We start from the raw sequence: 47263 nt of genomic DNA, 5'->3' as shown, positions 1-47263 counted from the left end.
AGATCCAGGTCCGACCCGTAGCCCAGCTCGATCCCGCCGAGCTTGCCGTAGCCCAGCACGAGAAAGCCGGTCTCCTCCCCGATGATCTCGGTCGGGCGGCCGTGGCGCTGCACCAGATGATCGAAGGCCAACCGCAAGACGCGCCGGATCGACACCTCGGCGATCTCGGTCAAATAGTCGCTCACCACCATGAGCGGGATGACCTCGGTCAGGTCGGCGGCGGCCACGCGGAGCATGTTGCCTTTGGAGAATTGGCGCAGACGTTCCATCTGCTGCTCCAGGTCATCGGCATCGACATGCAGCAGGAGTGAATCGAGCTCGGCTTCCAGATCGGCCCGCCGCAGCGGTGCATAGAGACGACGCAGATCGATCATCTCGTCCAAGAGCAAGGGATGACACGCGATCCGATCGGTAAACCAGGGACTCATGCTCGCCAGACGCGCGAGCTGCGCCAAGATGACCGGATGCTCGCTCAGCATCGCCAGATAGGATGTCCTGCGCGCGACGGCCTCGAGGACCTTGAGGACCCGCTCCAGTGCGATGTCGGGCTGCTCGCTCGCGGCGCTCTCGCGCAAGACCATCGGCATCAGCCGCTCCATGCGATCGTGACCGCGCCGACTGAGCCCCTTGCGGGCGATCGAATCGCGAAACTGGATCAACCGAGACTGGATCGCCTCGGGCTCGGCAAAGCCCGCCTCGGTCAATGCCGACAACTCATGGGCCGCATCGCCCTCGCCGTGCCAGAGCGCGATCGAATCCAGCTCGTGCGGCACCTCTTCCGTCTCGGGTGCGGCGAACACCTCGTCGAACTGGCCCTGGACATGATGACGATGCGCCTCCAAGACCGCCTCGAAGGCCGGCCAGTCGACAAACCCCATCGAACGCGCCAAACGCGCCCGCCCCGGCTCGTCTGCAGGCAGCAGATGGGTTTGTTTGTCGCGATACGCTTGGATGCGGTTTTCCACCAAACGCAGAAAACAGTAGGCGTCGTCCAGTCCCTGCACGGCGGGCTCGGGCATCAACTGCCGCTGCGCCAGGAGTGCGAGCACTTCGCGGATGGGGCGGATCTGCAGATCCGCGTCGTGCCCGCCGCGAATGAGCTGGAACGCCTGGCCGATGAACTCGATCTCGCGGATGCCGCCCGGACCCAGCTTGATGTTGGCATCCATGCCGCGGCGATAGAGTTCTTTGGCGATCATCCGCTTGAGATCGCGCAGGGACTCGATCGCACCGAAATCCAGATAGCGCCGATAGACGAAGGGACGCAGCATCGCCATCAGCTCGCGCGCATCGTCCGGATCGCCGGCCACGACGCGCGCCTTGATCATGGCGTAGCGCTCCCACTCGCGCGCCTGGGTTTGGTAGTAGTCCTCCAGCGCGTTGAAGCTCATGGCCAGCGGCCCGGACTCGCCGAAGGGTCGCAGTCGCGTGTCGACGCGAAAGACGAATCCGTCGACCGTCTGGCTGCCCAGCGCCTGGCCCAGGCGTTGCCCGAGCTTGATGAAGAACTGTTCGTTGGTCAGCTTGCGCGGGCCTCCTTCGGTCTCCCCGTTGGCTGAAAAGGCAAAGATCAGATCGATGTCCGAGCTCAGATTCAGCTCGCGGGCACCGAGCTTGCCCATGCCCAGCACGGCCATGTGCAGGGCGCGTCCGGTCGCGTCGCGCGGCGTGCCGAGCTCCGCGCAGGTCCAGGCGTGCAGCCGATCCAGTGCGCCGCGGATGCAAAGGTCCGCTAGCTCGGTGAGATGCTCCAGTGTCTCCGAAAGCTCGGCCCAACCTGCGATATCGCGCCAAATGATGCGGATCATCTCGCGCCGACGGAAGCGACGCAGGGCCTGGTGCAGTCCCGGCTCGTCCGTCGTCTCGGCCAATGCGGCATCGAGATGGATCGCCAACGCGACGGCGTCGTGCGGTTGCTCTAGCGCCCCGCTCGCGATCAGATCGGCGAGCACCTCGGGATGACGGGCGACCGAGACGGCGACATAGTCGCTGGCCTCCCAGACCCGCGCCCGTGCCTCGGCAAAGGCCGAGACCTCCGGCAGGCCGACGCCCTGCTCGGTTGCCCAGTCGAGCCAGGTCTGCCAATGGGCCTCGGTTGCCGGGTCGAGATTTTGGAAGCTGTCCATTCAGATGTGATCAGAGCGGCTCGATGGCATAGCGCGCAGTCAGACGATAGGTCTCGCCGGGCGGGATCTCGATCACCTCCGAGGCCGTGTTGACAGTCTCGACGCAGACGAAGCGCCGGTAATCCTGATCTTCGAGATCGTCCATCGTCTTGGCGGTCTCGATCCAGGGGTTCCAGACCACGGCGGCGCGGCTGTGCTCGGATTCAATGCGGATGCGCCGATCCAAAGTCGGGTCGACGATGGTCAGCACGGGCGGCACATCCTCGTAGATGCGATTGACCTCGCGCTCGAACGCCACCTGCCCCTCTTGGCGGATCACGGCATCCCCGCCGTCGGCGGCCTTGTCGATATAGCGGCGCCCGTCCAGCCCCTTGACCCGGACCCGGCTCGCATCGCCGACCTTGAAATAGGCATGCAGACCTTGGGTGATGCTGAAGGGCCGATCGCCGGCATTCAGGGTGCTCAAGGCGACCGAGAGGGTCGCGCCAACATGGATGTCGACCAAGAGATTGAAATATTGGGGCCAGATGGCGCGGGTGTCGGCGTCGTCCGCGATCCCGAGCTGCACCCGTGTTGATCCGTCCGCAAGCGCCTCGGTCGCGAGCACCGTCCAGGGCCAGGCGCGCACGAACCCGTGGGCCGGCCGCCCCTTCGCCTCCGGATCCGCACCGAACCAGGGCCAGCAGATCGGGATGCCGCCCTTGATCGCCTTGCCCTCGGCGAAATAGGCACGCTCGCTCACGAAGAGCAGATCATCCGCCGCATCGGTCGGCCGGTAGGCCAACACCTGTCCGGCGTAGGGCGAGATCAGCGCCGTCGCCTGCGCGTTGGTGATCTCGATCATGGTCAGGCCGCCGCGGCCTTCGGCGAAACGCAGGATGCCGTCGATGCCGTGCTCGGCGTTCAATGCCTCGATGTCCATGGATGATCCTCCGGGTCGGTGGGGCCATTCGTCTGGAAAGGCCTATGTGGTCAAGGAATCCGCGGAGCGCCGGGCCTAGCCTGGCCGCGGGCCACTCGGCATCCCGCGATCTCGGCGGACGGCCGAGCCCGATCGCGACGGGTGGCCCGGAGCGTAGCTCCCGAGCCGCTGCTCCGCAAGGCGCCTGCAACGGCGCCTTGCGACCTATGGGCTTCCGAGATCTCTCCTCATGGAGACGTGATGCTTGCCGCTCCCGCGGCGCCCGAGCCAAGATGCGCCGAGAGACGATCCCAACCGAGCCGATGGAGCCCATGGACCCGATGTCAGTGCCCCGGACCACGCCCACTCGCCACCCCGAATGGCTGGAAAGCCTCTACGAGCGCCTCGCCGAGGACGACGAGGGGCGCACCTGCAAAGAGATCAGCGCCGAGGCCTGTCACGAGACACCCGGCAACTTCCTCCATACCCTGACTGCCAACACACTGAGCAACATCGCCGACCGTTTGGCCAGCGCCAAGACCACCCTGCCCTGGCTGCTCCTGCAACTCGGTGCCCCGGCCTGGATGCTCAGCCTGCTGGTGCCCATCCGCGAATCCGGCTCCATGCTGCCGCAGATCCTGATCGGCGAGATCGTCCGGCGCCAAGCCATCCGCAAATGGGTCTGGGTCTGGGGCGGTGTGATCCAAGGGCTCTGTCTGGCCGCGATCGGCTGGGTCGCCTTCGCGCTCGAAGGAGCAGCGGCGGGCGCTGCGATCATCGCACTGCTGATCCTCTTCAGCCTGGCGCGCGGTGCCTGCTCGGTCGCCTACAAGGACGTGCAGGGCAAGACGATCCCCAAGACCCGCCGCGGCCGCCTATCCGGCTGGATCAGCGCCATCGCCGGACTCGGCGCCATGGGCGTCGGCCTGGGGCTCGGTGCCGTACAGGACGGCGCGGAGTCGACCGGCCTCTATGTTGCTCTCCTGGCGGGCGCGGCCATCCTCTGGCTCCTGGCCGCCTGGTCATTCAGCCGCATCGTCGAGTTCCACGGCGCCACCGAGGGCGGCTCCAACGCGCTGGCCGAGGCCGTCGCACGTCTCGCGATTCTGCGCGACGACGCACCCTTCAGGAAATTCGTGATTGCCCGCGCGCTGGCGATGGGATCCGGACTCGCGGCACCCTTTTATGTGGCGTTGGCCCGCGACGATCTGGGCGGGGCCATCTCGCTGCTCGGCATCTTCATCGCCGTCGAAGGACTCGCGGGCTTAGTCAGCTCGCCGGTTTGGGGGCGCTGGTCGGACCACTCGAGCCGGCAGGTCTTCGCCGCGGCTTGCGGGCTGGCTGCAGTGCTCTCGATCGCGGTTGCACTCTGGTCCTGGCTCGCGATGTCGAGCGCGGCGGCGATCTGGTTCTACCCGATCGCCTTCTTCGGGCTCGGCATCGCCCATGCGGGCGTCCGACTCGGGCGCAAGACCTATCTGGTCGACATGGCCGTGGGCAACAAGCGCACCGACTATGTCGCAGTCAGCAACAGCGTCATCGGCGCACTGCTGCTCGTGACCGGGTTGCTCGGCGCCTTGGCGGCGACCGTCTCGGTGGAGGCAACCATTCTCCTGCTCGGTCTCGCCGGGCTGGCCGGATCGCTGCTCAGCCTGAGCTGGAAGGAGGTTTCCGGGTGATGTAGTCGGATCGACCGCGAGCATCGCTGCCGGTCGACGGGGAATCTGCCGACCGAGAATCAAGCGCAATCGGCAAGGCTGGGTTCGCTTCATCACGCAGGATGCGCAATGGATTCAACGCACTGCCCGAATCGGCTCCGGAGTCCGTCTCGCCCCCGGCAATGCCGGGGGACTCACGAGATCGGTTGCGAACGTGGAGTGCTTTGACGAGAAGGGGGTTACGGATTCTGGTCGGGAAACTCGATCACGGATGTCCCTCTAAGCTCCTCGACCTTAGCCAAGAGCGCTTGTTGCGCCTGCTGCGTCCTCAACTGCTTCTCGATGCGTGCCTTCACCTCTTCGAAGGGCACGACTGCAGCCGCATTTTTGCCCGTCGCCTTGATGATGTGGTATCCGAACTGGGTCTCCACCACTTCGCTCACGTCGCCTGATTCCAGAGCAAACGCGGCGTTTTCAAAGGGCGCGACCATCTGGCCCCGTCCGAACTCGCCGAGGTCGCCCCCCTGCGCGGCACTCGGACAGGTCGATTCGCCTTTGGCCAGCTCGGCGAAATCGGAACCGGATTTTACCTTTTCGAGGATCTCGTCGGCCTTCCGCTTGGCGTTTTCCTTCTCCTCGGCTCCGGCACCCGCGTCGACACCGATCAAGATGTGGCTCGCGCGCATCGATTCCGGTTTGCTGAACGCCTCGGGATGCTCGTCGTAGAAGGCCTTCAGTTGTGCATCGGTGATCTCGATTTTAGACACGACCTCGTTCTGGACGAATGCGTTGATCATGAGCCCGCGTTTGATCTGCTCACGCAGCCCATCCGGGGTGATGCCCTTTTTGGCGAGCGCGTCGTTCCATTCCTCTTCGCTCGGGGAACGGGACTTTATGAGGGCGAACTGCTCCTCCACCTGCCGGTCGAGATCGGGGATGTTCTGATCCTTCGCGAGCTGAAAGAGGAGCTCGGAGCGAATCAGGTTCTCTTTTGCGGTATCCTCGACGAGCTTGCGTTGATCGGTAGTGATGGAGTCCGCGGGGCCCATCCTGGCCAACAAGGGGCGGGTATTGCGATCCAGCTCTGCACGAGGGATCGCGACGCCGTTGATCTTGACGACGACATCCGTGGGGTCGCCGGACGTCGGCGCGGCTTCGCCCGCCGGGATCGCTGTCGGGGCCAGCTCATTGGAGACGGGTTCGGCGGCGATGACGAGATGCGCACCGACGAGCGCGAGAGTGACGGTCGTCGTGGCGACCAGTTTGGAGAACAGGTGCATTGTTGGAATCTCGGTGGTGAGGAACAAAGGAAACCGAAGCGGGGCTGGTTATACGAACAAACAGCAAACCACGCAATGACAACCGCTCATTCGGCGCTCGACCCCGATCCGGAGCCTACGGGACTGTCGGATCTCCGGAGACATCCCCGAGCCGCGCGATCTCGGCATGTCGACAGCAGCCGACGACATGATCGTTGACCATCCCGACAGCCTGCATGAAGGCATAGCAGATGGTGGATCCGACGAAGCCGAAGCCGCGTTTCTTGAGTGCCTTGCTCATGCGGTCCGATGCAGGGGTCCGGGCAGGAACCTGGTCCAGCGAGCGCCAAGCGTTTTGCTGCGGCATATGGTCGACGAACTGCCAGAGGAAGGCGTCCAAGGATCCCGTGTCTTCGAGGATGCTCAGCACACCTTGTGCATTGCGAACGACCGATGCGATCTTGAGACGGTTTCGAACGATGCCCGCGTCCCCGAGCAATCGCTGGATGTCGGCGTCCGAATAGCGCGCGATCCGCTCCGGATCAAAGTCATCGAAGGCCCGCCGATAGGCGTCGCGCTTGCGCAGAATGGTGAGCCAGCTCAAACCGGCCTGCGCCCCTTCGAGCGTCAGCATCTCGAAGAGGTGGCGGTCATCGTGGACCGGTACGCCCCATTCGAGGTCGTGATAGGCGAGGTAGAGGGGATCGGAACCACACCAGCCGCATCTCGTTGTCATTTTTCTTATCCATCGGAGGACATTCGGAGCCTACCGTATCGTCAAGGCGGGAATAAACCCCGTCGCGACGTCACGACGACGAGGACGACGGTCGGCGCAACGCGCGGCGGCTACGGCACGCATCGGAGCAATATCGGACCGACTCCCAGCAGGCTGCCCAGCGTTTACGCCAGGTGAAGGGGCGAGCGCAGGTCGCGCAGATCTTGGTCGGGAGGTGGGGCTTTTTGTGGCTCATGAGGTCGACTCGGGGCTTGGCGGCGCTTTTCTCGTGCTGCCTACCTTCGTGGTGGTCGTGCGCGTTCGGCTTGAGCCACTGCTGCGGCGACGGCTGCCGTGTGTCTCGAAGATGGTCCGGCTTTCGGCGCGGGACTCGGCGCTGCGACGGATCGCGCCCATGCGGCGCCGGGCCTCGCGCGCAGCGGCTTCGTGATCGAGGATCGGGGCCGGGTAGTCGCGACCGACCAGGCATCCGCAGGCGTCTTGCTCGGCACGGGACATCTTCCATGGGGTGTGGATGCGTGCGTCCGGAACAGTGGCCAGCTCGGGCACCCAGCGCCGAATGAAGAGGCCATCCGGATCCTGGTCTTGGGACTGCTTGACCGGGTTGTAGATGCGCAGCGTGTTGATGCCGGTGGTGCCGGATTGCATCTGCACCTGGGACCAATGGATGCCGGGCTCGTAGTCGGTGAAGACGCGCGCCAGGTGCAGGCCCGGCTCGCGCCAATGCAGCCAGAGATGGTAAGCGCTGAAGGACGCCAGCATGGCGCGCATCCGAAAGTTGATCCAACCGGTGTGGATCAGGGCGCGCATGCAGGCATCGACGAAGGGGAAGCCGGTTTGACCCAGGCGCCAGGCATCGAGGCGTTCCCGGTCCGGGATCGGATCGCGGAGCCCGTTGCAGGCGCGGTGCATGTTCTCGAATTCGATCCGGGGCTCGCTTTCGAGCTTCTGCATGAAATGGCAGTGCCAGTGGAGCCGGCCCTCGAAGGCCGAGAGTGCCTTGGGCCAGGTCCCGCGTTGCCCGCTGCTTTGGGCAAGCGCCGCCACCTGCTCCCGGCGATGGCGTGTCGCCTGGACCAGCTCGCGGATCGAGAGCGTTCCCCAGGCAAGATGGGTGCTCAGGCGCGAGCAAGACTCGTACGCGGTCAGAGGGCTCGACATCTCGCGGTGATAGGCTTCGCCGCGCTCGCGCAGGAAGGCTTCGAGTGTCGCGACACCGGCACGCCGACCGCCGGGCTGGCGCTGCGGGCAGGGGTCGTACGCAATTCCCACCGCCCGACCATCGGGGATGTCGCCGAGCCCGCCGATCTCGGACAGCGCCCCCAAGGGTCGCAGGACGGGCGGCGGCTCCAATGGGGTGCGCATCCGTTGCTCCCAGATCTTCGACCAGCGGTTGCGTGTTTCGAGGCGGCGGACCACGCCGTTCTGGGGCAGCTCATGCCACGGGACCCCGCGGCTGCGCAGCAGATCGCCGACCGCGATGTCCCGCGCATAGGTCCAGCCGTTGCCGGTCTCCTCGTGCGACCAGACGGACTCGATCGGCAGACGATCCAGCAGCGCTCCCAGGACCGGGACGGCCTCGCCGACTCGAATCACCAAGGGTTGGCCGAGTGCGGCAAGATCCGTTCGCAGCTCGCCGAGACACTCGGCGATGAAGGCCCAGTGGCGACCGGAGGCATCCGGTTGGGACCAGTATCCAGGCTCGGCGATATAGAGCGGCAAGACAGGACCGCGCCTTGCGGCCTGCGCGAGTGCCGCGTGGTCGTAGACCCGCAGGTCGCGCTTGAACCAGACAAGGTGCATGGGTGTCATCCGGGTTTGGCCTGATCGAGGCGCGTCGGACCAGCGAGAAGATCCTGGCGGTAGGCATGCTCGCGGAAGGGGAAGAAGCCGCGGGTGGCTCCTGGCCAGAGCCTGCTGTCCCAGGTTCGGCGCGCGCGGACGAGTGCGATGCCGTGCTTGGCGAGTCGCGCGTCGAGCTGATCGAGACGCTCCCGCCAGCGGCCGACCGGTGTTTCAAGCGTGACGACTTGGCGCACCGCCAGGCCGCAGGCCCATGCCTCGGTCGCCGCCAGCCAATCGTCCTCGTCCAAGGCGTGTGATGGGACCGCGAAATGCGCCTTGGCGCGAGACAGGGCATCGGCAATCGCGATGCGCGAGAAGTCGATGACCGGTGGGGCCAGGTCGAGGCTAGCGCCGACCGCCTCGTCCCAACCCCCGGCCAAGCCTCGAAATTCGAGCTTCGACAGATGCGAGACCTCCGGGGCGATATCCTCCGGCGTCAGCAGCAACCCGCTCGGGGTGTCCATGTCCAGCTCGACCGAGGCGGGGAGTGGACGGGGCATGAGATCGAGCGGCGGCTCGGTCAGGGGTAATGCCTGCTCGTCGAGCTCGCCTTTGGGGTCGAAGCGCCCGTCGGTGTAGCGGGCGATGTTCTCGGCCCGCGCCAGATAGTGCTTGCCGCGCGTGTGAAGCCCCGCGACCCAGCGCCAGGAGAGTGTATTGGAGGCCGGATCACCGTCCAGCAGGTGTCGCAGAAAGAAGGCCGCACCGAGCGTCCAGGGCAGACGCAGGGTAAAGATCCAGATGCTCGCGAACCACATGCGGGCGTGGTTATGCAGATAGCCGGTCTCGATCAGCTCGCGCGCCCAGGCATCGAAACAGGCGACCCCGCTCCGGCCGGCGATCGCCTCGGCATAGCGCACCGACGCCGTCCTGGTGAGTCCGTCGCGGTCGCGCCGCAGCTGGTCGAGATAGGCGTCCCAAACCTGCGGGCGCTGTTCGAGCCAGCCTTTCCAATAGGTCCGCCACAGCACCTCGGAGACGAATTTATCGACCGCATCGCGCGGATGGCTCTCCCAAACCGCAGCGACCGCCTCGCGCTCCAGGATCAGACGATGCCGCAGATAGGGCGAGAGCCGCGAGACCCCATCATGCGGCGGGACGACCCGATTGCGCTCGCGCGCATAGGCCGCCGCGTGTGGGACGAAGGACGCCAGGCGCGCAAGGCCGGCCGCCCGAGTCGGCGTCTCGGCCTGCGGGGCATCGTCGGCGTGGCCGGGCCAACCGGGTCGTCTCATGGTCTCTCCGTGGTGGTCGGAGAGCACGACATGGACGACGTCGGGCGATTTTCAACCCGGACCCAATTCTCTCGGAGCCGGTGTCAGTGCACGCTCACCTTGATCGGCTCTCGGCGACTTGCCTTGTCCTTCGGCATCTCGACCCGCAGGACGCCGTATTTGTAGCTCGCCTTGGCCTTGTCGCTCTCGACCTCGTCGGGCAAGGGGATGGCGCGCTCGAAGTGGCCGTAGGCACATTCGGTGACGTGGTAGCGGCCTTTGGACTCTTCGCGCTCGACCCGCTTCTCGCCGCGGACGACCAGGTAGCCGTCCATGACCTGAAGCTCGAAGTCGTCCTTGGCCATGCCGGGCGCCTCGAGCCGCACGACGATCTTGTCGTCGTTATCCGAGACCTCTGCGGCCAGGACGCCCCAACCTCCGCTGGGCAGCGTCGGGCCCCAAGCCGGAGCGCGCAGGCCGCCCCACAGGTCTAGACCTCGCCCGCCGTGCTCGCGGGTCGGCCTCGCCCCCTTGTGCGTGAAGCGCGTCACGGCCCCGGCGGCTTGATCGGAGAGTCGCTCCCAGCCGTCGCGGACATGGTCCCATGCCCGCGTGATGTCGTGTCTGATCTGTTGAAGTGTGGACATAGTGCCCTCCGCAAATCCGGACCCCGGCGCTCGCGAACCCTTCTCGCATTTGACCCGTCGACCGGATAGCGGCCTCGGGCGCCGGGATCGTCGGGCGCGCGGCACCTCGCCCCGCGCCCCTCGTTTTGGCTCCTCACCCCACATTGACCTGGATCTTACGGGGCTGAAGCTCTGCGCGTTTCGGCACCTTCAGGGTTAGAACGCCGTCCTGCATCTGTGCATCGATTTGGTCTGCCTGAAGCTCTCGGCTCAGCGTGAAACTGCGCCGGAACCGGGTGGTGCGCAGGTCGGCATAGAGTGCCTCCATCTCGCTCGGCATCTCGATCGCCGCCTCGCCCTCGATCAGGAGGGTGTCCTTGTCCACCTGGACGGAGAGACGCTCGCGCGAAACCCCCGGAAGATCGGCCACCAAGGTGATCCCGGCGGCGTCTTCATAGATGTCCACCGGCGGAAGCAATGCCGCTTCTTCGGCACGCGCGGCCTGCATCTCGCTCGGCTCTCGTGCCTGCATGCCTGTGTTCTAGCTCATGGTGAAAGTCCTCGCTGGTGTCGATTCGTTTGCGCTGTGACCCGGACCGGAGCAAGCCCGGCCGGTGCGGCCTACTTGACCTCGATGCGGCGCGGCTTGACCTCTTCGCGCCGCTCGATCGTCACCTGGAGTACGCCGTCGCGATAGGTGGCCTGAACCTTGTCCGGATCGACGTCTTCGGGCAGCGTGATCACCCGCCGAAAGGCACCGTCGAACCGCTCGTTCCGGTAGAGCTGCACCTCGTCCGGCAGCGTCGACTTGCGCTCGCCGGAGAGTGTCAGCAGATTCTGTTGGAGCGAAATGTCGAGACCCTTCGGATCGACGCCCGCTGCAAACACATAGACATCCACCCGACTCGGCGATGCCCCGATGTTGATGGCCGGGAAGGTTCCGGCCGCAACGGAGCGGATCCCCGACATCCCCGACCGGGAGCCGAAGGCGGCGTCCATCTCGTCGCGTATCCGCTCGAGTTGGCTGAACAGGTCCGTATCGAAGCCTCTGAGATACCCCCACATGACATGCCTCCTCTCGATGTTTCGGGGTTGAAGATGCGGCATACGGCGGGGTCGCCGCAGCCGATCGATACACTCAATGGCTCCGATGCATTCGGCACGCCAGACAACAGAGACCTGTTTTAGAAGGATTTCCGACGGCTCGCGAGCCGTCGGAGCGGTCAGTCTGACCGGTTTAGAGCTCCAAAAGCGGCCAGAATGGCCGGGGTCGGACGGGGGCTGTCGGGGCGGAGCCACACTTGGGCTCAGCGATGCGGATGACATGGCGGGCGGCTCACCCCCCGTTAAGCTTGCGGCGCAGTGTGCGCACGCCGATACCGAGGGCCTTGGCGGCACGCGCTCGGTCGTGTCCGGTGTCGACGAGCGCGGCTTCGATCAAGAGCCATTCGGCATCCGCCAGTCGGGTGCCCTTGGGAACAAACACCCCGTCGCCGGGTGGACGGGGTTCGACCGCGGAACGTGGAAGCACGGGCTGGAGCAGCTTCGGGCCGATCTCGCGCACGCCCGGCGGGAGTCGCACGGCCAGGCGCGCCATCAGGTTGCGAAGCTCGCGGACGTTGCCCGGCCAGTGGTAGCGCTCGAGCAGGGCCAGAGCGTCCGGATCCAGCTTGGGTGCAGCCCCGGTCCAGCCCATGTCGCGCAGCCCGTTGGCGAGGAAACGCTCTGCCAGCAGACCGATGTCCTTCGGACGCTCGCGCAGGGTCGGCAGGCGCAGCGGCAGGACGTTGAGTCGATAGAGGAGATCCTGACGGAACAGGCCCGACTCGACCCGCTCCTCGAGCGGACGGTGGGTCGCCGCGACCGCCCGGACATCGACGGCGATCTCGCGTTCGCCGCCGAGACGTTGGACGACGCCCGTCTCGAGGACCCGTAACAGGCTGACCTGGGATGCGGGGGTCATCTACCCGATCTCGTCGAGGAAGAGTGTCCCCTCGTGGGCCTGCTCGAACCGGCCCCGATGCAGACGCGTCGCGCCCGTGAAGGCGCCCTTCTCGTGACCGAACAGCTCGGCCTCCAGCATGGTCTCCGGAATGGTCCCGCAGTTGACCGCAACAAAGGGGCCTTGGGCGCGTGGGCCCAATCCGTGGAGCGCTCGCGCGACCAGCTCCTTGCCCGTGCCGGTGCGGCCCTCGATCAGCACAGGCTCGGCGCTCAAGGCGAAGCGCGGCAGCTCCAGCAGGGCGTCGACCATCACCGGATCGCAAAACCACAGATACGGGGCGAGCCGTTCGGCCAGATCGTCGCGTACGCGTTTGCCGGCCAAGTCGGTCGCCAGACGCCTCGCCAGCTCCAGCGGATCCGCCGGCTTCTCGAGGTAGTGTCGGGCGCCCTGCTTGAGCGCATCGACCGCGTTGGTCACGCTGCCGTGACCCGTGACCCGTGATCACGTAGAAGGCGGCGTCCGGACCGCGCGCCAGATACTCCGGCAGAAGATCGAGCCCGATCCCGTCCTTCAGACGCAGATCCACCAGCAGGGCGTCCGGCGTGGTCTCGGCCAGGACGCGCCGCGCCTCGCGCAGACTCCCGACCCCGGTCACGCGGGCGCCCGGGCCGGTCAGGACGCGCTGTAGACCGCGCACGATGCCGGGATCATCGTCCACGAGAAGCAGCGAGAGGCTGCTCAGGTCCGTGAGTCGATCGGTCGAGGCTTCCACCATCCGGGGATCTCCGGTTGCTCCAACGGAAGAATCAAGGTGACCCGCACCCCGCCTCCGGCGCGGTTCTCGAGCCAGACCCGACCGTGGTGGGCTTGAACGATCCGCCGTACGATGGCGAGTCCGAGACCGTTCCCGTCGGCCTTGGTCGTGAAGAAGGGTGTGAAGAGCCTCGGTAGATCACCTGCGGCGATGCCTGACCCGCGATCGTCCACCTCGATACGCAGCCCGTGGCGTACCGCCCGCGCCCCGATTTGGATCGACCCGGACCGCTGACCGCTCTGTGCCCCGTTGATCAACAGGTTGAGCAAGGCATCGCGGATTGCTCCGGCCTGCAGATCGACCGTGGGCAGCGTCGATTCGATGTCGAGCAGGATTCCGAGCCCCTGTTTTCGGAGTATCGGCTCTGCGAGGCGCACCGCGTCGGCTATCAGCGTTCCCGGCTCGGTCGGCGCGAAGATTTCGTCCTGCTTGCGGGTTAGGTCCAGAAAGCCCGTCAGCTTTCGATTCAGCGCGACGATGTCCCGATCGATCTCGGCGATAATCTCTGCAGTCTGTTCGGGGGAGACGAGCAGCGCCTTGGCATTGGCACGCAGAGCCATCAGGGGGTTGCGCAGGTCGTGAACCAGCTCGGCCGCCATCTCGGTGAGCGAGGCGCGACGATAGATCTCCTGGATGTGCCCCTCCGCGCGCCGGCTCTCCCCGACCGCGACAAGCGCGATCGTCAGCCCGATCAGGATGCCGGCCCCGCCCGCAAGCGCGAGCACCATGACGAGCGACAGCAACGGCCCTGCGGCGGCAGCCGTCCCTGGTGGCTGGTGCCCGAGCCACAGACCCGTGCCGATCACGACCAGCACGTAAAGCAACAGCAGGCCGGCGTAGGGCAGGATCAGGAGTCGAATGGTCGCGGAGGTCGAGCGGATCATCCCCATTTGTTCGATCGATGCAGGGTCGATGCAAACAAGTCTAGTCGGCGGAGACTACCTTCGGGTGCGCTTCGGCCGTTCGATCCGGCTTGAGCGCCGGGCGCCTGCCTGTTGGCCGCGACGGCACGGGTCCGAACAGTCGCAGCCATGGTTGAAATCGTGCCGCGCAAGCACCGATCCAACGAGGCGCCCAACAAAAAAGCCCCGCCCCGATCGAGCATCGGGGCGGGGCTTTCATCTGCGGCTAGACGCAGACGGACGGGCTTACATCATGCCCATGCCGCCCATGTCGCCCATTCCACCCATGCCGCCGCCGCCCGGCATCGCGGCGTCGTCCTTCGGCTCTTCGGCGACCATCGCCTCGGTGGTGATCATAAGACCTGCAACCGACGCAGCGTTTTGAAGTGCCGAGCGGGTGACCTTGGTCGGATCCAGGATGCCCATGTCGACCATGTCGCCGTACTCGCCGTTGGCCGCGTTGTAACCGAAGTTACCCGAGCCTTCGACGACCTTGTGCAGGATGACGGACGGCTCGCAGCCCGCGTTGGCGACGATCTGACGCAGCGGCTCTTCCATGGCGCGACGCGCGATGGTGATACCGACGTCCTGATCGTGGTTGGCACCGACCAGGCCCTTCACCGCGGTCTGGGCACGGACGAGCGCAACACCGCCGCCGGGGACGATGCCTTCCTCGACCGCCGCGCGAGTGGCGTGCAGGGCGTCTTCGACACGCGCCTTCTTTTCCTTCATCTCCATCTCGGTGGCGGCACCTACCTTGATGACGGCAACACCGCCGGCCAGCTTGGCCAGACGTTCCTGGAGCTTTTCCTTGTCATAGTCGGAGCTGGTCTCTTCGACCTGGGCGCGGATCTGCTCGCAACGCGCCTTGATGTCCATCTCGGAGCCGGCGCCGTCGATGAGGGTGGTCTCGTCCTTGGCGACCTGCACGCGCTTGGCGGTACCCAGATCGTTCAGGGTCGCCTTCTCGAGAGACAGGCCGACCTCTTCGGAGATCACGGTTGCGCCGGTGAGGATGGCGATATCCTGCAGCATGGCCTTGCGACGATCACCGAAGCCCGGCGCCTTGACTGCGCAGACCTTGACGATGCCGCGCAGGGTATTGACCACCAGTGTGGCCAGCGCCTCGCCTTCCACGTCTTCGGCGACGATCAGCAGCGGCCGGCCGGCCTTGGCGACCGATTCCAGCACCGGCAGAAGCTCGCGGATGTTGGAGATCTTCTTGTCGTGCAGCAGGATGAAGGGATCGTCCAGCTCGGCGCTCTGGCTCTGCTGATTGTTGATGAAGTAGGGCGAGAGGTAGCCACGGTCGAACTGCATGCCTTCGACGACATCCAGCTCGTTGTGCAACGAGGTGCCGTCTTCGACGGTGATGACGCCTTCCTTGCCGACTTTTTCCATTGCCTCGGCGATGATCTGGCCGATCGACTCGTCCGAGTTGGCCGAGATGGTGCCGACCTGGGCGATCGCCTTGGACTCGGTGCAGGGCTTGGACAGCTTCTTGAGCTCTTCCACAGCCGCCTCGACGGCCTTGTCCATACCGCGCTTCAGATCCATCGGGTTCATGCCGACAGCGACGGCCTTCAGACCTTCGCGGACCATGGCCTGCGCCAGAACGGTCGCGGTGGTGGTGTCGTCACCGGCGATGTCGGAAGTATGTGAAGCAACCTCCTTCACCATCTGGGCGCCCATGTTCTCGAACTTGTCGCTCAGCTCGATTTCCTTGGCCACGGACACACCGTCCTTGGTGACGGTCGGGGCACCGAAGGACTTCTCCAGGACTACGTTGCGGCCCTTCGGACCCAGCGTGACCTTCACTGCGTTGGCGAGGATGTTGACACCCTCCATCATTCGGGCGCGGGCTTCACCGCCGAACTTGACGTCTTTTGCACTCATGGTGTTGATCCTTGAATTCGGTTAATCAGGTTTCGTTGTCCAAACCAGCCGGGTTGGGCTGATCGATCGGCCGATCGGCGCGAACAGGGGTTCGGAGAATGGCTTGTATGCGGGCTCCCGCAAGGGAGCACTCGGCATCAGCCCTCGACGACACCCATGATGTCTTCTTCACGCATCACTAAGAAGTCGTTGCCGTCGAGCTTCACTTCGGTGCCGGAGTACTTGCCGAACAGGACGCGGTCGCCGACCTTCACATCCAGCGGACGGCTCTCGCCGTTGTCGAGGATCTTGCCCTTGCCCACGGCGATGATCTCGCCCTGGATGGGCTTCTCGGTGGCGGAGTCCGGGATCACAATGCCGCCGGCGGTCGTACGCTCTTCTTCCATGCGACGGACAACGACGCGGTCGTGCAGGGGACGAATCTTCATGTGGTGGTCTCCTCGTGCGGTTGACGGGTTCGGAGCGCGGGTGAGCAGCCCGTTTCGGCCCGCTCTGTTAGCACTCATCTCAAACGAGTGCTAATAGTAGAGCCTTATCCTCGTCTGTCAAGCGCCGGAGGGTTCGACGGGCCTCAATCTTCGCGCCGGTAGTCGCCCTCGATGACCCTCGGAGCCTCGGCGCCTCCGGAGGGCGTGCCGGGCCGGACCGGGATCACGCGGACATAGCGCCCGACGATCCAATTCCGCAGGGGCGGGACGAGCAACAAAAACCCGATCGTGTCGGTCAGAAAGCCCGGAATAAGTAGAAAGAGACCCGCAACGAGGAGCAGGGCGCCGTCGAGGACCTCCAAGGCCGGGACCTCGCCGCGGTCGGTCATCTCGCGCACCCGCATGAGAAGGCCGAAACCTTGATGGCGGACCAGCCAGATCCCGACCACGGCGGTGAGTATGGCCAGGGCGATCGTCGGAAATGCCCCGATCTCGGAGCCGACCTGGATCATCACGTAGATTTCGATCATCGGCACGCCGATGACGAGCAGCAGAAACAAAAAAGGCACGATAATGGTCTCCCGAAGTGGTCGGTCGGTCCGCGCTCGGTCGACCGAGATCCCTTAAACCGACAAACAATATGGTAGAAAAAGGCTGACCCGTTGCAGGATAGTGGAACCCCGAACCTGATGAAACGCCATGACACGCCGCCGACCCACAGCATGACGGCAGACCATCGTCTGATCTTCTGCACCTGTCCCGACGAGGCCACGGCCGGGCGTATCGGCGAGGCCCTGGTCGAGGAGCGCCTCGCCGCCTGCGCCAATCTACTGCCGGGCATCACCTCGATTTATCGCTGGGAGGGTCAGATCCAGCGTGATCCCGAGGTCTTGCTCTTGATCAAGACAACGACCGAGCGCGTCGGCGCATTGACTGAGCGCTTGCGCGCACTGCATTCCTACGAGATTCCGGAAATCATCGCGGTCCCCGTCACCGAGGGACTCCCCGACTATCTGAGCTGGGTAACGACATGCACCGACCACAACGACTGAGCCCCGGGATCGGGGCCGCCGTCGAGCGGCGCCAAACCGCCATCGACGACACCGCCACCGAACAACAGGGTCCGGGACATCGGCCGTCGCACGGGACATCCGCCGCGAGACGGCTCTTGGCCGTCGCCTTGACCTGGCTGCTCGTCGCCGGAGTGTTGCCGCTTGCGTCGGCGGAGGACGAGTTCCTGATGCCCGATCAGGCCTTCCGCATCTCGGGCGAGGCCGACGGCCCGGACGCCGTTCGGGTGCGCTGGGAGGTTGCCGACGGCTATTACATGTATCAGAGCAAGTTCGGGTTCCAGGCGGATACCGTCGGGATCTCGACGGGCAGCCCGCGCATGCCCGCAGCCGAAACCAAGGAGGACGAGTTCTTCGGCAAGGTCCAGGTCTATCGCGACAGCGTCGAGATCCGGGTGCCGGTCACGCGTGCGACCGGGTCGGGTAACTTTCTGACCCTCGAGGCCACCTCGCAGGGCTGCGCCGATGCCGGACTCTGCTACCCGCCGCACCGCCAGCGCCTGCTGCTCGAGCTGCCGGAGCTGGCGGCGGCGACGCCTGTCGCAGCCGAGACCGTGTCCGCCGCCGAGACCCCGTCGCCGATTCAGAGCGAGCAATCGTCGAAGGCCTTGGCGGGCTTAGGCCAGTCGCTCGGCTTGGGCGCGGACGACGACATCCTCCCCGCCGAGGAGGCATTCCTCTTCTCGGCGGAGGTCGCGGGCCCGGACCAGATCCAGTTGACCTGGGACGTCGCCGAGGGGACCTATCTCTACAGCCATATGCTCGAGCTTGCGCTCGAGGACGGGAGCGAGGTCGCCATCGGGCCTTACGAGCGCCCCGCCGGAGAGATCAAGAAGGACTCGATCCTTCCGGACGGCAGCGTCGGCGATGTCGAGGTCTATCACGACCGGGTCGATCTGACCCTGCCCTTGCTGCGCGGCTCGAGCGCGCCGACCGAGGTGACCCTGATCGCCAAGTATCAGGGTTGTGCCGAGATCGGTATCTGCTATCCGCCGCAGACCCAAAGGGTAAACCTGAGCCTGCCCGAGGCGCTGGTGACGGCGGCCCTGCCGACGGCCGCCGCCGCAGCCACGACGGCCGACGCGCCGCCGGCAAGTGCGTCACCCGATGCGGACGACACCGTCTCGGAGCAGGACCGGATCGCCTCCGTCCTCGCCAACAGCGGCGTCTGGGTGGTGATTGCGGCCTTCTTCGGGTTCGGCCTCTTGCTCGCCTTTACGCCCTGCGTCTTCCCCATGATCCCGATCCTCTCGGGAATCATCGCCGGACAGGGCCCGAACATCACCACGCGCAAGGCCTTTACGCTGTCGCTGGTCTATGTTCTGGCCATGGCCTTGACCTATACGGTCGTCGGGGTGCTGGCGGGGCTCTTCGGCGCGAATCTGCAGGCTGCCTTCCAGAACCCCTGGGTCCTGACCTCCTTCGCGTTGATCTTCGTGCTGCTCGCGCTCTCCATGTTCGGCTTCTACGACCTGCAGCTGCCGTCGAGCTTTCAGTCCAAGCTCGCCGAGATCAGCAACAAGCAGGAAGGCGGCACACTGATCGGCGTGGCCATCATGGGCCTGCTCTCCGCGCTCATCGTCGGACCCTGCGTGGCTCCGCCGCTCTTCGGCGCGCTTATCTACATCAGCCAGACCGGGGACGCGGTGCTCGGCGGCATCGCCCTGTTCGCCCTGAGTATGGGCATGGGCGTGCCGCTGATCGCCATCGGCACCTCGGCTGGCAAGCTGCTTCCGCGCGCCGGCGGCTGGATGGATGCGGTCAAGGCGGTGTTCGGCGTCGCCCTGCTCGGCGTGGCCATCTTCATGATGGAGCGGATCCTGCCGCCGGCGGTCGCCATGCTGCTGTGGGGGCTGCTGCTGATCTGCTCGGCGGTCTACATGGGGGCACTGACCCAGCTGCCGCAGGGTGCAAGCGGCTGGAGCAAGCTCTGGAAGGGGCTCGGCGTCTTCCTGCTCATCTACGGTGCGCTCATGCTGCTCGGTGCGGCGGCCGGCGGCAAGGACACGGTCCAACCTCTGCGCGGGCTCGCCGTGGGCGGCGGCGGTGGCGCCGCTGCGGAGGCGGTCTTTACCCCCGTGAAGACGCTCGAGGACCTCGATCGCGAGGTCGCCAAGGCGGGCGCGCTCGGAAAGCCGGTGATGTTCGACTTCTACGCCGACTGGTGCGTGACCTGCAAAGAGCTCGAGCGCTATACCTTCAGCGACCCCGCGGTGATCGCCGAGATGGAGCGCTTCGTCCTGCTCAAGGCGGACGTGACGGCCAACGACGCGGATGATCAGGCCCTGATGAAGCACTTCGGCATCATCGGACCGCCCGCCATCCTCTACTTCGACACCTCGGGAGAAGAGCGCAAGAACTATCGCTTGGTCGGCTTCAAGCCCGCCGATGCCTTTGTCGAGCACCTGCGCCGGGCTGCGCCATGAGTGCGGTTCGGGTGGGGCTGGTCATTCTGCTCGCAGGCGGGATCAGCATCGGGGCCGCCGTCGTCGGTCAACGCTGGATCGAGGCGCCGAAGCCCGATGCAGGATTGTCGGTTCGCCAGTCTGCGCCCCTTCAGACCTTGCCCGACTTCGGCCTGACCGACCTTGCCGGACGGGAGGTGAGCAGCGAGGCGTGGGCCGGCAAGGTCGTGGTGATCAACTACTGGGCGAGCTGGTGCCCGCCCTGCGTGCGCGAGATGCCCCTCTTTATCCAGACCCAGGAGGCACTCGGGGAGTCCGGCGTGCAGGTCGTCGGCATCGCCGTGGATCGCCTCGAAGACGTGGAGTCGTTTGTCGCCCAGTACCCGGTGAACTACCCTATCCTGATGGCCAACCCGGAGGCCGTCGCCCTCTCGAAGCGACTCGGCAACCGGGTCGAAGGACTGCCCTTCACGGTCATCTTCGACCGCCGCGGGCGCCGCGTCTTCAGCCGCACCGGCGAGGTCACGGCCGCCGAGCTCAAGGCCGAGCTCGACGCGCTGGTCAAGGCGGAGGACCGTCCGGCACCCGACGAGGACGCGTCTTAGCTGGACAACATCGCGTAAAATCCGCACAATTCGCGCCGATTTGCTGCCGATCCCAAACAGACCGGCGGGTACACTGATTCTCGGACGCGTTGGAGCACATTGACCGGATGGCGGCGATCCTGGTCCTGAACGGACCGAACCTCAACCTGCTCGGAACCCGCGAGCCGGAGCATTACGGCCGCACCACGCTGGCGCAGATACACCAGGGCTTGGAGGATGCGGCACGGGCTCAAGGCTTCACGCTCGAGTGTATTCAGAGCAACGCCGAGCATGTTCTGATCGAGGCGGTCCACCGTGCCGCGCACGACGGGGTTCGCTTCATCATCCTGAATCCCGCCGCCTTCACCCACACCAGCGTCGCCCTGCGCGATGCACTGCTCGGGGTCGGGATTCCCTTTATCGAGGTGCACCTTTCCAACGTGCACGCCCGGGAGCCCTTTCGGGCCCACTCCTATTTCTCCGACATCGCCGTCGGGGTGATCAGCGGACTCGGGGCCGAGGGCTACTTTTCAGCATTGCGCGCCGCGGCCGGTCGGCTCGCGCCGGACCTTTCCAACGAGAACCACTGACCATGGATATCCGCAAGGTAAAGAAGCTGATCGAGCTGTTGGAGCAATCCGACGTCGCGGAGATCGAGATCCACGAGGGCGAGGAATCGGTCCGCATCAGCCGACACGGCAGCGGCGCCATGCCGATGTACATGCCTCAAGCGATGCCGATGGCCGTCGGCCCCGCGGCGGCTCCGGCGCCGGCCGCCAAAGCCTCCGACGAAGAGGATCTCGACGAGATGGAAGGCGAGGTCGTGCGCTCGCCCATGGTCGGCACCTTCTATCGTGCGCCCTCCCCGGGATCCAAGGCATTTGTCGAGGAGGGCCAGACCGTGAAGGCCGGCGAGACACTTTGCATCATCGAGGCGATGAAGATCCTCAACCAGATCGAGTGCGAGCAAGGCGGAACGATCAGACGTATCCTGGTCGAGAACGGTCAGCCGGTGGAATACAACCAGCCGCTGTTCGTCATCGAATAAGGGCGGAGGGCAGCGCCCCCGTCGTCAAGCGCCGGCGCACCCCCGATGCGCCGCGCCTCCTCCAGCAAAGACATCGCCACCATGCCTGCAATGATCGAGAAGGTCCTGATCGCCAACCGGGGCGAGATCGCGCTCCGGATTCTGCGCGCCTGTCGCGAGCTGGGCATCAAAACGGTCGCGGTGCACTCCGAAGCGGACCGCGACCTCAAGCACGTCCTCCTGGCGGACGAGTCGGTCTGCATCGGCCCGGCCGCCTCGCTGCACAGCTATCTCAACGTGCCCGCCATCATCAGCGCGGCCGAGGTGACAGATACGGTCGCCATCCATCCGGGCTACGGCTTCCTCTCCGAGAACGCGGATTTCGCCGAGCGGGTCGAGCGCTCCGGCTTCATCTTCATCGGCCCGCGACCCGAGACCATCCGTCTGATGGGCGACAAGGTCTCGGCGATCGCCGCCATGAACAAGGCCGGCGTGCCCTGCGTGCCCGGCTCCGACGGCCCGCTCGACGACAACAAGAAACGCACCCTCGAGATGGCTCGTAAGATCGGCTATCCCGTCATCATCAAGGCATCCGGCGGCGGAGGCGGCCGCGGCATGCGGGTCGTACATTCCGAGGCGACCCTGCTCAACGCCATCTCCCTGACCAAGGCGGAGGCCGCCGCAGCCTTCAACAACGACATGGTCTACATGGAGAAGTACCTGGAGAACCCGCGTCATATCGAGTTCCAGGTCCTCTCCGACCAGCACGGCAACGCCATCCATCTCGGCGAGCGCGACTGCTCCATGCAGCGCCGCCATCAGAAGGTCGTCGAAGAGGCGCCCGCGCCCGGTATCACCGAGGCACAACGCCGCGAGATCGGCGAGCGCTGTGCGGAGGCCTGCCGCACCATCGGCTATCGCGGCGCCGGCACCTTCGAGTTCCTCTACGAGGACGGCTGTTTCTATTTCATCGAGATGAACACGCGCGTGCAGGTCGAGCACCCGGTGACCGAGATGGTCACGGGCGTGGACATCGTCAAAGAACAGATCCTGATCGCCGCCGGCGAGCCCCTGCGCTACACGCAGGAAGACATCGTGATCCGCGGCCATGCCGTGGAGTGCCGTCTCAACGCCGAAGACTCCGAGACCTTCATGCCGAGCCCGGGAAAGATCACCGAGTTCCATGCCCCGGGCGGCCCCGGCGTGCGCCTGGAAACACACATCTATACCGGCTACACGGTTCCGCGCTATTACGACTCCATGATCGGCAAGCTGATCACCCACGGCGAGGATCGCGAGGCGGCCATTGCGCGGATGTGCAATGCGCTGCGCGAGACGGTGATCGACGGGATCAATACCAATATCAAGCTGCAGCGGTCGATCCTGCGGGACGGGGCGTTTCTGGCGGGCGGGGCGAATATCCACTATTTGGAAAAGAAGCTCGGCATGTAGGGCTGAACCGCGTTTCGTGTGATATGAGATGTTCGAGGAGGTGTCGCTGCAGGCGCGATTTGACGCCTCGGCGGGACGCGGTTCAGGAAATTAAGAACAATGAATGACTCGGACCGGCTTCGAGGCAGGTGGGCGCTCGCGCCTGGATCGGACTCGCCGCGGCCATCGTGCAACGCAATTATTCCAATCTCTTGATCACTTAAATCGCGTCGACTCCGACGCTCACGTACTCCTGCGGGATCGAGACCAAATGAACACAGTGCATATTCTGCAGGACGCGATTTAATTGGCCTGGCTACAGCTTTCGATCGAGGTCTCGAAGCCGGACGCGGAGCGGGTCGCCGCGTTCCTGGAGGATGCCGGAGCGCTTTCCCTAACGCTCGCGGATGCGGCCGACGAGCCTCAGCTCGAGCCGGGGCCGGGGGAGACACCGCTCTGGTCGCAGGTCAAGGTCTCGGCGCTGTTCGATGCGGATCCCGAGAGCGAGGCGCTGGTCGCTCGCTTGGTCGATCAGCTGGCTCGTGAGCCGCGCGCAGGGGCGACCGGCCCGGCTCTTGTCGAGCGGATCGAGGATCAGGTCTGGGAGCGCGTCTGGCTCGACACCTTCAAGCCGACCCGCTTCGGTCGGCGTCTCTGGGTCTGTCCGCACGGTCAGGATCCGGACGATCCCGAGGCCCTCGTCGAGGCCGTCGTGGTCGCGTTGGATCCGGGTCTGGCCTTCGGGACCGGGCATCATCCGACCACGGCACTCTGCCTGGAGTGGCTCGACGGCACCGACCTCGACGGCAAGACGGTCCTGGATTACGGGTGTGGCTCGGGGATTCTGGCGATTGCGGCGTTGCGCTTGGGTGCTGCGCGCGCGATCGCCGTCGACCATGACCCTCAGGCCCTGGAGGCGACGCGGGACAACGCACTCGCCAACGGGGTCGCCGACCGGCTCGCCATCTACGGGCCGGAGGAGGCGCCCGAGCTGAAGGTCGATGTGACCATCGCCAATATCCTCGCCGGGCCTCTGGTCTCTCTGGCCCCTCGGCTCGTCGAGTCGTTGCGGCCGGGCGGCGCTTTGGCCGTCTCGGGTGTGCTCGCCGAGCAGGTCGAGACGGTCCGCGCGGCCTATGCCGAACGGATCGCCCTTGCGCCGACACGACTGCGCGAAGATTGGGCGCTCATCGGCGGAACGTTGCGGTAAGCGCGGCGATCGGCAACGCGCGCACTCTTCCCGCGCAACCCGATATCCCCGGAACGCCGACGTGTCGTCGGCGTTTTGCGCTGGCCTGACGGCGGGCGGGTCAAGCGCAACTCGTCGATCCTCGGGAGACCGCACTCCATGCGCGTCGGCCGGGAGTATGATCAAACCACTACGCCGCACATCGATCGATTCCAATCCAGATCCTGCAATGAGTCTTCCATGCAACGCGCATTCGCCATCGGCCCATACCGATTCGAAAACAACCTGATCCTTGCGCCGATGGCCGGAATCAGCGATCGGCCGTTCCGGGCGCTCTGTCGGCGCCTGGGGGCGGGGCTTGCGGTCGCCGAGATGGTCTCGTCGAACACCGCGCTTTGGGATACCCGCAAATCGGTGCGGCGTCTGGACTATGCAGGCGAGGTCGGTCCGGTCTCGGCGCAGATCGTCGGCGCGGATCCGCTCGACATGGCCGAAGCGGCCCGAATCAATGTCGATCTGGGCGCCGACATCGTCGACATCAACATGGGCTGTCCGGCGAAGAAGGTCTGCAAACGCGCGGCGGGCTCCGCGCTGCTGCGCGACGAGGTCCTGGTCGGGCGGATCCTCGAGTCGGTGGTCGCGTCGGTCGCCGTCCCGGTCACCTTGAAGATCCGCACCGGTTGGTCGCCCGAGACCCGCAATGCCGTACGGATTGCTCAGATTGCGCAGGCATCCGGGATCGCCGCCCTGACCGTTCACGGGCGCACGCGCGCCTGCAGCTACGGGGTGCCCGCAGAGTACGACACGATACGTGCCATCCGCGCAGCCGTGACGATACCGCTCATCGCCAACGGCGACATCGCGAGCCCCGAACGGGCGAAACAGGTTCTGGACTGCACCGGCGCCGATGCTATCATGATCGGACGCGCGGCCCGGGGGCGTCCCTGGATCTTCCGCGACGTCGCGGCTTACCTGACCTCGGGTACCCTGCCGGTCGAGCCGCAAAGGCACTTGATCCATGCGCTCCTGCGCGAGCATCTCGATGCCTTGTATCGGTTTTACGGCCCCCATGCCGGCGTGCGGATCGCACGCAAACACATCTCCTGGTACTGCCGTTACTTACCGGGTGCAGCGGCCTTCAGAGACATCGTCAACGGGACACAAACCCCGGCGGAGCAGTTGTCGCGGGTCGCCGCGTTCTTCGAGCAATGCCCCGAAACGGAGAATCAAGCAGCATGAATTCAGTCGCTCTGGACAGCGTATCCGCACCGACCGCGACCGGGCTGCAGGTGGTGGAGGCGGATCGCACCGACCCCTTGAGCAAATGTGTGCAGGATGCGCTGCGCTTCTATCTGGAGAACATGGCGGGCCATGACGTGGTCAACCTTTACGCCTTGGTGCTCGAGGAAGTGGAGCGCCCCATGTTCGAGACCGTTCTGGACCATACCAACGGCAACCTGAGCCACGCCGCGAAGATCCTCGGCTTGACGCGCGCCACCCTGCGCAAACGACTCGTCGCTCACGGGATCGAGCGCGCGCGCTGAACCCGCATCGCCGACGGCACCGCCCGTCCCTTTTCAGATCATCAGACCCGGATCGACCCACATGCCATCCATTCATCGCGCCCTGATCAGCGTGTCCGACAAGACCGGCTTGGCCGCCTTTGCCCGCGACCTTGCCGCCAAAGGTGTCGAGATCCTCTCCACCGGGGGGACCGCCCGGCTCCTGACCGAGCAGGGCATCCCCGTCACGGAGGTTTCCGACTACACCGGCTTCCCCGAGATGATGGACGGTCGGGTCAAGACCCTGCACCCGCGCATCCACGGCGGCATCCTGGGGCGGCGCGGCGTCGATGATCGGGTGATGCGCGAGAACGAGATCAAGCCGATCGACCTGGTCGTCGTGAACCTCTATCCCTTCGAGCAGACGGTGGCGGATCCGGCCTGCGATCTGGCCACGGCCATCGAGAACATCGACATCGGCGGCCCGACACTGCTGCGTGCCGCGGCCAAGAACCACGCGAGCGTCACCGTCGTCGTGGATTCGGCCGACTACCCGCGCATCGCCGCCGAGATCGCCGCGCACGGCGGGGTGAGCGAGGCCACGCGCTTCGACCTGGCGGTCAAGGCCTTCGAGCACACCGCCCGCTACGACGGCGCCATCGCCAACTATCTCGGCGCACGGCTCGCGACCGACGTGCCCGGCGCCTTCCCGCGCACCCTGAGCCTGCAGCTCGCACGCAGGCAATCGATGCGCTACGGCGAGAATCCGCACCAAAACGCGGCCTTCTATATCGAGCATGGCGACTTGGAGACGAGCATCGCCACCGCCAGCCAGATCCAAGGCAAAGAGCTGTCCTACAACAACATCGCCGATACCGATGCGGCGCTCGAGTGCGTGAAGCAGTTCTCCGAGGGGCCGGCCTGTGTCATCGTCAAGCATGCCAATCCCTGCGGCGTCGCCCTGGGCGCCAACCTGCTCGAGGCCTACGAGCGCGCCTACAGCACCGATCCCGAATCGGCCTTCGGCGGCATCATCGCCTTCAACGGCGAGCTCGACGGCGAGACGGCGCGGACCATCGTCGAGCGTCAGTTCGTCGAGGTCATCATCGCGCCCCGCGTCACCGCCGAGGCCAGCGCGGCGGTCGCGGCCAAGAAGAACGTCCGCTTGCTCGAATGCGGCGAGTGGGACAGCGAGCTGGTCCATCGTCTCGACTTCAAGCGGGTCAACGGCGGGCTCTTGGTCCAGGATGCGGACCTGCGCCTGACCGCGTCGCTGAATACCGTCACCGAGCGCGCGCCGAGCGAGCAGGAGCTTGCCGACCTCCTCTTTGCCTGGCGGGTCGCCAAGTTCGTCAAATCAAACGCCATCGTCTACGGGCGCCACGGCATGACCATCGGGGTCGGTGCGGGCCAGATGAGCCGGGTCAACTCCGCGCGCATCGCCGTCATCAAGGCCGAGCAGGCGGGCCTCGCGGTGCCAGGCGCGGTCATGGCCTCCGACGCCTTCTTCCCCTTCCGCGACGGGATCGATCAGGCCGCGGCGGCAGGGATCACGGCCGTCATCCAGCCCGGCGGCTCCATGCGCGACGAGGAGACCATCGCCGCGGCAAACGAGCACGGGATTGCGATGGTCTTTACGGGAATGCGTCACTTCAGGCATTAAATCGCGTCCGTGCCGACAGGCACTGCTTTCGTTGCGGCGTGGCCTTGGAGCCACCAACCCACGCCGGAGTCGACGCGATTTAAGATATTTTAAGTTTTTTAATCTCTTGAACCGCGTCGACTCAGAGCTTCCATGACGCGCCGATCTCGATCGACGCCATACCCCCTTTAGACTCACACAGGACGCGGTTCAATGGGCATCCACCCGACGGCCATCATCGAAGACGGCGCCGACCTGCATCCCTCCGTCAGTGTCGGCCCCTATTCGATCATCGAGTCCGGGGCCGTCATCGGCGAAGGCTGCCGGATCGAGTCCTGCGTGCGGATCTACGGCGCGACGCGGATGGGTGCGCACAACCGGGTCTGTCACGGGGCGACGCTCGGCTCGGAGCCTCAGGATTTAGGCTTCAAGCCGGAGCTGGCGCGGCCGCTCGTGATCGGCGATCACAATCACTTCAAGGAAGGGGTGAACATCAGTTGCGGCATCAAGTCCGAGGCGGGAACCCGCATCGGCAGTCACAATTACTGGATGGCCTTCTCGCATGCGGGGCACGACTGCATCGTCGGCGATCACAACATCTTCGCCAACACGGCCACGCTCGCCGGTCATTGCGAGGTCGCGGATCGGACTTTCCTCTCGGGGCAGGTCGCCGTGCATCAGTTCTGTCGGATCGGCGCCTATGCGATGGTCGCCGGGGTGACGGGGGTAGCACAGGACGTGCCGCCGTTCGCCTTGGTCGACGGTCATCGGGCGCGCATCGTGGGGCTCAACGTGGTCGGCTTGCGCCGCGGCGGTTTCTCGCAGGAGCAGCGCACGCGCATCAAGGCCGTCTATCGGCTGGTCTTCCGCTCCGGCCTGCGCTCGGGCGAGGCACTCGCCCGAGCCGAGCAGGAGTATCCGGGCCCGGAGACTCAATCCATCGTCGAATTCATTCAGTCAAGTCGGCGCGGCGTCGTCTCGTTTTAAACCGCGTCCGGAGCGAAATGCTGATTCGTGAGTGAGATCGACGTTTGCTGCATCCACGACCCTTAGCCGGGACGCGGTTTAAAATAATTTATTTTTTAATCGTTTAAACCGCGCCGGCTCCAGTGGTCGTGGAATCTGCCGGCGCCGATCCTATCAAAAAACATCGCATACCGCGCTGGGCGCGGTTTAAAAGGTGAAGAGACAGGTATGAAGATCTTGATCGTCGGCAACGGCGGACGCGAGCATGCCCTCGCCTGGAAGGCCGCACAATCGCCGCTGGCCGAACGCGTTTACGTTGCGCCCGGCAACGGCGGAACCGCGCATGAGCCCAAGGTGGAGAATCTGCAGATCGCGGCGGACGACATTCCCGCATTGGTGCGTTTTGCGACCGAGCAGTCAATCGACCTGACGATCATCGGCCCGGAGGCACCGCTTGTTGCGGGCGTCGTCGATGCCTTCAAGGCGGCCGGTCTGCGCTGCTTCGGACCGACACGAGACGCAGCGCAGCTCGAGGGCTCGAAGGCCTTCACCAAGGACTTCCTCGCGCACTACAGTATCCCGACGGCGTCCTATGGCGTCTTTACCGAGACCGAGCACGCGCTTGCCTATCTGCGTCGGGTCGGCGCGCCCATCGTGATCAAGGCCGACGGGCTCGCCGCGGGCAAGGGTGTCATCCTCGCCGAGGATCTCGCGACCGCCGAGGCGGCCGTGCAGGACATGCTCGGTGCCGGGCGCTTCGGCAGCGCGGGCAACCGCGTGGTGATCGAGGAATTCCTGACCGGCGAGGAGGCAAGCTTCATCGTCATGGTCGACGGCGCGCACATCCTGCCGCTCGCCACCTCCCAGGATCACAAAGCCCGCGACGACGGCGACCGTGGACCCAACACCGGCGGCATGGGCGCCTATTCACCGGCTCCGATCGTCACCTCGGACATCCATAATCGTGTCATGCGCGAGGTGATCGAACCGACCGTCGCCGGGCTCGCCGCCGAGGGTATCCATTATGTCGGTTTCCTTTACGCCGGCCTCATGATCGCCGCCGACGGGACACCCAAGGTGCTCGAGTACAACTGCCGGCTCGGCGACCCCGAGACCCAGCCGCTGCTGATGCGCCTGGAGTCCGACCTGGTCGAGCTATGCCTGGCCGCGATCGAAGGTCGTCTCGATCAGGTCAGAGCCGCCTGGGATCCGCGGCCCGCACTGGGCGTGGTCATGGCGGCCGGCGGTTATCCGGACAGCTACGAGACCGGCCACCCGATCAGCGGGTTGGACGCCGAGTTGCCCTCGGACGTCAAGGTCTTCCAGGCCGGCACAACGGCGGATGGAACGGCGATCCGGACCAACGGCGGACGTGTCCTCTGCGTCACCGCACTCGGAAACAGCGTTTCCGAGGCCCAATCCCGGGCCTACCAAGCCATCGATAATATTCGGTGGGAAGGCTGCCAGTTCCGGCGCGATATCGGTTATCGGGCGATCGCCCGCGAGTGGTCGAGCTGAAGGTTGCCGAGGGTAGGCATCAGGAAAAGACCTTCCAGAGAATCGCCATCGTGAAGGCGAGATTGAACCCGACCATCCATTTCAACAGGGCCAGATTCGATCTCAGTTCCGAAATATCGCGGTTGTATTCGGCGATTGCCTTCGCCGCCGCGCGAGCCTTCTCGTCATCGGCCCCCGCGCTCAGAAGGGCGTCATACACCTCTGCAATCATCGTGGTCATCAACGGGCCTCGTTCTCGGTCGTGTTGAATTCGGGGCTTGTCTGGTCGCGAGGCGTTGTTCCGGTACTTGCCGACCGATCAGGGTTCAGCGTGTCCCGCCTCGGCCTGCCCCTCGGGGTGCGCCGGGTAGAAGGTCTTATCGAACAGTTGCTCGGCGCTGTAGGGGCATTGTTCCGGGAAGGTGCTCGACGGCAGACCGTTTTCATCGCTGGCCAACTGAACAGCATCGGCATAGGCCTCGCCGATGTTTGCAGGTAATCGTGCCTTGAGACCCGTGGCCTGTGTCAGCAGTTTTTCCAACCGGTTGCGCTGTTCGATGATAGCCGCGCGCCAACTGTCGCCTTTGAATTCTCGCCAGCGCTCGGACAGGGTTCGATACTGATACGCCCAATTCAACAGATGCGCCAACAGGATGGTCAATCTGTTTTCGAGCTCGCGCTGCTCGCTCTTTCCCATGTCGCTCAGTTCTTCCAAGAGATGCTCGATGTCCAGCTCCGAGTAACGCCCGGCACGCAGCAATTGGACGTGGCGCTCCGCCCAAGCCGAGTAATCGATCTTGTAGAGTGTGTCGAGGTCGGTCATATCCTGATCCAACAGCTGCCGAGTCTGCATCGAGGGGCAATGAGGTCGCGAGTCGTCCGCCACTCCGACCTGGTCATGCCTATGTCGACAGGGTAGCGGATTCAGAGGGATTTTTTCCAGAGCCGATCCGAGCGGAATTTCCCGAGGCAAAAAAAGCCCGGCGGGGAGCCGGGCTGGAAACGTCTCATGATGAGAGAGACGAGGAGGACACTGGTATCGATCTTTAAGGTCTCGGGCTCCGCCGGAGGCCGGTAGGCCCAAGACATCGATGTTCTGAATTCCGACGTTCGATCTTTAAACCGCGCTTCGCCGAGTGTGTTGTCTGCAGCGAGGTCGCTCGCACTAAGTGCCATCTTAATGGCGCCGGGCGCGGTTCAGATGTGACGAGCGCCTCAGTGCATGAAGAGGCCGCCGTTCACCGGCAGGTTCGCGCCGGTAATGTAGGCACTCTCGTCGCCGGCCAGGAAGGCGATCGCCGCGGCGATCTCGGCAGGCTGAGCCATGCGGCGCATCGGCACACCCGAGATGATGCTGTTGCGCACGGTGTCGTCCATCGCCAAGGTCATGGCGGTCTCGACATAGCCGGGCGAGACGGTGTTCACCGTGACACCCTTGGATGCGCCTTCCTGGGCCAGGGCCATGGTGAAGCCGTGCATACCGGCCTTGGCGGCGGAGTAGTTGGCTTGGCCGAACTGCCCGCGCTGACCGTTGACCGAGGAGATGTTGATGATCCGACCGAAGCCACGATCCAGCATCCCTTCCCAGACGTTGCGCGTGACGTTGAAGACGCTGTCCAGGTTGACCCGCATCACCGCTTCCCACTGCGCAAGCTCCATCTTCTTGAAGGTCTTGTCGCGGGTAATACCGGCACAGTTGATTAGAATGTCGACCGGGCCGTGCGTCTCGGCGATCTCTTTGATCATGCGCGCGCTGTCTTCGAAGGAGGACACGTCGGCAGCGAAGGTGTCGATGGCGAAACCTTCGGCCTCGCGATCCTTCTTCCAGGCTTCCGCGGCAGCGGCCTCGGAAGGATGGTGATTGGCGACGACCGTGCAGCCGTCCTGCGCCAGACGCGTGCAGATCGAGGTGCCGATTCCGCCGATACCGCCGGTCACGAGTGCAATGCGAGCCATGTCTCTTTCCTCCGGGTTTTTATTGGTGTGTCGTTCATCGGGGTCCGGAGCGATCAACGCGCGATCCGCTCACGGGGGTTCAAGATCTTCCGATCACGAACCATTCGCAAGCCCCCTGTGCAGGAGACTTGCGAATGGCGGCCCGTCCTTGGGCTGCCGAGTCGAGCTCAACGGTCTGCCGAATTAGGCAGCCGGGACAGCCTTGCGCAGGTCGGCCGAGACGTCGGCCATGTTCTTCTCGAACCAGGTGCGATAGTCGTCACGCACGTCGCTGACGGCCTGCATGCTGGTCTTGCCTTCGGCCAGAACGCGCTCGCTCAGCTCCTTGGTAGCCTCGACCTGGCCCTTGAAGAACTCATTGTAGCCCTTGGACTCGGTCGCCAGCTTCATCATGCGCATGGCGTGCTCCATGTAGAGGCTCATGGCATCCATCTGACGCGCCGACATCTTCTCGAAGATGCGGACGTTCAGCTCGCCAAGGCTGGTCATGCGCTCGACGGTCTTGTTGGTAAGCTCGTTGACGGTGTTCAGTGTGTCGTTGGTCGTCATGGGAGTTGCTCCGATGTGTTGTGCAGTGCAGCAATTGTTGCAGTGCACAATAGTCGTCGGGCAAACCCCTGTCAACCCCGAATCCGTCAATCAAAAGCATTGAGGTGACGGCAGGTCGACCCTCCGTCGCTCAGGCTGACCCGTCACGGTCTTTGACATCGGCGTCGGCGGGTGCCGTTGTCTTGCGATCGGTCTTGCCCCGTGGCTTGCCGCCGAGATCGAATCCCGCCGCGCGCATCAACTCGCCTTGGATCTCGGACCACAGCTCGACGTTCTTCTGGGTCATCCGGGTCATGGCATCGAACGGAGTCTCGCCAAGAGAGCGAACCAGCTCGTGATGCTGTTTGGAGAAGAGATCCAGCGAACCTTCGAGATAGCGCGCGAACATGCCCTGGAGGGTCCCGCCGTAGAAGCGGATGATTTGAGACAACATGGTCGCGCTGAACAGCGGCTCGCCGCCGCTTTCCTCTTCGAGCATGATCTGCAGCAGGATGGAACGCGTGATGTCGTTGTCGTTCGCCGTGTCGACCACCTTGAAGGCGGTGCAGCTCATGACGAGATCACGCACGTCCGCGAGCGTGATGTAACGACTGACTTCGGTGTCGTAGAGGCGCCGATTCGGGTACTTCTTGATGATGCGCTCGTCGTTCATGGGCATCTGGGCCATTTCGTCCTTCAGTCCGAAGAAGTGTACCCCAGTCGAGACGGGGTACGACCTGCGGGGCCCGGCGATCCTTCGCCGGGGGACTCCCCGCTCGGGCTCGGATCAGACCCGCTCGACGGCCAGCGCCACGCCTTGCCCGCCGCCGATGCAGAGGGTCGCGAGCCCCTTCTTGGCATCGCGCTTCTGCATCTCGTAGAGCAGGGTCACCAGCACCCGAGCACCGGACGCGCCGATCGGGTGGCCGATGGAGATGGCCCCGCCGTTCACGTTGACCTTGCTCAGATCCCAGCCCATCTCGTGATTGACCGACATGGCCTGCGCGGCGAAGGCCTCGTTGGCCTCGATCAGGTCGAGATCCTTGGGCGTCCAACCGGCCTTTTCCAGACACTTGGTCGAAGCCGGGATCGGGCCGGTGCCCATGATGGCCGGATCCACACCGGCGCTTGCGAAGGCGACCAGGCGGGCCATCGGCTTCAGACCGAGCTCCTTGGCCTTGGACTCCTTCATGACGACGACCATCGCCGCCCCGTCGTTGATGCCCGACGCGTTGCCGGCGGTGACCGTACCGGCCTTGTCGAAGGCCGGACGCAGCTTGCCGAGCGTCTCGGCCGTGGTGCCGGGGCGCGGAAACTCGTCCGTGGCGAAGACGACCGGATCGCCCTTGCGCTGCGGAATGGCGACCGGAATGATCTCGTCGGAAAAACGTCCCGACTTGATCGCCGCCTCGGCCTTCTGCTGCGATGCAGCCGCAAACTCATCCTGCGCATTGCGGGTGAATTCGTACTTCTTGGCGATGTTCTCTGCCGTCACGCCCATGTGGTACTGATTGAAGGCATCCCAAAGACCATCGACAATCATGGTGTCCTTCATCGACCAATCGCCCATGCGCTGTCCCTCGCGCGAGCGCGGCAGGACATGTGCGGACTGGCTCATGCTCTCTTGGCCGCCCGCGATCACGATGTCGGCGTCGCCGCAGGCCACCGCCTGCATCGCCAGATGAACGGCCTTCAGCCCGCTGCCGCAGACCTTGTTGATGGTCATGGCCGGCACCGAGTGCGGAAGACCCGCGTTCAGTGTCGTCTGACGTGCCGGATTCTGGCCCACGCCGGCGGTGAGGACCTGGCCGAGGATGACCTCGTCGACCTGATCCGGAGAGATCCCGGTGCGCTCCATCAACGCCTTGAGCACGGCGGCCCCGATGTCGGTTGCCGGGAGTGAAGAGAGGCTGCCGCCGAAGGTGCCGACTGCGGTACGGCCCGCATCGACGATGACGATGTTGTCGCTCATGGTGTGAATGCCTTATGAATTTTGGAGTGGACGCTTGTTCGGAGGTGGCCGGTCGTGACGTGAAGACCCGGCCGCGGGATCTAAAATGCCCCGCTTGCGCCGATTGAGCAACCCCGATCTTACGCCGCTTTGTTGCAGTGCACAAATCGACGTGCTAACGTGTGCTGCAAAGTGACCCAAAGGAGGGCAAAACCATGAGTAATGAAACCTTTTTCAACGACAGCTGGATGGATCTGCAACGCAAGTACTGGGACAGCTGGACCGAGATGAGCCGCAAGGCGATGGGCTCGCAGGGCGGGATGGGCGAGCTCACCAACCCCTGGGAAAGCGCGCTCGATCATTGGTGGAAGGCGCTTGCGCCGGCCGCGCCCGACGCCTCCAAGGCGTTCGTGGAGAAGATGATGGAGCAGGGCAAGGTCTTCTTCCGTTTCGGCGAGGCATTTGCCTCCGGCAAGCCGGGCGACACCGCCTCCCCGACCGACGGCATGGCGTTCTGGACCAAGGCGCTGGAAGACATCCAGAAGGGCTTCAGCGGCTCGATGGACGACGGCGGCAATGTCATGCAACGCATGATGTCCTTTTGGGAGATGCCGCTCGACAACTGGCAGCGCATGATGTCCTCGATGTCGCCGATGCCCGGCGATGCCCTGCGCTACATGCCGCACGATCAGGTCAAGGACAATCTGAACCGCGTGCTGTCGGCGCCCGGTTTGGGCTACACCCGCGAGGAGCAGGGCCAGTATCAGGAATTGATGCGCGCCTCGATGGATTATCAAAAGGCGCTGCAGGAATACAACGGCTTCTATGCCCAGCTCGGCGTCAAATCCGTGCAGCGGATGGGCGGCTACATCCAAGAGGTCATCGACAGCGGCAAGAGCATCGATTCGGCGCGCGCGCTCTATGATCATTGGGTCATGTCCTGCGAGGCCGTTTACGCCGAAGAGGTCGCGACACCGGAATACGCCCAGATCCACGGGCACCTGGTCAACGCCCAGATGGGCCTGAAGAAGCGCATGGCGGTGCTGGTCGACGAGAACCTCGGCGCCATGAACATGCCGAGCCGCAACGAGCTGCGCACCCTGCAGGATCGTCTGCAAGAGACCCGGCGCGAGAACAAGAAGCTCAGCCAGAGTCTGCACGCGCTCGAGCGGCAGGTTGCGGCCCTCGCCGGAACCCCGCTCGAGGCGCCCGCAACGGCCATCAAGTCCATCGCACCCGCCGCCAAGGCGCCGGTGCGCAAGAAGGCCGCGACCAAGAGCGGCGACTAGCGCGGGCCGTCACCACAGAACCCACGCGCCCTCCGGACTCCCGATACAGCGGGCGGCGCAGGCGCGCATTCAACGAATACCGCGAGGAACCGAACCGTGATGCTCCCGATCGATATCCGGCCCGACAAGCTCACCCAGGAAATGCTGGACTATTCGCGCAAGCTCGGCCAAGGCATGGAAAACCTGCTCAACGCCGACAAGATCGACACCGGCGTGAGCCCGAAGGAACCGGTCTACACCGAAGACAAGCTGGTGCTCTACCGCTACGACACGCCCGAAGGCGTGACCGCCGACCCGGTCCCGCTGCTGATCGTCTACGCCCTGGTCAATCGGCCTTACATGACCGATATCCAGGAAGACCGCTCGACCATCAAGGGTCTGTTGGCGACCGGGCAGGACGTCTATCTGATCGACTGGGGTTACCCGGATCAGGCCGACCGCGCCATCACGCTCGACGACTACATCAACGGCTACATCGACCGCTGCGTGGACCATATCCGCGAGGCGCACGGGGTCGAGAAGATCAACGTCCTCGGCATCTTCCAGGGCGGCGCCTTTAGCTTGATGTACACCTCGATGCATCAGGACAAGGTCAACAGCCTGGTGACCATGGTTACCCCGGTGGACTTCAAGACCCCGGACAACCTGCTGTCGGCTTGGGTGCAGAACGTCGACATCGACCTCGCGGTCGACACCATGGGCAATATCCCGGGCGAGCTGTTGAACTGGACCTTCCTGTCGCTCAAGCCCTTCAGCTTGACCGGTCAGAAGTACATCAACATGGTCGACGTGCTCGATGATCCGGACAAGGTGAAGAACTTCCTGCGCATGGAGAAATGGATCTTCGACAGTCCGGATCAGGCCGGCGAGACCTTCCGCCAGTTCATCAAGGACTTCTATCAGCGCAACGGCTTCATCAACGGCGGCGTCATGCTGGCGGGTCAGGAAGTGGATCTGAAGAACGTCACCTGCCCGGTCCTGAACATCTATGCGATGCAGGACCACCTGGTGCCGCCGGATGCCTCCAAGGCGCTGAAGGGCTTGACCGGCAGCAGCGACTACACCGAGCTCGCCTTTCCGGGCGGCCACATCGGCATCTATGTCAGCGGCAAGGCTCAGAAAGAGGTCACACCCGCCATCGGGAAGTGGCTGAACGCGCATTCCGCCTAACGCACCACCCGGAGGTCGGAGGACGCCAGTCGGGCGCACCTTCGGCCTCCGCACGGACTGCCGCGGTCACGCGGCAGCCGACCTCACATCCGGACTCACGTCGGCCCGCTCCTCGATCGGCTCCATCGCCTGATCGAAGCAGCGGTATTCCGGTCGCAGCGTATCCTCCTTCACCCGCCGATACAGTCGCCACACCCGCCAGGCGTAAGCGATCAAGCCGCCGTAGGTCGTCGTAACCTCCCGAACGCGACGCGGATAAAAGACCCACGCAGGCTCGATCGGCAGCTCCGAGCGCCGCTCCGTGCGGACCTTGCGACGCAGAAACCCGCCCTGCAGCGGATGCACCCGCTCGAACCTGAAGCAGCCGTAAAACTCCAGTGCGATCTCCATGATGCGTTTCGGGTTGCGGTTGAAGGCCGCGGCACGCCGCATCAGGGTCTCCAGGTGCGCCATCGAGTAGTAGCTGTCCCAGGCGCGGCGATAGACGCCCTGCCACTCCTGCGCGCTCATCCGCGGATGGGTCGTGCAGACATGCTCGAGGTCGTAGCGGTTCAGATCCGGGTCGAGCGGCGCGCCCTTCGCATGCAGGGCCTGGTGGTCGGCGGAGCCGGGCAGCGGCGTCAGACAGAAAAACTCCAGGATATCGAGCGGCAGCTCGCGCTTGATCGTCTCGATGTCGCTCAAGATGCGTTCCGGCGTGTCGTCCGGGAAACCTAGGATATAGCCGCAATAGGTGGTCACGCGTTGCTGCTGCCAGGCCAGCAGCATGTTGCGGTAGTTGGCGATCTTGTTCTGTTTCTTGTGCGCGGATTTGAGATTGTCCGCGTTGACGCTCTCCAGCCCGATGAAGACCCTGGACACGCCCGCCGCCCGCGCCTTGGTTACGAACCCCGGCAGGGTGTGACACATGGTGTCGACCTGGATGGTGAAGTTGAGCTTCACGCCGAGCTCGCGGCGCAGGGCCGCGATCCGATCGAAGATCGGCTCCCAATTGCGGTTGCGCGCGAAGTTGTCGTCGGTAATGAAGTAATGGCGAATGCCGTGGGCCAGGTTGGCGCGCAGCAGCTGCTCGATGTCGTCCGGGTCGCGGAAGCGGGACTTGCGCCCCTGCACGTTGATGATGGTGCAGAAGCTACAGAGGAAGGGACAACCGCGTCCGGCATCGAAGGTGCCGGGCATGGGGGCATAGCGCCGCGCCACTTCGGGCGGGAGATAGGGCATGGTCTTGCCCTGCAGGTCCGGGAGCTCCGCCATGTGGTTGTAGAGCGGCTCCAGACGCCGGTCATAGGCGGCACGGAGCAGGTCGGCAAAATGCTCCTCGGCCTCGCCGGCAAAGAGGGTGACGCCCAGGTCCATAGCCTCCTGCAGCTCCGGGGGGACGCCCGGGAGCATCGCCAAGGAGCCGCTGACATGGAAGCCGCCCATCACGACCTGAAGTCCTGCCGCCCGAAAGCGCCGGGCCAGATCCATCGCGCGGGGGAACTGATTGGATTGGACTCCCACCAGGCATACCAGACCCCGACCGCCGTTACCTTGGATGCGACCGATGATCCGCTTCACCGGAACCACCGTGTTGGTCTCGTCGTAGGCGTTGACCTCGATGCGCACGCCCTCGCCCAAAACCCGGGATCGGTCGGCGGCGCGGGTCAGCCCGTAGAGGCTCGCGAGCGAGTTGGACGGGATCCAGGCCTTGAGCCACTGAATCACATAGCCGTCGTCGTCGTAGTGCGACGGCTTGATCAATTCAACCTGAAAACGGGTCGCGGACGCGCTGCTCGGACGCATAAGGGTCCTCGTCGACGGAGAAAGGGATGACCGTTGGTGACTGGGCCGCCCGCGGCTCCCACCACCGAAAAACGCGGGTCGGGTGAAAAAGGAGGCGAAGATTCAGTCGTCCAGGGTGGATTCCGCACACGATGCTAGTCCCGAAAAAAGTCACGGGCAAGCCTCTGAGGCCGCCGCAGTTGGCGCCGCATCGGGACGACCCGCACGAGGAACGCATCTCTACCGCTCGCCCGATGCCGCGGGGCTGTCGCCCTCGCCTTCACCCGTGGCATGATCCGGCGCTGGATCGACCGGGGATCATTCCGATACCCCGGCCTTGCAAGGTTGCCGGGCATGCACTCCGAGATCACGCAGACTGCACAGAGTATTGAACCCCGGCCGGTCAGTGCGGCGCTCGTCGCATCTTGCCTCGACCTCGACGACGACCCCCCTGAGCATGACCGCAGCCTCGTTAACAGCCCACGCGGAGAGGCCAGGCGATGAGTCGGCAGGACTGGGACACGACGGACTTCGACCGCGCCGTGCGCACACACGATGACGCCGTCGCGGCCATGGGCCCGGCGATCTGGGTCGGCACCGAGCCGACCTTCACCGATCGCTTCTCCGAGGCCCCCGAGTGGCTGAGCACCGCCATGGGCGAAGACAAGGAGAAACGCGCCGAGCAACTCTTGTGCGCCTTGCAGCGTCGGATGGGCGGTCTGGTCCTGCGCACCCAGGGCCGGCAGTATCCCGGCGAGGACCGGCCGCGCTGGAGCCTCGGTCTCTACGCCCGGCGCGACGGCGTGCCCGTCTGGCACGGACCGCCCGACCCCGCACTCGGCGCGATCTCCGACACCGACTGCGATCTCGGCTTACTGCAGAGCGAGCTTTGTGCAAGCCTGCGGGGGATTGGCTGCGGTGCGAGGTCGATCGCCGGAGACGAGGGCTGTCTCCACGTGGTCGTCTTGTTTCCGGTCGACGTTGGCGCGGCTGTCGAGGACGACCCGCCCACTAACTTCTTCGATCAAGGGCTTGCGGACCCCGATCATGCCGACGATGCTCTCGACGACACCAACGGACGGCCCTGCTTCGTTCTCGACCGCATCACCTGGCAAGGGGCGAAGGTGGCCCGAATCGAGCTGCCCGATTGCGCGTCGGTCGAGCAATTCGCGCGCTGTCTCGGGGCGATCGGCACGGCGGCCACGAACGCCGGTCTACCGGCGCTCCTGTTGACCGGCCACCCGCCCCCCGTCGATGCGAGCGTCTCCTGGACCACGATCACGCCGGATCCGGCGGTGATCGAGATCAACATGGCGCCCTACCCCGACGTGACCGGGTTGCTTGCCGCCACGCGCATGCTCTATGCCGCCACCACCGAGCTCGGGCTCGCTCCCTACCGTCTCTACTACAACGGCTCGGTTGCGGACTCGGGCGGGGGAGGACAGATCACCTTCGGCGGACCCGGCCCGCAGGAGAGCCCCTTCTTCGTCGCGCCGCGCGTCTTGCCGCGCCTGGTGCGTTATCTAAACCGACACCCGGCACTCTCCTATCTCTTTGCCCACGACCATATCGGCGGCTCCGGGCAAGCGGTGCGCGCCGACGAGCGCGGGCGCGACGCCTTCCGCGAGCTGGGTCTCGCACTCGCCTTGCTCGAGCGCGGACCGCCCCCCGACGCCGAGACGCTCTGGGCGGGACTGTCGCAACTGCTGACCGACGCCGTCGGGAACAGCCACCGCGCCGAGCTCAACATCGAGAAGCTCTGGAATCCCTATATCCCCGGACGCGGAAAGCTGGGTCTGGTCGAGCTCCGTGCCCTGCGCATGCAGCACACGCCCGAGCGCGCCGCGGCGCTCGCCGCACTGCTGCGCGCCATCATCGCGATGCTCTCCGCCCGAGACTTCGACGGCCCGCTGTGCGATCACGGCGACGCGCTGCACGACCGCTTCGCCCTGCCCTACTACCTCGAGCGCGACCTCGAGCAGGTGCTCGGCGATCTGAGCACGGCGGGCCTCGGCCTCGGGGCACCCTTGGCCGAGCTGCTGAGGCGCAACAGCCTGCGTCTGATTGCCGGCGTGCGGCATCGCGACTGCGAGCTGACGATTCGTCGGGCGTTGGAGTTCTGGCCTTTGATCGGCGATGTCGGTCGCCAGGATCAGGAGACCTCGCGACTCGTGGACGCGAGCACGACGCGCGTGGAGATCCGCCTGCGCGCCGTCGAGGGGGCGGCGGCGGATGACTTCGCCGACTGGCGGATCGCCGTCGGCGACGTTCGACTGCCCTGGCGCTTGGAGCAGGACCCGCAGGGGCCGGCGAAGGTCTTCGGTCTGCGCTATCGCAGCTTCGTGCCCTGGCAGGGTCTACACCCCGCACTGCCCGCCCAAGGCCCGCTGTCGCTGACGCTTTGGCATCCGGCGCACGCCGATGCCCTTCACGCCACCCTGCACGACTGGCGACCGAGCGGCGGCGGCTACGACGGTCTCCCCGCCGACCTCGCCGAGGCCGCCGCGCGACGGGCCGAGCGCTGCGTCGTCGAGCCCGCATCGCCCCCCGCGCCGGAGACACTGCACACGCCGCCGCCCGAGGCCCTCACGCCCTATGCCTTGGATCTGCGCTGGCTCGGGCTTGGGATCGGTACAGACGAGTCCGCGTGAAGCGAAGGGACATGAGCTTGTCCGCAGACGTCCAACGCTGCGTCGACACACTGGCGGCGCTCGAAGCCGCCATCGGCTGTGCGCTCGTGGGCCAACCGCGGGTCGTGCATGAGTCCGTGGTCACCTTGGCCGCGGCCGGTCACGTCCTGCTCGAAGGCGTGCCTGGTGTCGGCAAGACGCTCTTGGTGCGTGCACTCGCGGCCGCCGTTGGCGGGCGCTTCTCGCGGATCCAGTTCACACCGGATCTAATGCCGAGCGATGTCACCGGACATGCCGTCTTCGACATGAAGAGCGGGGCGTTCCGGGTCCGGCGCGGTCCGATCTTCTGCAACCTGCTGCTCGGCGACGAGATCAACCGGGCGCCCGCGAAGACGCAAGCCGCGCTGCTCGAGGCCATGCAGGAGCAACAGGTGACGATCGAGGGCACCCCGCTGGCGCTTAGCCCGCCCTTCCTGGTCTTTGCGACCCAGAACCCGATCGAGCACGACGGGACCTATCCGCTGCCCGCGGCGCAGCTCGATCGCTTCCTGCTCAAGGTCATCGTCGATCACCCGGATGCGGACGAAGAGCTGGCTATGGTGCGGCAGGTGACGCACGACCGGGTCGGCGACCGGCTCGACGTCTCGGGCGTGCGCGAGGTCCTGAGCGCGGCCGACCTGCTGGCCCTAGCCCGGTTGCCCTCGCCCGAGCTGCGCGGCTGCACCCGCGGTATCCTGTTGCTCGGTGCGCCGGGCCGGGTTCGACTGATGCTGACCAACCCCTCGGCCCGACACCTTCGGTTTCGTCTCCATGACCTGCATCCGAGTGCATTTGCGGTGAGCGGCCTGCCGTGCGAGGTCGCTCTCGGGGCCGGCACAACCGCACGGATCGACTATCGCCTGACCCCGCCGGAGCGCGGGAGCTTTACCATCCCGGGCTGCGAGATCGCCTTGCGCTCGCCGCTCGGGCTGTGGGTCGGTCGACGCACTCCGACCCTGTCGACAACCCTGCGGGTCTTCCCGAATCTTGCCCGAGTCGGTCGCGATCTCCTGCCCGCGATGCAGGATCGGCGCGCCGCTGCCGGGGAGCGACGCCGACCCAGACGCGGCGAAGGGGCGGAGTTCCATCAACTTCGCGATTACCATCAGGGGGATGGTTTACGACGGATCGACTGGAAGGCGACGGCGCGGATGCGTAAGCTTATCGCCCGAGAGTACGAGGACGAGCGCGACCGACATCTCGTCTTCCTGCTCGATACCGGGCGCCGGATGCGCCATCGCGATGCCGGGCGCTCACATCTGGACGAGGCCTCGAGTGCACTGCTGACGGTCGCCTTCGTCGCACTCGCGCACGGCGATGCCGTGGGACTCATGACCTACGGCGGGTCGCGACGCTGGTGCGCACCGCGCAAAGAGGCGCAGACCATGCGCCGGCTGCTCGAACGGGTGTACGACGTCCAGCCGAGCCTTGAGCCTTCCGATCCGCTGCAGGCGGCGCGCGAGCTGCTGCATCGGATGCCACGACGGGCCTTGGTGGTGATGATCACCAACAGCCGAGACGAGGATCAGTCCGGTCTGGAGCGGGCTGCCCGCCTGCTGTGACGGCGACACCTGCTGATGATCGCGGACCTGCGCGAGTCGGCACTCGACCGGAGTCTGGAGACCGAGGTCAGGGATTTGCATGGTGCACTGCGCTTACACGCCGTGCACGGCTGGCTCGACACGCGGCGACACCATCGGGAGCGTTTACGCCATCTCGGCGTCGAAATCCTCGACCTTCTGCCCGCACAGCTGCCGGGCGCCTTGGTGGAACGCTATCTCGCGATCAAGCGAGCCGGGAGGCTTTGATCTAAAACGCGTCCCGAATCGCATGCCCCGCCGGGCGCGATTTAAGTGCGAACACCCGCACACCAACCCATCCATCTCAGGAGCCAAAGAATGCGTTATCTGCTCGGCGCCCTTGCGCTAGCCGCGTCCATCCCCGTTCAGGCGGCCATCCCGGCGACCCCGGTCATGACCATCTACAAGTTCAACGGCCCGATGGAGGTGCCCTACTACAACGCCGACAGCTTCGCGCGCTCGGGCGCGAAATCCCCCGCCGGAACCCTTACGCAAGGGACCTCCGTGATCCCCTGCCTGATGATCCGAAACGGCAAGCCCTTGACCGACGGCTCCGGGACGCCGTTCGTGGGATTCGAGGTCGTGGTCGATCCGAGGAAGGCGAGCCGCAGCGATACCGATCGTTTCAAGAGCGCGGTTGCGGCGCGCAAGTCGCTGAAGGTTCAAAACCATCACTGCCCTTCGAGCGTGAAGAATGTCATCAACGTGCGCGAGCTCTATGCGCTCGAGAAGGCGCCCTTCTTCGATCCGCCCTCGAGCGGCCGAGCCGGCAACCCGGGCGGTGCGAGCGAGCTCGACCGCATCGTGCGCAGCTTCCATGCTTCGAGCCAATGCGAGAGTGCGAATCGCAACCTGACCGGCCGCCGCGCCGCGCTCGACCGCGCCTGGGGCGACTTCATCCGCAGCAACGGCCGGCTCGGCTCGGAGGCCACGCTCGCGCGCGCGAAACATCTCGACTACGTCATGCGCACGGCCATCTACGAGGGCCATCTCGAACGCGGCTGCAACGCCTACGGGGCCTGCGAGCGCAACATCATCGTGCTCTCGATCCGCAACCGCGCGGTCGGTCAGTGTCAGACCCGGCAGGGGTGCAAGTTCCCGGGTGACTTCCAGGGCGTCTCCTCGTCCGTCTCCCAATACAACATCTGGGACGAATACCTGACCCAGATCTCCGGCCTCACCGCCTGCTACCTGCGGCCCGACCTCGCGGACAACGACCGCTATGCCAAGCTTCAGGCCATGTACACCCAGTCGGTCGGGGATGCCGAGCGGATCCTCTTCGGCAGCGAGCGCGATCTGCAGGCGATCTTTCCGGACAATCGTCTGGCCGATCTGACCTCGATGCGTCACTACTATCACGCGCCGGCGATGGGTAAGTGCTTTCCCAATCACGACCGCGTCGAGTACATGACAGGCGCGGTCGCGCGCAACGGGGATGACTTCGCCCTGATCGCCAACACCCGGATCAAGGTCGGACCGGCGAGCGGGGATGGCTACCGATTCGAGGAGTTCCGCTTCGACGAGACCCCGGAGCGCGATATCGTCCGCGCCGAGAACAACTATCCGGGCTTCATCGTCGACGGGCGCAAGGTCTCGCTGCGCGCGCCCAAGTCCTGTCCGCCTTACGGGATCCCGAGCGGCTGCCGTTCGGGCAACGTCGGACGCTATCGTACGACTCCGAGCTGGCTCTCGTCCGGCAGGCCCGTGGAGATCGTCTGCAGCATCCAGGATCGAGGCGAGTCCTGCCGCGGAAGCGCCACGACACGCACGGCCGCCGTCGGCGGTGTGTGCGACAAGGAGATGCGTCCGGTCGCCGGCGTGAATTAATTCGAGGCATCTCCCGATGAGCGCACTTCCCGCAACCTATCTCGACATCATTACCCCGCTGATCGACACGGCCAGGGAGATCCTCGAACGCGGCGAGAGCTTGAGCCCCTTCGCGTTCGTCGGAAACCTCACGACCGGAGAGACCTTTCCGGTCCTGCTGAGTACGGCCTCGGACGAGGAGAAGGATGCTGCGGCCGCCGTGATTCGCCGCCTCGCCGAGCTGCACGAGGCGGACTTTATCTTCATGATCATGGAAGCTTGGTCCTTGCCGGCGAACAAGGTCGGGCAGTTCAAGGAGATCATCGAGGAATACGGCTCGATCGGTGCCTCCCCCTACCGCGTCGACGTCGCGTCCTTCGCACTCGAGACCCGACACGGACTCTGGGTCACCCAGATCCCGATCGAGGCGAAGGGTATCGCGACGACGCAGCGCACCTTCGGCCGACCGGAGTTCCAGCATTTCACCGAGGCCAAGGGGAGGTTTGTCGATTTGCTGCCCGTGAAGGACGGTGAACGGGAGCCGCCCCGAACCCTGCATTAAACCGCGTCACCGCTAAGGGCCGTGGATGCACCAGCCGTCGAGCTCACTCGAAGGTGAGCCTCTCGCTCTGGACGCGGTTTAAACCGCGCGCGGCGTCGCCGTCGTCCCGAGCGAGGCGGCGAGCAAACGAACCAAGCCGGCTTCGATCTCGGGCATCGTCACGCCCGGGACCAGGTCGACCAGCCGGGTGACGGCGAGGCCGGGGTAACCGCAAGGGTTGATCCGACCGAAGGGGGCGAGGTCCAGGCTCGCGTTCAGGGCGAGTCCGTGATAGCTGCAGCCGTTGCGGATGCGCAGACCCAGCGAGGCGACCTTGGCACCCGCGACATAGACACCGGGCGCATCCGCACGGCGCTCGGCCGCCACCTCCAGCGTTGCGAGCAGGTCGATGACGGACTGCTCCAGGAGACCGACCAAGCGCTTGACGCCGAGTCCCGCGCGACGCAGATCGAGCAGGACATAGACGACCAGCTGTCCGGGTCCGTGATAGGTCACCTGCCCCCCACGGTCGACCTTGATAACCGGGATGGGGCCGGGGTCCAGCAGGTGCTCCTCGCGGCCGGCTTGACCGAGCGTGAAGACGGGAGGGTGCTCGAGCAGCCAGAGCTCGTCGAGGGTGTCGGGGCCGCGCAGATCGGTGAATCCGCGCATCGCCTCCAAGGTCGGAAGATAGTCCCGATAGCCCGGCAGGCGACGCACCAGGAGCGGCCGCGAGCCATCCCTTTCCGCGCTTACACTCAGTCCAGAGTGAAGTGCGTCATCACCATGTTGTGTCGGGCTCAAGGGTTTTTTCCGACCTTTTTGGAGGCGCGGTTCGAAATTTAATATTTTTTATACTTTAAACCGCGCCGGCTCCGTACAGTCGTCGGAGCCGGCGCGGCCAAGCCAATCCAACACACGACGCATACCGCATCGGGCGCGGTTTAAATCACCCAGACGATCGACTCGTGGGCCGTGAGATCGCAATAGATGGCATCGAGCTGCGCGCGGCTTTCCGCCTGGATGGTCAGGGTCACCGAGATCCACTTGCCGCCGCTGCTCAAGCGGGCGCTCACGTCCGCCGCCTCGGGCCGCGGTGCATGCCGGCTCACGATCTCGATCACCAGTGCCTCGAAGCGCGCATCCGCGAGCCCCATCGCCTTGATCGGAAATCGGCAGGGAAAGACGAAGAGGGTCTCGGAGGCGTCGGGGTCGGACCTGCCGGATTCGGACATGTCCGGTCTCGGGGCCTGCTCCCGCGATGGGATCGGTCTCGACGGGGGCTTGGATTCAGCCATCTCGCACCTGGTTACCGATCTGAACCGATCAGAACATTCTGAGAACGCTGTCCTTGGCCATCTGCCAAAGACCGCCCTTGCCGACGTCGTCGAGTGCAACCAAAGGCACCCGATTGAGCTCCTCCTCGCCGAGCATGACCACGATCTCGCCGACCTGCGAACCGCGAGCGATCGGAGCGGTCAGTCCATCCTCCGCCTTTTCCAGGCGCGCGGCGAGCTCCGGATAGCGCCCGCGCTGGAAGGTCGCGAAGACATCCGCCTCCGGGCCGACAGGCAGCATCTCCTTGTCGCCCATCCAAACGCGCAATGTCTCGACCGCTTCGTCGGCGGGATACAGGCGATGGCTCTCGTAGAAGCGAAAACCGTAATTCATCAGGGCAAGACTGGCTTCGGCCCGCGCGTTGGGTGTGGGCGATCCCATCACGACGGAGACGAGTCGCATGTCGTCGCGCTTGGAGGAGGATACCAGGCAGTAACCGGCGGCTTGGGTATAGCCTGTCTTGACACCGTCCGCGGTCTCGTCGCGACGCAGCATGGGATTGCGGTTTTGCTGCGTGATCCCGTTGAAGGTGAATTCGCGCGTGCTGTACCAGCCGTAGAACTCGGGAAACTCACGGATGATCGCCATGGCGACCGTGGCGATGTCGCGCGCGGTGATGTAGAGCTCCGGATCGGGCAGGCCGTGCGGGTTGGTGAAGTGGCTTCCGGTCATCCCGAGCCGCTGCGCATGCGCGTTCATGAGGTCCGCAAAGGCCTCGACGCTGCCCCCGACATGCTCGGCCAGTGCGACGCTGGCATCGTTGCCCGACTGAACGATCATGCCCATCAGCAGGTCCTGGATCGACACCTGCTTGCCGACCTCGATGAACATCTTGGAGCCGCCGGTGCGCCAGGCCCGCTCGCTGATGTAGGCATTGTCGGTCAAGGCGACCTTGCCCGCCGCGATCTCGCGGAACACCACGTAGCCCGTCATGATCTTGGTCAGGCTCGCCGGCTCCAGACGCTCGTCCGCGTTCATCTCGGCGAGGATCTGCCCGCTGTTGAAATC

The 47263-nt window shown here is 65.1% G+C and carries 45 protein-coding genes and 2 pseudogenes; 20 read left to right on the top strand and 27 right to left on the bottom strand.

Annotation, left to right across the window (positions count from 1 at the left end; translation table 11 throughout):
- Positions 1-2126, bottom strand: a 2126-nt coding sequence (gene glnE / locus VLR48_RS12375; protein ID WP_325292076.1) for a bifunctional [glutamate--ammonia ligase]-adenylyl-L-tyrosine phosphorylase/[glutamate--ammonia-ligase] adenylyltransferase, incomplete at its 3' end; no start/stop codon positions are given.
- A gap of 10 nt (positions 2127-2136) precedes the next feature.
- Positions 2137-3048, bottom strand: coding sequence for a D-hexose-6-phosphate mutarotase (locus VLR48_RS12370; protein WP_325292075.1), 912 nt, complete (start codon positions 3046-3048; stop codon positions 2137-2139).
- A gap of 311 nt (positions 3049-3359) precedes the next feature.
- Between VLR48_RS12370 and VLR48_RS12365 the strand changes: the two genes are divergently transcribed.
- On the top strand, positions 3360-4706 hold the full coding sequence (locus VLR48_RS12365) for an MFS transporter (RefSeq protein WP_325292074.1): 1347 nt from the start codon (positions 3360-3362) through the stop codon (positions 4704-4706).
- A 218-nt stretch (positions 4707-4924) separates the two neighbouring features.
- Here the strand turns inward: VLR48_RS12365 and VLR48_RS12360 are convergent, their stop codons facing one another.
- The 15 genes and pseudogenes from VLR48_RS12360 to VLR48_RS12295 all read right to left on the bottom strand — a co-directional run bounded on the left by VLR48_RS12360 (position 4925) and on the right by VLR48_RS12295 (position 16919).
- The gene (locus VLR48_RS12360) at positions 4925-5965 is read right to left on the bottom strand and encodes a peptidylprolyl isomerase (RefSeq protein WP_325292073.1); all 1041 of its coding nucleotides are present in this window, start codon (positions 5963-5965) and stop codon (positions 4925-4927) included.
- 115 nt (positions 5966-6080) lie between these two features.
- Positions 6081-6680, bottom strand: a complete 600-nt coding sequence (locus tag VLR48_RS12355) for a DNA-3-methyladenine glycosylase I (RefSeq protein ID WP_325292072.1) — start codon at positions 6678-6680, stop codon at positions 6081-6083.
- Positions 6681-6750: 70 nt separating this feature from the next.
- Entirely contained in the window at positions 6751-6915 is a 165-nt protein-coding gene (locus VLR48_RS12350) for a DUF2256 domain-containing protein (RefSeq protein WP_325292071.1), read from the bottom strand.
- Positions 6912-8483 carry a deoxyribodipyrimidine photo-lyase gene (locus tag VLR48_RS12345; RefSeq protein ID WP_325292070.1) on the bottom strand — a complete coding sequence of 524 codons (1572 nt, stop codon included), beginning with the start codon at positions 8481-8483 and terminating at the stop codon, positions 6912-6914. Before VLR48_RS12345 ends, VLR48_RS12350 begins: the two co-directional genes overlap by 4 nt.
- A gap of 5 nt (positions 8484-8488) precedes the next feature.
- Positions 8489-9760 carry an FAD-binding domain-containing protein gene (locus tag VLR48_RS12340; protein WP_325292069.1) on the bottom strand — a complete coding sequence of 424 codons (1272 nt, stop codon included), beginning with the start codon at positions 9758-9760 and terminating at the stop codon, positions 8489-8491.
- Between the two features lie 83 nt (positions 9761-9843).
- Positions 9844-10386, bottom strand: a complete 543-nt coding sequence (locus VLR48_RS12335; RefSeq protein WP_325292068.1) for an Hsp20/alpha crystallin family protein — start codon at positions 10384-10386, stop codon at positions 9844-9846.
- A gap of 133 nt (positions 10387-10519) precedes the next feature.
- Positions 10520-10897: an Hsp20/alpha crystallin family protein gene (locus VLR48_RS12330; protein ID WP_325292067.1), complete on the bottom strand. Its 378-nt coding sequence runs from the start codon at positions 10895-10897 to the stop codon at positions 10520-10522.
- An 89-nt stretch (positions 10898-10986) separates the two neighbouring features.
- Positions 10987-11430: an Hsp20/alpha crystallin family protein gene (locus VLR48_RS12325; RefSeq protein WP_325292066.1), complete on the bottom strand. Its 444-nt coding sequence runs from the start codon at positions 11428-11430 to the stop codon at positions 10987-10989.
- 271 nt (positions 11431-11701) lie between these two features.
- Positions 11702-11962, bottom strand: coding sequence for a helix-turn-helix domain-containing protein (locus VLR48_RS12320; protein ID WP_325292081.1), 261 nt, complete (start codon positions 11960-11962; stop codon positions 11702-11704).
- Positions 11963-12151: 189 nt separating this feature from the next.
- Positions 12152-12619: pseudogene (locus VLR48_RS12315) on the bottom strand (sigma-54 factor interaction domain-containing protein); the annotation flags it as partial.
- 220 nt (positions 12620-12839) lie between these two features.
- Positions 12840-13085 (bottom strand): annotated as a pseudogene (locus VLR48_RS20275) (response regulator); the annotation flags it as partial.
- Positions 13049-14008: a sensor histidine kinase gene (locus VLR48_RS12310; RefSeq protein ID WP_325292065.1), complete on the bottom strand. Its 960-nt coding sequence runs from the start codon at positions 14006-14008 to the stop codon at positions 13049-13051. The pseudogene VLR48_RS20275 and the gene VLR48_RS12310, both read right to left, overlap by 37 nt.
- 264 nt (positions 14009-14272) lie before the next feature.
- Positions 14273-15922: a chaperonin GroEL gene (gene groL, locus VLR48_RS12305; RefSeq protein ID WP_325292064.1), complete on the bottom strand. Its 1650-nt coding sequence runs from the start codon at positions 15920-15922 to the stop codon at positions 14273-14275.
- Positions 15923-16059: 137 nt separating this feature from the next.
- A complete protein-coding gene (gene groES, locus VLR48_RS12300; protein ID WP_093029859.1) occupies positions 16060-16350 on the bottom strand; it encodes a co-chaperone GroES in 291 nt (96 codons plus the stop codon).
- Between the two features lie 143 nt (positions 16351-16493).
- Positions 16494-16919: an FxsA family protein gene (locus VLR48_RS12295; protein WP_325292063.1), complete on the bottom strand. Its 426-nt coding sequence runs from the start codon at positions 16917-16919 to the stop codon at positions 16494-16496.
- A gap of 153 nt (positions 16920-17072) precedes the next feature.
- On the opposite strand from VLR48_RS12295, the gene cutA reads away from it, so the two are divergent.
- The 12 genes from cutA (at position 17073) to purD (ending at position 29684) form a co-directional block, all read left to right on the top strand.
- Positions 17073-17402 carry a divalent-cation tolerance protein CutA gene (gene cutA, locus VLR48_RS12290; protein ID WP_325292080.1) on the top strand — a complete coding sequence of 110 codons (330 nt, stop codon included), beginning with the start codon at positions 17073-17075 and terminating at the stop codon, positions 17400-17402.
- Entirely contained in the window at positions 17381-19846 is a 2466-nt protein-coding gene (locus VLR48_RS12285; protein ID WP_325292062.1) for a protein-disulfide reductase DsbD, read from the top strand. The genes cutA and VLR48_RS12285 overlap by 22 nt, the downstream gene beginning before the upstream one ends.
- The gene (locus VLR48_RS12280; protein WP_325292061.1) at positions 19843-20430 is read left to right on the top strand and encodes a TlpA disulfide reductase family protein; all 588 of its coding nucleotides are present in this window, start codon (positions 19843-19845) and stop codon (positions 20428-20430) included. Before VLR48_RS12285 ends, VLR48_RS12280 begins: the two co-directional genes overlap by 4 nt.
- Before the next feature lie 107 nt (positions 20431-20537).
- On the top strand, positions 20538-20999 hold the full coding sequence (gene aroQ, locus VLR48_RS12275; protein ID WP_325292060.1) for a type II 3-dehydroquinate dehydratase: 462 nt from the start codon (positions 20538-20540) through the stop codon (positions 20997-20999).
- 2 nt (positions 21000-21001) lie between these two features.
- Positions 21002-21457 carry an acetyl-CoA carboxylase biotin carboxyl carrier protein gene (gene accB / locus VLR48_RS12270; protein ID WP_296702417.1) on the top strand — a complete coding sequence of 152 codons (456 nt, stop codon included), beginning with the start codon at positions 21002-21004 and terminating at the stop codon, positions 21455-21457.
- Positions 21458-21547: 90 nt separating this feature from the next.
- A complete protein-coding gene (accC, locus tag VLR48_RS12265) occupies positions 21548-22888 on the top strand; it encodes an acetyl-CoA carboxylase biotin carboxylase subunit (RefSeq protein WP_325292079.1) in 1341 nt (446 codons plus the stop codon).
- 286 nt (positions 22889-23174) lie between these two features.
- Positions 23175-24077: a 50S ribosomal protein L11 methyltransferase gene (gene prmA / locus VLR48_RS12260; protein ID WP_325292059.1), complete on the top strand. Its 903-nt coding sequence runs from the start codon at positions 23175-23177 to the stop codon at positions 24075-24077.
- 219 nt (positions 24078-24296) lie between these two features.
- On the top strand, positions 24297-25295 hold the full coding sequence (gene dusB / locus VLR48_RS12255) for a tRNA dihydrouridine synthase DusB (protein WP_325292058.1): 999 nt from the start codon (positions 24297-24299) through the stop codon (positions 25293-25295).
- Positions 25292-25600, top strand: a complete 309-nt coding sequence (locus VLR48_RS12250) for a helix-turn-helix domain-containing protein (protein WP_325292057.1) — start codon at positions 25292-25294, stop codon at positions 25598-25600. Before dusB ends, VLR48_RS12250 begins: the two co-directional genes overlap by 4 nt.
- 61 nt (positions 25601-25661) lie before the next feature.
- The gene (purH, locus tag VLR48_RS12245) at positions 25662-27221 is read left to right on the top strand and encodes a bifunctional phosphoribosylaminoimidazolecarboxamide formyltransferase/IMP cyclohydrolase (protein ID WP_325292056.1); all 1560 of its coding nucleotides are present in this window, start codon (positions 25662-25664) and stop codon (positions 27219-27221) included.
- Between the two features lie 192 nt (positions 27222-27413).
- Complete coding sequence (lpxA, locus tag VLR48_RS12240) at positions 27414-28187, top strand: acyl-ACP--UDP-N-acetylglucosamine O-acyltransferase (RefSeq protein WP_325292055.1); 774 nt, start codon at positions 27414-27416, stop codon at positions 28185-28187.
- Positions 28188-28394: 207 nt separating this feature from the next.
- Positions 28395-29684, top strand: a complete 1290-nt coding sequence (gene purD / locus VLR48_RS12235; RefSeq protein ID WP_325292054.1) for a phosphoribosylamine--glycine ligase — start codon at positions 28395-28397, stop codon at positions 29682-29684.
- A gap of 19 nt (positions 29685-29703) precedes the next feature.
- Here the strand turns inward: purD and VLR48_RS12230 are convergent, their stop codons facing one another.
- The 6 genes from VLR48_RS12230 to VLR48_RS12205 form a co-directional block, all read right to left on the bottom strand.
- The gene (locus VLR48_RS12230; protein ID WP_139052925.1) at positions 29704-29904 is read right to left on the bottom strand and encodes an integrase; all 201 of its coding nucleotides are present in this window, start codon (positions 29902-29904) and stop codon (positions 29704-29706) included.
- A gap of 78 nt (positions 29905-29982) precedes the next feature.
- Complete coding sequence (locus VLR48_RS12225) at positions 29983-30486, bottom strand: DUF29 domain-containing protein (protein WP_325292053.1); 504 nt, start codon at positions 30484-30486, stop codon at positions 29983-29985.
- Between the two features lie 392 nt (positions 30487-30878).
- Complete coding sequence (gene phbB, locus VLR48_RS12220; protein ID WP_325292052.1) at positions 30879-31619, bottom strand: acetoacetyl-CoA reductase; 741 nt, start codon at positions 31617-31619, stop codon at positions 30879-30881.
- Positions 31620-31802: 183 nt separating this feature from the next.
- On the bottom strand, positions 31803-32168 hold the full coding sequence (locus VLR48_RS12215; protein ID WP_325292051.1) for a phasin family protein: 366 nt from the start codon (positions 32166-32168) through the stop codon (positions 31803-31805).
- 130 nt (positions 32169-32298) lie between these two features.
- The gene (phaR, locus tag VLR48_RS12210) at positions 32299-32820 is read right to left on the bottom strand and encodes a polyhydroxyalkanoate synthesis repressor PhaR (protein WP_325292078.1); all 522 of its coding nucleotides are present in this window, start codon (positions 32818-32820) and stop codon (positions 32299-32301) included.
- Positions 32821-32934: 114 nt separating this feature from the next.
- On the bottom strand, positions 32935-34119 hold the full coding sequence (locus tag VLR48_RS12205) for an acetyl-CoA C-acetyltransferase (RefSeq protein WP_325292050.1): 1185 nt from the start codon (positions 34117-34119) through the stop codon (positions 32935-32937).
- A 194-nt stretch (positions 34120-34313) separates the two neighbouring features.
- On the opposite strand from VLR48_RS12205, the gene phaE reads away from it, so the two are divergent.
- Both phaE and VLR48_RS12195 read left to right on the top strand, forming a co-directional pair.
- Positions 34314-35387 (top strand): class III poly(R)-hydroxyalkanoic acid synthase subunit PhaE, encoded by a 1074-nt coding sequence (gene phaE / locus VLR48_RS12200; protein ID WP_325292049.1) that lies wholly within the window; start codon positions 34314-34316, stop codon positions 35385-35387.
- A 99-nt stretch (positions 35388-35486) separates the two neighbouring features.
- Entirely contained in the window at positions 35487-36557 is a 1071-nt protein-coding gene (locus VLR48_RS12195; RefSeq protein WP_325292048.1) for a class III poly(R)-hydroxyalkanoic acid synthase subunit PhaC, read from the top strand.
- Positions 36558-36623: 66 nt separating this feature from the next.
- Here VLR48_RS12195 and VLR48_RS12190 read toward each other — a convergent pair whose 3' ends face one another.
- Positions 36624-38342 carry a B12-binding domain-containing radical SAM protein gene (locus tag VLR48_RS12190; protein ID WP_325292047.1) on the bottom strand — a complete coding sequence of 573 codons (1719 nt, stop codon included), beginning with the start codon at positions 38340-38342 and terminating at the stop codon, positions 36624-36626.
- A gap of 479 nt (positions 38343-38821) precedes the next feature.
- Here VLR48_RS12190 and VLR48_RS12185 point away from each other — a divergent pair, with 479 nt between their 5' ends.
- From VLR48_RS12185 to VLR48_RS12165, 5 genes are all read left to right on the top strand, one after another.
- On the top strand, positions 38822-40972 hold the full coding sequence (locus tag VLR48_RS12185) for a transglutaminase family protein (protein WP_325292046.1): 2151 nt from the start codon (positions 38822-38824) through the stop codon (positions 40970-40972).
- 11 nt (positions 40973-40983) lie between these two features.
- Complete coding sequence (locus VLR48_RS12180) at positions 40984-42552, top strand: AAA family ATPase (protein WP_325292045.1); 1569 nt, start codon at positions 40984-40986, stop codon at positions 42550-42552.
- Between the two features lie 15 nt (positions 42553-42567).
- Complete coding sequence (locus VLR48_RS12175) at positions 42568-42798, top strand: hypothetical protein (RefSeq protein WP_325292044.1); 231 nt, start codon at positions 42568-42570, stop codon at positions 42796-42798.
- 90 nt (positions 42799-42888) lie between these two features.
- On the top strand, positions 42889-44397 hold the full coding sequence (locus tag VLR48_RS12170; protein WP_325292043.1) for a hypothetical protein: 1509 nt from the start codon (positions 42889-42891) through the stop codon (positions 44395-44397).
- A gap of 16 nt (positions 44398-44413) precedes the next feature.
- Positions 44414-44938 (top strand): hypothetical protein, encoded by a 525-nt coding sequence (locus VLR48_RS12165; protein ID WP_325292042.1) that lies wholly within the window; start codon positions 44414-44416, stop codon positions 44936-44938.
- Between the two features lie 78 nt (positions 44939-45016).
- Here the strand turns inward: VLR48_RS12165 and lipB are convergent, their stop codons facing one another.
- The 3 genes from lipB to VLR48_RS12150 form a co-directional block, all read right to left on the bottom strand.
- Positions 45017-45679, bottom strand: coding sequence for a lipoyl(octanoyl) transferase LipB (lipB, locus tag VLR48_RS12160; RefSeq protein ID WP_325292077.1), 663 nt, complete (start codon positions 45677-45679; stop codon positions 45017-45019).
- Between the two features lie 182 nt (positions 45680-45861).
- Positions 45862-46152, bottom strand: a complete 291-nt coding sequence (locus tag VLR48_RS12155) for a DUF493 domain-containing protein (RefSeq protein ID WP_325292041.1) — start codon at positions 46150-46152, stop codon at positions 45862-45864.
- Between the two features lie 91 nt (positions 46153-46243).
- On the bottom strand, positions 46244-47263 hold a 1020-nt coding region (locus VLR48_RS12150), incomplete at its 5' end, for a D-alanyl-D-alanine carboxypeptidase family protein (RefSeq protein ID WP_325292040.1).

The sequence above is a fragment of the Thiocapsa sp. genome (genome assembly GCF_035467215.1).
GTDB lineage: Bacteria > Pseudomonadota > Gammaproteobacteria > Chromatiales > Chromatiaceae > Thiocapsa.
Note: the sequence above shows the minus strand (reverse complement) of the source record. Positions and strands in the feature narration are given on the sequence as shown.

What these genes read in the sequence shown, in the direction of transcription:
- dusB (WP_325292058.1), top strand. Translation starts at nt 24,297, where the DNA reads ATGCAACGCGCATTCGCCATCGGCCCATACCGATTCGAAAACAACCTG.
- VLR48_RS12230 (WP_139052925.1), bottom strand. Translation starts at nt 29,904, where the DNA reads ATGACCACGATGATTGCAGAGGTGTATGACGCCCTTCTGAGCGCGGGG.
- VLR48_RS12285 (WP_325292062.1), top strand. Translation starts at nt 17,381, where the DNA reads ATGCACCGACCACAACGACTGAGCCCCGGGATCGGGGCCGCCGTCGAG.
- groL (WP_325292064.1), bottom strand. Translation starts at nt 15,922, where the DNA reads ATGAGTGCAAAAGACGTCAAGTTCGGCGGTGAAGCCCGCGCCCGAATG.
- VLR48_RS12185 (WP_325292046.1), top strand. Translation starts at nt 38,822, where the DNA reads ATGAGTCGGCAGGACTGGGACACGACGGACTTCGACCGCGCCGTGCGC.
- VLR48_RS12345 (WP_325292070.1), bottom strand. Translation starts at nt 8,483, where the DNA reads ATGCACCTTGTCTGGTTCAAGCGCGACCTGCGGGTCTACGACCACGCG.
- VLR48_RS12340 (WP_325292069.1), bottom strand. Translation starts at nt 9,760, where the DNA reads ATGAGACGACCCGGTTGGCCCGGCCACGCCGACGATGCCCCGCAGGCC.
- VLR48_RS12215 (WP_325292051.1), bottom strand. Translation starts at nt 32,168, where the DNA reads ATGACGACCAACGACACACTGAACACCGTCAACGAGCTTACCAACAAG.
- phaR (WP_325292078.1), bottom strand. Translation starts at nt 32,820, where the DNA reads ATGAACGACGAGCGCATCATCAAGAAGTACCCGAATCGGCGCCTCTAC.
- VLR48_RS12330 (WP_325292067.1), bottom strand. Translation starts at nt 10,897, where the DNA reads ATGCAGGCACGAGAGCCGAGCGAGATGCAGGCCGCGCGTGCCGAAGAA.
- purD (WP_325292054.1), top strand. Translation starts at nt 28,395, where the DNA reads ATGAAGATCTTGATCGTCGGCAACGGCGGACGCGAGCATGCCCTCGCC.
- VLR48_RS12170 (WP_325292043.1), top strand. Translation starts at nt 42,889, where the DNA reads ATGCGTTATCTGCTCGGCGCCCTTGCGCTAGCCGCGTCCATCCCCGTT.
- VLR48_RS12335 (WP_325292068.1), bottom strand. Translation starts at nt 10,386, where the DNA reads ATGTCCACACTTCAACAGATCAGACACGACATCACGCGGGCATGGGAC.
- VLR48_RS12355 (WP_325292072.1), bottom strand. Translation starts at nt 6,680, where the DNA reads ATGACAACGAGATGCGGCTGGTGTGGTTCCGATCCCCTCTACCTCGCC.
- groES (WP_093029859.1), bottom strand. Translation starts at nt 16,350, where the DNA reads ATGAAGATTCGTCCCCTGCACGACCGCGTCGTTGTCCGTCGCATGGAA.
- VLR48_RS12350 (WP_325292071.1), bottom strand. Translation starts at nt 6,915, where the DNA reads ATGAGCCACAAAAAGCCCCACCTCCCGACCAAGATCTGCGCGACCTGC.
- VLR48_RS12325 (WP_325292066.1), bottom strand. Translation starts at nt 11,430, where the DNA reads ATGTGGGGGTATCTCAGAGGCTTCGATACGGACCTGTTCAGCCAACTC.
- cutA (WP_325292080.1), top strand. Translation starts at nt 17,073, where the DNA reads ATGACGGCAGACCATCGTCTGATCTTCTGCACCTGTCCCGACGAGGCC.
- accC (WP_325292079.1), top strand. Translation starts at nt 21,548, where the DNA reads ATGATCGAGAAGGTCCTGATCGCCAACCGGGGCGAGATCGCGCTCCGG.
- VLR48_RS12360 (WP_325292073.1), bottom strand. Translation starts at nt 5,965, where the DNA reads ATGCACCTGTTCTCCAAACTGGTCGCCACGACGACCGTCACTCTCGCG.
- VLR48_RS12310 (WP_325292065.1), bottom strand. Translation starts at nt 14,008, where the DNA reads ATGATCCGCTCGACCTCCGCGACCATTCGACTCCTGATCCTGCCCTAC.
- VLR48_RS12165 (WP_325292042.1), top strand. Translation starts at nt 44,414, where the DNA reads ATGAGCGCACTTCCCGCAACCTATCTCGACATCATTACCCCGCTGATC.
- purH (WP_325292056.1), top strand. Translation starts at nt 25,662, where the DNA reads ATGCCATCCATTCATCGCGCCCTGATCAGCGTGTCCGACAAGACCGGC.
- accB (WP_296702417.1), top strand. Translation starts at nt 21,002, where the DNA reads ATGGATATCCGCAAGGTAAAGAAGCTGATCGAGCTGTTGGAGCAATCC.
- VLR48_RS12320 (WP_325292081.1), bottom strand. Translation starts at nt 11,962, where the DNA reads ATGGCGCGCCTGGCCGTGCGACTCCCGCCGGGCGTGCGCGAGATCGGC.
- phbB (WP_325292052.1), bottom strand. Translation starts at nt 31,619, where the DNA reads ATGGCTCGCATTGCACTCGTGACCGGCGGTATCGGCGGAATCGGCACC.
- lpxA (WP_325292055.1), top strand. Translation starts at nt 27,414, where the DNA reads ATGGGCATCCACCCGACGGCCATCATCGAAGACGGCGCCGACCTGCAT.
- VLR48_RS12370 (WP_325292075.1), bottom strand. Translation starts at nt 3,048, where the DNA reads ATGGACATCGAGGCATTGAACGCCGAGCACGGCATCGACGGCATCCTG.
- VLR48_RS12175 (WP_325292044.1), top strand. Translation starts at nt 42,568, where the DNA reads ATGATCGCGGACCTGCGCGAGTCGGCACTCGACCGGAGTCTGGAGACC.
- VLR48_RS12225 (WP_325292053.1), bottom strand. Translation starts at nt 30,486, where the DNA reads ATGACCGACCTCGACACACTCTACAAGATCGATTACTCGGCTTGGGCG.
- VLR48_RS12180 (WP_325292045.1), top strand. Translation starts at nt 40,984, where the DNA reads ATGAGCTTGTCCGCAGACGTCCAACGCTGCGTCGACACACTGGCGGCG.
- VLR48_RS12280 (WP_325292061.1), top strand. Translation starts at nt 19,843, where the DNA reads ATGAGTGCGGTTCGGGTGGGGCTGGTCATTCTGCTCGCAGGCGGGATC.
- VLR48_RS12190 (WP_325292047.1), bottom strand. Translation starts at nt 38,342, where the DNA reads ATGCGTCCGAGCAGCGCGTCCGCGACCCGTTTTCAGGTTGAATTGATC.
- phaE (WP_325292049.1), top strand. Translation starts at nt 34,314, where the DNA reads ATGAGTAATGAAACCTTTTTCAACGACAGCTGGATGGATCTGCAACGC.
- VLR48_RS12155 (WP_325292041.1), bottom strand. Translation starts at nt 46,152, where the DNA reads ATGTCCGAATCCGGCAGGTCCGACCCCGACGCCTCCGAGACCCTCTTC.
- VLR48_RS12205 (WP_325292050.1), bottom strand. Translation starts at nt 34,119, where the DNA reads ATGAGCGACAACATCGTCATCGTCGATGCGGGCCGTACCGCAGTCGGC.
- VLR48_RS12365 (WP_325292074.1), top strand. Translation starts at nt 3,360, where the DNA reads ATGGACCCGATGTCAGTGCCCCGGACCACGCCCACTCGCCACCCCGAA.
- VLR48_RS12250 (WP_325292057.1), top strand. Translation starts at nt 25,292, where the DNA reads ATGAATTCAGTCGCTCTGGACAGCGTATCCGCACCGACCGCGACCGGG.
- VLR48_RS12195 (WP_325292048.1), top strand. Translation starts at nt 35,487, where the DNA reads ATGCTCCCGATCGATATCCGGCCCGACAAGCTCACCCAGGAAATGCTG.
- aroQ (WP_325292060.1), top strand. Translation starts at nt 20,538, where the DNA reads ATGGCGGCGATCCTGGTCCTGAACGGACCGAACCTCAACCTGCTCGGA.